Source organism: Streptomyces sp. NPDC048290, assembly GCF_040652095.1.
GTDB lineage: Bacteria > Actinomycetota > Actinomycetes > Streptomycetales > Streptomycetaceae > Streptomyces.
Map to the genome: position 1 here is coordinate 1 of NZ_JBEZLM010000043.1, position 46,707 is coordinate 46,707.

Below are 46,707 nucleotides of genomic sequence, written 5' to 3' on the forward strand. Positions count from 1 at the left end.
TTCAGGCGAAGGCCGCCTCCGTGTACGGCAGTTGCCGAACCGGGTGATCAAGTTCGAGGGACCATTCGACACCGGACGTTAAAGATCAAGCTAAGCTCGCCGCTTCTCGTTACGGAACGGACCGCCAGTACGCCCGTCTCTGAACGGACGACAAGGGCGGCCGTTGCCGTGACGGACGTCCAGAGCGGCCGGTCCGGGACCGACTACAAGGGCGGCCGTTTCCCGGACGGGACGTCCAGGAGGCCGTTCCCGGACGGAGGTCCAAGGGCCGTCGGAATGGACCGTCAGTCCGCCGTCAGGACGAACGACGTCTGGACCTTCGTGAAGCCCGTCGCCCGCGCCTCGACCAGATACGTCCCGGCGCCCGCCCGGCCCGGGTCCGGGGTCGCGCACTCGGGCGCGCTGCGCTGACGGTCCCAGTCGAGGGTGTACGTGATGCTGCTCTCGGCGGGCACCCGGTACAGCAGATTGGCCGCGCCCCGGGGACAGTCCGCGGACGACCAGAACTCCGAGTCCTCACCGGCCTGAGTGATCGTCACGACGGCGCCCTTGGGACCGAGGTCCACCTTGCAGTCGCTCGTCGACGAGTTCCGGGCGATGAGCTGGAACTGCGCCTTCTGGTCCGGCGAGTAGGAGTTGCGGACACTGCGCACGGTCAGGGTCACGGAACCGGGCGCACAGGTGGCCAGCGGCGAACCCGCCGGAAGGGCGTCTCCCGCGCCGACACCCGTACCGCCCGCGGCGGTCCCGCTTCCGCCGGAGCCACCGGAACCGGCGCTTCCGTCGGTTCCGCCCGTCGAGCCCGAGGAGCCCTCCGAACCGTCGCCGCTGCCCGCGCTGTCGCCGCCCCCGGTGCCACCGCTTCCGCCGTCGCCGCCGCCGTCGTCCGACTCGTCGCGCCCGCCCGGGGCTTGGCTGATCGCGGGTCCGGACCTGGACGGTCCCGGGGTGATGGAGGGCGCGGGATTCTTGCTGTTGGACCCCTCGGCGCCGTTGTCGCCGCCTCCGCCGCCCGACAGCACGATCCAGGCGGTCAGCAGCGCCAGCAGGGCGACCACGGACACGAGGACGGCCCTCCGTCGCCAGTAGATGGAGGAGGGAAGCGGCCCGATCGGATTGCGCAGAGATCCCACGGCGCAAACTGTACGAGAGATCCACGCCGCCGCTCGCGCCACCCGCCGCCTGAAGCGCAACTTTTCCGGATCATCATCCCGGAAGCGCCCTTCACCGCACCCCGCTTACTCGCTGGGTCATGTATCGCTCACACCAGGTGATCGCATCGGCTCTTCGTCGTCCGGCGACACGCCGATCGCCGTTCCGGCGACGACAGTTGACGGCACGTCATACCAACCCGGCTTCGTAGGCCACGATCGCGGCCTGGACCCGGTTCCGTACTCCGAGTCGTTCCAGGACCGCGCTCATGTACGCCTTCACCGTGCCCTCCACCAGGTGCAGTCGGGCGGCGATCTCCGGGTTGGAGAGTCCCTGGCCGACGAGTCCGAGGACCTCGCGTTCACGCGGGGAGAGTTCCGCGACGCGGGCCCGCGCGGTGGCCTCCCGGCCCAGCCGTCCGCCTCCGGTGGAGGTGCCGGGCGTGGCGCTGCCGCCGCCCAGGTCGTCGATGATCCCCCGCGCCACCTTCGGCGACAGAAACGCGGCACCGCCCGCGACCGCCCGCACTCCGGCGATCAGTTCATAGGGGTCGCCGGACTTCAGCAGGAACCCGGTCGCGCCACCGCCGAGCGCGCGGGCCACATACGCGCGCTCCGAGAACGTGGTCAGCATCGCCACCGCCGTACCGGGCAGGGTGCGGACGATCTCCTCGGCGGCTGCCAGTCCGTCCAGGCGCGGCATACGGATGTCGAGAAGCGCCACGTCGGGACGGTGGGCCCGCGCGAGGGCGACCGCCTCGCGGCCGTCGCCCGCCTCCGCGACCACCTCGGTCTCGCCGCCGCTGGTGAGGATGGCCCGGACTCCCGCCCGGACCATCGCCTCGTCGTCGGCCAGCAGTACGCGGATCATGGAGCCGTTCCTTCCTCGGGGTGTGCGGTGCCGGGGCGTCCCGCGCCCGGGATCACGTCCTTGCCGATCAGCCGGTCCTCCGCGTCGTAGCAGAGCCGGAAGTGGTCGACGGAGACGAGGAGTTCGCCGCTGGAGCGGTAGTAGTCGCAGTGGGCGCCGGGTGGGGGCGCGGGCGCGCGGTCGGTGGGCGGGTCGGCGACCGCGCGGTCCGGCAGCAGGGGGCCGATCTCGGCGGCGGGCGCGCCGAGCCGCAGTTGGGCGTAGGTGTCGGGGCGCAGCACGGAGTGGGTCTCGGTGTACGCGTACCAGGCGAACGCCACGCCGATGAGGACCAGCCCGGTGCCGCCCGCGCCCCACAGGGCGAGGGCGGCGCGTCTGCGGGCGCGGGTGAAGGGGGCGGCGCCGTGTTCGGGGGGTGTGATCGTGTCGGGTCGGGGGCGGGCGGTCGTGGCCGGCTGCTGGCGAGTGGGGGTGGTCTTGGTCGCGTCCCGTCCAGAGGGCGTGGTCGCCTGTTGTCCAGAGGGCGTGGTCGCGGCTGGCTCCCGTCCGGAGGGCGTCGCCGTGGCCGCCTCCCGTCCAGGGATCATGGTCGCGACCGGCTCCCGTCCGGGCGGCGGCGCCGGGACGGACGGGGTACGGCTCCGCCGCCCCTCCCCCGCTCGTTCCGGCACCCATACCCGCACCCGGAAGCCGCCCGCGTACGGCCCTTCCTGCGGGGGTCCGGCCGCGAAGGTGCCGCCGACCGCGGTCACCGCCGCCCGTAGACCCAGAAGTCCTGAACCTCCTCCCGTCGGGCGGGAACTACTCTGCGTGGCCGGACCGTTGGAGACTGTGACGGCGGTGCCCTGGTCCTCTCCGGTCACGGTCACCACGACCGTCGCGCCGGGCGCGTGCCGGGCCGCGTTGGTGAGCGCCTCCCTCACCACGCGGTGCAGCAGGCGTTCGGTGATCCCACCCGGCTCGGGCATGGGCGCGGGTCGTGTGTCGGCCCGTTCCCAGCGCACGGGCAGGCCGGACTCGGCGGTGCGGGCGACGAGTTGTTCGAGGGTCTCGCCCGCCGGGGCGAGCGGAGCGGGTTCGTCGTCGTCCTCGCGCAGCACGCCGATCACCCCGTGCAGCCGGTCGGTGGCCTCGGCAGCCGCCGCGCGGAGGTCGGCCACGGCGGCGCGATGGTGCGTGGGGAGGTCGGGGGCGACCTGGAGGACGCTCGCGCGCAGGGCGATCAGGCTGAGGTCATGGCCCAGGGAGTCGTGCATGTCCTGAGCGATCCTGGCCCGTTCGCGCAGCCGGGCGCGTTCCTCGGTGTGGCGCTGCTCGTCCTCCAGGCGGGCGGCGCGCAGCCAGCCGGCCTCGGCCAGTTCCCGGCCCTGGCGCCGGTGCCGTCCGGCGAGCCATGGAAAGACACAGCAGAAGAGGAGGGTGCACATGAGGACCAGCCATTCCGGCGCCGGGTCGACCCCCAGGAGCGCGATCCGCGCGGTACCGGCGCAGCCGAGGGCGGTGAAGCAGAGGGCTGCCGGGCGCATACGGCGGGCCCGCAGTCCGAGCAGCAGCGCCAGGGTCGCGAGCGCGGGGGCGTACGCGAGGCTGAACAGGGCGGGGGCGGCGGCCAGGCTCAGCGCCGCGGTCAGCGCGAACGCGGCCAGCGGCGCGCGCCGCGACACGGCGACCGCCACGGCGAGCACGGCGGCACCGGCGAGTCGCTGCCACAGCGGGCGTGGTTCGTTCAGTCCGAGGAGTTCCGTGGTGGCGACGGGGGTGGCCAGGCAGGCCCACAGTGCGGTGTCGCGGGCGCGGTGGGCGCGGGAGGTCTTGTGTCGGGGGGTGTCGTGTCGGGAGGCGGCGGGCTCTGTCCGGGTCGTGTCGGGCTCGGTGTGGCCTGCCGCGCGGGGGCCGCGCCCACGGTGGCCTGCCGCGCGGGGGCCGCTCCTGGTGCCGTTCGCTGTCGTTGCCTGGGGGCCGTTCGCTGTCCCGGCCTCGGCGTCGTGCACCGTCCCAGCCTCGGCGTTGGCCGCGGCCCCGGCCTCGGTGATCGCCGGTACGCCGAAGCCGTTCCCGTCGCTCCCGCCGTCCCTCCGTACGCCCTCCATCCGTAGGACGCTACAAGCCGTCCGGGCGGCGGCGCTCCTGCCGATCGTCAGGTGGGGTCGTCCCCAAGGGTGGCGGTTCGCCCAAGTCAGGGCCTTGGCATGGCAGGATCGGAATCGCCATGACTGCGCCCACGAAGCTCCCCCACAGCCCACTCGCCGACGCGTCCGGCGATTCCTCTTCCTCCCGGCCCGGCGGATCACCCGCACCCCAGGAACGGACCCCTCTCGAAGAACAGGTGCACGGCGAGGGACACGGCCCGTCCCGGGGACGGGATCTGCACTCCCCCGTCATCGACTGGTTCGACGAGCACGCGCGTGACCTGCCCTGGCGGCGGCCCGAAGCCGGGTCGTGGGGCGTGATGGTCAGCGAGTTCATGCTTCAGCAGACACCGGTGAGCCGGGTTCTGCCGGTGTACGAGCAGTGGCTCGCGCGCTGGCCCCGCCCGGCCGATCTGGCCGCGGAGGCGCCCGGCGAGGCGGTGCGCGCCTGGGGGCGGCTCGGGTACCCGCGCCGGGCGCTGCGGCTGCACGGAGCGGCGGTGGCCATAACGGAACGGCACGACGGGGACGTACCGACGGAGCACGGTCAGTTGCTGGCGCTGCCCGGGATCGGGGAGTACACGGCGGCGGCGGTGGCCTCCTTCGCGTACGGGCAGCGGCACGCGGTGCTGGACACCAATGTCCGCCGGGTGTTCGCACGGGCGGTGACGGGTGTGCAGTACCCGCCGAACGCCACGACGGCGGCGGAGCGCAAGCTCGCGCGGGCGCTGCTGCCGGACGACGAGGCGACCGCGGCGCGCTGGGCCGCGGCCTCGATGGAGCTGGGCGCGCTGGTGTGCACGGCCAAGAACGAGGAGTGCCACCGCTGCCCGATCGCCGCGCGGTGCGCCTGGCGGCTGGGCGGGAAGCCGGAGCACAGCGGGCCGCCGCGGCGCGGGCAGACGTACGCGGGGACGGACCGGCAGGTGCGGGGCAAGCTGCTCGCGGTGTTGCGGGAGGCGCACGGGCCGGTGCCGCAGACGGTGCTGGACCGGGTGTGGCACGAGCCGGTGCAGCGGGCGCGGGCGCTGGACGGGCTGGTGGCGGACGGGCTGGTGGAGCCGTTGCAGGGCGGGCTGTACCGGCTGCCGTCGAGCTGAGCCGGGGCTCACTCTTGCGTCGCCGTCGCCCTCACCTTGCCCTTGCCCTTGCCCGTCCCCGCCTCGCCCTTGTCCGTGCGACGGGGGCGGCGCGGCCTGGCCTCACCGAACCCGACCCGGCCCGGCCCAGCCCGGCACGGTCGGCCCAGCCCCGCAGGACAGGGCACGACACGACAGGCATGGCACGGCACAACCCCGTACGACACAACCCGCACAACCCGGCACGACACACCCCACACCACACGGCTCCGCACGGTGAATGTGACGGTTCGCCGCGCGACCCTGGCGCCTCTTCCGTAACAGCCGACCGCTCACCAGTGCGACAAATCCCCCTTTAGCCGCACCATCCGACCTGGCGTTTTATCCGTTTCCTCCCTTCGTTACACAACCGACGGACAGCCGCGCGCTGTCCGCAGGCTGCCTCGCACAGTGCCGTGACAACGCCTCCGTAGCTTTCTTTCCATGCCCGGCAGGACGGGGCGACTACGGATCACAGGCGAAGAAAACACCGGTCTACAGGCGGGCCGGTGACGGGGAGCGGGAGGGGTCGGTCATGGCGCAGGGCGAGGTGCTGGAGTTCGAGGAGTACGTCCGCACACGGCAGGACGCGCTGCTGCGCAGTGCCCGCCGACTGGTGCCGGACCCGGTCGACGCCCAGGACCTGCTCCAGACGGCGCTGGCGCGGACGTACGGGCGCTGGGACGGCATAGCGGACAAGCGGCTCGCGGACGCCTATCTGCGCCGGGTGATGATCAACACCCGGACCGAGTGGTGGCGGGCGCGCAAGCTGGAGGAAGTCCCCACCGAACAGCTCCCGGACGCGTGTGTGGACGACTCGACCGAGCAGCACGCGGACCGCGCCCTGCTGATGGATGTCATGAAGGTGCTCGCCCCGAAGCAGCGCAGCGTGGTCGTGCTGCGACACTGGGAGCAGATGTCCACGGAGGAGACCGCCGCCGCCCTCGGCATGTCGGCCGGTACGGTCAAGAGCACGCTGCACCGGGCGCTGGCCCGGCTCCGCGAGGAGCTGGAGGCGCGTGACCTGGGCGCACGCGCGCTGGAGCGTGAGGAGCGGGAGCGTTGCGCGGCTTGACCGGCGCGGGGTCCACCCGGACCCGTACCCCTTTGTCGGCGGCGATGGCGGCCACGGCCGTGTTCGCCGCCCTCTCTCTGCTGGTCGCGGCCTGCGGCGCCGGTGGCACCGGCGCCCGGGACGAGGGCCCGGCCAACGCCGACGCGCTGACCGGCGGTGCGGCGGCCCCCAGCGCCCCGGCCTCCGCGACGCCGAGCACGGAGGACGCCGTGCGGCTGGTGAAGGAGGACCCCAAGGTCTCCCCCGCGGTCAAGCGGGGGCTACAGCCATGTGTGGCGGATGAGTACCCGGTCGACGTGTCGTACGGGGATCTGACCGGCGGTACCGCCGACGATGTCGTGGTCAACGTGCTGACCTGCGGGGACGCGGTGGGCGTGGGGTCGTATGTGTACCGGGACGAGGGCGGTGATTACGAGAACGTGTTCTTCACCGAGGAGCCGCCCGTCTACGCCGAGATAGACCGGGGCGATCTGGTCGTCACCAAGCAGGTCTACGATCGCGGCGACCCGGTGTCCAATCCGTCCGGTGAGAACGTGATCACCTACCGCTGGACCGCCGGGAAGTTCGCCGAGAAGTACCGCACGCACAACGACTACGGCAACACGACCGGGGAAGAGCCGCTCCCGGCCCCGGAGATCAACTGACCGGCTCCCGTCCCGCGAACGGACAGCCGGACAGACGGACAGGCAGCCGGACCCGAGCACGGCAGCAGCCGCTGTGTACGGGCGCGGGGCGGACGGCAGCGGCGGCGGCGCGGACGGGCGCCAAGAAGCACGATCACCGCAGGACACAGCCGCGGCGGACACAGACACACCAGAACACAGGCACACCAGAACACAGACGCGGCAGACGACAGACGCAGCGGAAGACAGAGAGCACCGGATGGCAGAGCAGACCCACGTCCTGTTCGTGGAGGACGACGACGTCATCCGCGAAGCCACGCAGCTCGCGCTGGAGCGGGACGGCTTCGCGGTCACGGCGATGCCCGACGGTCTGTCGGGCCTGGACGCGTTCCGCGCCGACCGGCCGGACATCGCGCTGCTGGATGTGATGGTGCCTGGCCTGGACGGGGTCAGTCTGTGCCGCCGTATCCGGGACGAGTCGACGGTCCCGGTGATCATGTTGTCGGCGCGGGCCGACTCGATCGACGTGGTGCTCGGGCTTGAGGCCGGGGCGGACGACTATGTGACCAAGCCGTTCGACGGGGCCGTACTGGTGGCCCGTATCCGGGCCGTGCTGCGCCGGTTCGGACATGCCGGTGGGGCGGCCGGGCAGGCGGAGGAGCAGACGGCGGCGGCCACCGGGGGCGTGCTGACCTTCGGGGACCTGGAGATCGACACCGAGGGCATGGAGGTGCGGCGCGCGGGTGAGCCGGTCGCGCTGACCCCGACCGAGATGCGGCTGCTGCTGGAGTTCTCGGCCGCGCCGGGCACGGTGCTCTCGCGCGACAAACTGCTGGAGCGGGTGTGGGACTACGGCTGGGGCGGTGACACCCGGGTGGTCGACGTCCATGTGCAGCGGCTGCGGACGAAGATCGGGCAGGACCGTATCGAGACCGTCCGTGGCTTCGGCTACAAGCTCAGGGCCTAGGCGGGGCGGGGCAGCCGATGTGGGGGACGCTCCGCCGTATGGTGCCGCTGACGGTGGACCGCAGCGGGCTTCGTACGGGGCTCAGATGGAAGCTCAGCGCGGCGATCGCGCTGGTCGGCGCGCTGGTGGCGGTGGCGCTCAGCCTGGTGGTGCACAACGCGGCCCGGGTGTCGATGCTGGACAACGCGCGCGATCTCGCCGATGAACGGGTGCAGATCGCGCAGCGCAACTACGAGCTGTCGGGGCGGGCCAACTTCCCCGGCATCAAGATCGACGATCCGGAGCTGCCGGCCGAGCTGCGCGAGAAGGTGGAGCGGGGGCGGCGGGCCACGTTCGTGGCCGACGAGTCCGGCGGGGTGCCGGACATATGGGCGGCCGTCCCGCTCAAGGACGGTCATGTGCTGTCCCTCCACACCCGCTTCACCGACAGCAGCACGGACATCCTCAACGATCTCGACCAGGCGCTGATCATCGGCTCGATCGCGGTGGTGCTGGGCGGCAGCGCGATCGGGGTGCTGATCGGGGCGCAGTTGTCACGGCGGCTGCGCAAGGCGGCCTACGCGGCGAACCGGGTCGCCAAGGGCGATACGGAGGTGCAGGTCCGGGAGGCCATCGGCGGGGTGGTGCGGGACGAGACCGACGATCTGGCGCGGGCCGTGGACGCGATGGCGGACGCGTTGCGGCAGCGGCTGGAGGCCGAGCGCCGGGTCACCGCGGACATCGCGCACGAGCTGCGCACCCCGGTGACCGGGCTGCTCACCGCGGCGGAGCTGCTGCCGCCGGGCCGTCCCACGGAACTGGTCCTGGACCGGGCCAAGGCGATGCGCACGCTGGTGGAGGACGTGCTGGAGGTGGCGCGGCTCGACGGGGCGTCGGAGCGGGCCGAGTTGCAGGACATCATGCTCGGGGAGTTCGTGTCCCGGCGGGTCGCGGCCAAGGACCCCGAGATCGGGGTGTCCGTGGTGCACGAGTCCGAGGTCACCACCGATCCCCGGCGGCTGGAGCGGGTGCTGTTCAATCTGCTGGCCAACGCCGCGCGGCACGGGCGTCCGCCCATACAGGTCATCGTCGAGGGCCGGGTGATACGAGTCCGCGACCATGGGCCCGGCTTCCCCGAGGAACTGCTCGCCGACGGGCCGAGCCGGTTCCGTACCGGCAGTGAGGACCGCGCGGGGGTCGGTCATGGTCTGGGGCTGACCATCGCGGCCGGTCAGGCGCGGGTGCTGGGCGCCCGGCTCACCTTCCGCAATGTCCGCAGGCCCGGCGCCCCGGAGCACGTCCCGGCGGAGGGGGCGGTCGCTGTGCTGTGGCTGCCGGAGCATGCGCCTACGAACACGGGGAGCCATCCGATGTTGCCGTAGGGGAGGGGTAGGGGTGGGCCTGGAGATACGGGTACGGGTCGGTGGGGCGCGGTCGCGGGGGGCCCTACGGGTCGGTGAGGAGTGGTCGCCGGGGGCTACGGGTCGGTGAGGGGGGCGGGGTGCGGTCGCGGAGTGCGGTCGCGGAGTTGCAGGCGCAGAGCGCGGCCGGCAGCCCCTGAGAGCGCCGTCGACCACACCCCACCTGCTCACACCGACTCGGCCAACGGCGCCTTGGCCGAGCCGCCCTCACCGGTCCCGGCGTCGTCCGCCGCCGGCTCCTTCGCCGGGGAGGAACCCCGCAGCGGGACCTCCTTCACGAAGAACGCCGCGATCACCACCACCACGGCCACGACCGCGCCCAGCAGGAACGCGGAGTGCGTACCCGACGACACCGCGTACTGGTACGCCTCGCGGGCCGCGGCCGGGAGCTTGGCCAGGCTGGCCGCGTCGAGCTGGGCGGACTGCTCCGTGGCCTGGGAGCCGAGGGCACCGGCCCGCGCGCTCATCTCGTCCAGCACCCGGTTGTTGAACAGCGCGCCCATGATCGCGACGCCGAAGGAGGAGCCGAGGGTGCGGAACAGGGTGGTGGAGGAGGACGCCACGCCCATGTCCTTCATCTCCACGCTGTTCTGCGCGACCAGCATGGTGATCTGCATCAGACAGCCCATGCCAAGACCGAGCACGGCCATGTAGATCCCGGACGTCAGCCGCGAGGTGCCGGTGTCCATCTGGGCCAGCAGGAAGAGCCCGGTGGTCATCAGTACGCCACCGACCAGCGGGAACACCTTGTAGCGGCCGGTGTTGGTGGTGACCCGGCCCGCCACCATCGAGGTGACCAGCATCGCGCCCAGCATCGGCAGGAGCAGCAGCCCGGAGTTGGTCGCGGACGCGCCCTGCACGGACTGCTGGTAGAGCGGCAGGAAGAGCGTGGCGCCGAACATCACGAAGCCGGTGACGAAGCCGATGACCGACATCAGGGTGAAGTTGCGGCTGCGGAAGATGTGCAGCGGGAGAATCGGCTCGGGGGCCCTGGTCTGCCAGAACACGAAGCCCACCAGCGCGGCCACGCCGATCCCGGTCAGCTCCATGATCCGCGCGGAGGTCCAGGCGTACTCCGTACCGCCCCAGGTGGTGACCAGCACGATCGCGGTGATGCCGAGGGTGAGCAGCAGCGCCCCCGGGTAGTCGATCCGCGCCTGCTGCCGCTTGCGGGGCAGGTGCAGGACGACGGTGATCAGGGCCAGGGCGAACACGCCGAGCGGCAGATTGATGTAGAAGGCCCAGCGCCAGCCCCAGTTGTCGGTGATGGTGCCGCCGACCAGGGGGCCGCCGATCATCGCGAGCGCCATGACGGCCGCCATCATGCCCTGGTACTTGCCGCGCTCCCGGGGCGGGATCAGATCACCGATGATCGCCATCACACCGACCATCAGACCGCCGGCGCCCAGCCCCTGGACCGCGCGGAACCCGATCAGCTGGCCCATGTCCTGGGCCATACCGCTGAGCGCGGAGCCGATCAGGAAGATCACTATGGAGACGAGGAAGGTGCTCTTGCGGCCGTAGAGATCGCCGAGCTTGCCCCAGATCGGGGTGGCCGCGGCGGTGGCCAGGGTGTACGCCGTGACCACCCAGGACAGATGCTCCAGACCGCCCAGCTCACCGACGATCGTCGGCATCGCCGTGCCCACGATCATGTTGTCCAGCATCGCGAGCGTCATCGCGATCATCAGGGCGAGCAGGACGACCCGGACGCTCCTGGGCTGTTTTCCGTCCTCTGTCGCCGCTTCCCCCGTCGTGGCCGGTCCCCCCGCCACTGCCGTCGTCTTCGCCATCTCTCCGGCGCCCCCATCCACTGCTCGTTCCGCCCTGTTCCGCTTACTTGCCGACCGGCTAGTGCCACTACGCCGTGAAGCTACTGGCGCTACTAGCCGGGCGTCAAGTAAGTTTTATGGAAAGTCGCGAAGGAGGAGGATGGGCGGCATGGCCGGGACCACAGAGCGCACGGAGAGCACCAAGCAGCGGCGGCGCGGGGACACCCGGCAGCGCATCCAGGACGTCGCACTGGAGCTGTTCGCCGAGCAGGGATACGAGAAGACGTCCCTCCGCGAGATCGCCGAACGCCTCGATGTCACGAAGGCGGCGCTCTACTACCACTTCAAGACGAAGGAAGAGATCATCGTCAGCCTCTTCGAGGATCTGACGAAACCGATCGAGGACCTGATCGAATGGGGCGGCAGCCAGCCCCACTCACTGGAGACCAAGCGCGAGATCCTGCGCCGCTACGGCGCCGCCCTGTCGGACGCGGAACCATTGTTCCGCTTCATGCAGGAGAACCAGGCGACCGTACGGGAACTCAGCATCGGCGAGATGTTCAAGAACCGGATGATGGGCATGCGCCAGATCATCATCGATCCGGACGCGGCCCTCGCCGATCAGGTGCGCTGCATCAGCGCCCTGTTCACCTTGCACGCCGGCATGTTCGCCGTACGCGATCTGGACGGGGACCCCGAGGACAAGCGGGCGGCCGTCCTCGATGTCGCCATCGACCTGGTGACCCAGGCTCACGGCGGGGCGTGAGCCGAGCGGGGGTCTGCCAGGGGTCTGCCGAGGCTGGGTGATCCGCCGGGGGCGGCGGCTCTCGGCGCGCCCGCCTGGTCTCAAGGAGGGGCGCCCTTCAGGACCCGGCCTCCGAGGACCGGTGCCCTCAGGAACTCGGCCGGTCATAGGGACCCGGCTCCAAGAACCCGGCCGGTCCTAAGGACCCGGCTTCAAGAAACCGGCCCTATGGACCCGCCCTCAGGAACCCGGCCCCATGGCCCCGGCTCCAGGAATCCGATCCCAAGGACCCGGCCTCAAGAGCCCGGCCCTATGGACCCACCCTCAGAACCCAGCCCCAGGGACCGGCCTCAGAGCCCGGCCCCAGGACCCGTTCTCAGAGGCTCAGGCCCTTGGCCCGCAGGAAGGACACGGGGTCCACGGCGGAGCCGTAGTTCGCGGACTTGCGGATCTCGAAGTGCAGGTGGGGACCGCTGGAGTTGCCGGTGTTCCCGGACAGGGCGATCTTCTGGCCGGTCTTGACTATCTGCCCGATCTTGACGTTGACCTGGGACAGATGGGCGTACTGCGAGTACATGCCGTTGCCGTGCTTGATGACGACGGCGTTGCCGTACGCGGGGCCGTCACCGGCGCCGTTGCCGCCGGCCTTGACGACCGTGCCGCCGTTGACGGCGTAGACCTTGGTGCCGGTCGGCACCGCGAAGTCCTGGCCACTGTGGGTGGCGGCCCAGCGGGCGCCGTTCTGCGCGTAGCTGGCGGTCTTCGTGTACTGCTTGACCGGCTTGACCCAGGAGGGGGTCGCGGCGGCCTGGGGCTTGGTGGCCGGAGCGGCGGCCTGCGCCTGGGCGGCGGCCTTGTCGGGAGCCTTGACCTGAGCCTCGGGCTTCGCGGCGGGCGCGGCGACCGGGGCCTTGGCGGGCGAAGACTGCAGCTCGGCGGCGACCGCGACCCCGGCGCCCAGGACGGCCGTGGTCCCGAGACCCGCGGCCAGGATGGCGGCGCGGGTGCGGAGCAGGGACGTACGGGGGGAACGGGACGTGACGCGCTCAAACATTTCGACCTCATGGGGACGGGGACAGGAAATCCACCCGGCGCACAGGCATCGGCCGGGTGGGCCATCCCTTGGTACCCCCGCCCCCCAGAAGCCCCCAAATGTGTGACCTACGACGGAATCTAGTACGCAAGCGGCAAAACCAACGACTCTTGACAGAGCCCGTATCCCGGGTGAATCCGGGCACCACAGCAGTCGCCCGCATGAGATTCAGAGGCATACGTCCCTTTTGCCCGTTTCATGATCTCCACTATTCCCTCTAGTAAGGGACAAATCGCCTGTGCGCCATGTCACCGCACTGCGGGGTCGGGCGACTCCGTGATGTGACCGGCGCTACTTCGTTACCTACCGCCTAGTAACCCCTCGGCCCCCTGACCGCCATCCTGCTGCCTAAGCATGCACACGACACATCACTGCCTGCGGTTTCGTGCCGTGGGCCCCCAGGCGGAAGGACCCCCATGACCAGCCGACGCTCCTGGACCCGTCGTACGGCCGCCACCGCCGTCGCCGCAGCGGCCCTCGTGGCGCTGGCCGCCCCGGCCGACGCCACGACCCCCACGTCCGGCCTAACGCCGACCCGTGTCACCACCGCCGTCGGCACCGGCGCCGCCGACGTCGACCACGCCACCTGGCAGCGCGACGTCCGGGCCGTGATGGACCGGGCACTGCCCCGGATCAAGCAGCGCATCGCCGGGACCCGGCCCGGCGAGAAGCAGGCGATCGTCCTCGACATCGACAACACCAGCCTGGAGACCGACTTCGGCTTCACCTACCCGCAGCCCGCCAACGAGCCGGTGCTGGAGGTCGCGCGCTACGCCCAGGCGCACGGCGTCGCCCTGTTCTTCGTGACCGCCCGCCCCGGGATCATCTCTCTGCCCACCGAGTACAACCTCGACCACGCGGGCTACGAGGTCTCCGGCCTGTATGTGCGCGGCTTCCTCGACCTCTTCAAGGACGTGGCCGCGTACAAGACCGCCCAGCGCGTCCAGATCGAGTCGAAGGGCTACACGATCATCGCCAACATCGGCAACAGCGCGACCGACCTGTCCGGCGGCCACGCGGAGCAGACGTACAAGCTGCCGGACTACGACGGCCAGCTCTCCTGACCGACCTGTCCCGGCCATCGGCTCCCGGTAGCCTCACCCCCGTTCGCTGGATCACGGGGGTGGGGCCACATGGAACCGGCAGCACTCGGCGCCCGGCTGGCCTCCAGCCTGATCGCGCCGCTCGTCCGCAAGCTGTTCGCGCCGGACGGCCCGGGAGCGGGCCTGGTCAGGGAGCCCGTACGGATCAGGAACCTGGTCGCCTTCCGCGGTGAGCAGCGCACGCTGGGTGAGCGGCACGTCCGGCGGCTGGCCGTACGGCTGGTGGACGGCGCCCTCGACACGCCGGGCGAGCCCCCGTTCCCGCACGATGAGCGACTCGCCGTGACCGACGCCCTCACCGCCCGGCTGCTCGCCCTCGGCACCCTGGAGATGGACGACGTCCAGGCCGTACGCCTGGGCCACATCGAGCTGGCCCGTACGCTGCGCGCACACGCCCGCCCGGCCGACGACACCGCGCTGGCCGGTCTCTCGGCGGACGCGGCGTATTTCCTGGAACGGGTGACCGAATGGGCCAGCCTCCAGATCCTGGAGTACTTCACCCGGCGGTCCACCTTTGTCGCCCGCACCCTGGTCGAACAGACTCGAACACAAGCACTACTCATCGAACAATTCGACGCCCTGCTGACCCGGATGCCCGCGCCCGCCGCCGAGGACGCCGCTTTCGAACGCAATTACCTTTCCTACGTCGGGAAGAAGCACGGCACGCTCACGATCTTCGGTATCGATCTCAGCAATTCACCGGACCGCTGGCCGCTGGATTCGGCGTATCTGAGTCTGGAGGCGACGGAACGGCTCCGTCTGGAGCCGAGCGGACGGTCATGCGCGGAGGCACCCGGCCGCGCGGTCGCCGCCGATCCCCTGCCCGCCGTACCCGTCTCCCCGCCCTCCGTCCCCGCCGATCAGGCGCTCGACGGCCATGACCGGGTGCTGCTGCGTGGGGCCGCCGGGTCGGGCAAGACGACCCTGGTCCAGTGGCTGGCGGTGTCCGCCGCGACCGGCCCCGGCGACCGGATGGCGTACCTCACCGGCCGCGTCCCCTTCGTCCTCCCGCTGCGCACCCTCACCCGCCACGGCGAGCGGCTCCCCGCCCCCGCCGCCTTCCTCACCGCCGTCGGCTGCCCCCTGGCCGGCGCCCAGCCCGACGGCTGGGAGACCCGTGTCCTGACCGGCGGCCGTGGCCTGATCCTGATCGACGGCATCGACGAGGTCCCCGAGGCCGAGCGCGAGCGCGCCCGCGCCTGGCTGCGCGATCTGCTGACCGCCTTCCCCGGCAACCGCTGGCTGGTCACCTCCCGCCCCTCCGCCGTCCGCGAGGACTGGCTGACCGCGGACGGCTTCACCGAGTTCACCCTCGCCGCCATGAACACGACGGACGTGACCTCCTTCGTACGGCGCTGGCACCGCGCGGCGGCCACCGGCGCCCCGGACGAGGACACCGCCCTCGCCACGTACGAGGCCCAGCTCCTCCAGGCCCTGCGCACCAAGCCCGACCTGGGCCGACTGGCCACCAACCCGCTGCTGTGCGGCCTCGTCTGCGCCCTGCACCGGGACCGGCGCGGCTACCTGCCGCACGGCCGCAAGGAGCTGTACGACTCGGCGCTCTCCATGCTGCTGGTCCGCCGCGACCGGGAGCGGGACATGGCCGTCCCCGCGCTGAGCGAGGAGCCCCAGCTCCAGATCCTCCAGCGCCTCGCCTACTGGCTGATCCGCAACGGCCGTACGGAACTGGACCAGGACCGGGCCGAGCGGATCGTCGCGGACGCCCTGCCGTCCGTACCGGCTGTGGCGGCCCTCGGGGACGCGGCGGCCGTCCTCGACCACTTCCTGATCCGGACCGGTCTGCTCCGCTCCCCCGGCCCCGGCACCCTGCATTTCGTGCACCGCACCTTCCAGGACTTCCTGGGCGCGCGGGCGGCGGTGGAGGCGGGCGATCTCGGGCTGCTGGCCGGGCACGCCGGGGACGACCAGTGGTCCGATGTGATCCGGATGGCGGTGGCCCAGGCGCGGCCCCGGGAACGTGCGGAGCTGCTGGACCTGCTGACCGGGCTGCCCGACCGCCGGGCCCATCTGCTGGCGATGGCATGCCTGGAGTACGCGACGGAGCTGGCCCCGGAGGTACGGGCGCGGGTGGAGGAGCGGGCCGCGCGGCTGCTGCCACCGCGTACGGCGGACGAGGCGCGGAATCTGGCCGAGGTGGGGCCGCTGGTGCTGGAGCTGCTGCCGGGGCCCGAGGGGCTGTCGGATGTCGAGGCGGAGATGGTGGTGGCGACGGCGGTGCTGGTGGGGACGGATGCGGCGGTGCCGGTGCTGCGGCGGTTCGTGGAGCATCGGTCATGGCGGGTGCGGATGGTTCTCGCCCGCGCCTGGTCCCGGTTCGACACCCGTCCCTACGCGGAGGAGGTGCTGGGGCGCCTCGGCTCGCGCACCTTCCTCCTCACCGTCACCACCGACGCGCAAGTACGCGCCCTGCCGCTGGTGGGAAACCTCTATTCCGTGCGAGTGGAAGGAGACCACGCACTCTCCGACCTGATCGGTTCGCTGCCCCAGGATGTCGAATACCTCCGGTTGGCGGACAATCCCCGGCTCAGCGATCTCCGGCCGCTCAGGGCGTTGCGCTCGCTGGTCCGCCTTGGTCTGGTGAACTGTCCAGGTGTGAGGGACCTTGCGCCACTGGGCGAGCTGCGGCTGCGGGAGCTGGTGCTGCTTGGCCTGTCGGACACGCGGGGCCTCGAAGTCCTGGACACCCTGACCAGCCTGTTCGCGGACTGCCCTCTCCCCGGGGGCCTGCGTGCCGTGTCCCGCAGCGCTCCGCTGAGCACGCTCGGCGTGAGCGACCTCACCGTCGCGGACGGCGGGTTGCACGGTGTGAGCCAGTGGCCCACTCTCCGACGTCTCGTCCTTCTGGATGCTCGCAGCCTGCCCCAGGGCTGGTCGGAGGTGACGAGCCTCCCGGCGCTTCGCACCCTGGAAGTGCCGTCAGCGATCGCCGCCACGGTGGATTCCGCTCCGGCGCTGCCGGGCGTCACCCGGCTGATCGTGACGTCCCTGGACCCCGCCCACGACCTCGCCCCGCTGGCCAGGCTGTGTCCCCGCACGGAGTACGTGGGCCTGTACGGTCCCCGTCCCGTCTCGGACCCGGATTTCCAGGCATACAGAAGCCTGTTCCCCCATGCGGAGGTCCGCTTCGACGCGACCGAGCACGGGATCTTCTGACCCCCGGAGGGAACCCGGGGAAGAACCGGGAGAACCCGAAGAGAAAGGGCCGGTACCCGAAGGCACCGGCCCTTTGCTCGTCCCTCACGGCGTGATCGTCACGCCTCCTTGCTCAGATTCGGCCCCGCCCCGCCGGCCGCCTGCTCGATCGGCGGTGCGTCGGGCAGCGCGGACTTCTCCTCGCCGCGGAAGGTGAAGGTCTTGCTCTCGCCCTCGCCCTCCGTGTCCACGACCACGATGTGGCCGGGGCGCAGCTCGCCGAAGAGGATCTTCTCCGACAGGGAGTCCTCGATCTCGCGCTGGATGGTCCGGCGCAGCGGCCGGGCGCCCAGCACGGGGTCGTAGCCCTTCTGCGACAGGAGTTCCTTCGCGGACTGGGACAGCTCGATGCCCATGTCCCGGTCCTTGAGCCGCTCGTCGACCTTGCCGATCATCAGGTCGACGATCGCGAGGATGTCGGCCTGGGTGAGCTGCGGGAAGACGACCACGTCGTCGACGCGGTTGAGGAACTCGGGCCGGAAGTGCTGCTTCAGCTCGTCCTGGACCTTGTTCTTCATGCGCTCGTAGTTGGTCTTCGTGTCGCCCTGGGCGGCGAAGCCCAGGTTGAAGCCCTTGGAGATGTCCCGGGTGCCGAGGTTGGTCGTCATGATGATGACCGTGTTCTTGAAGTCCACGACCCGGCCCTGGGAGTCGGTCAGCCGACCGTCCTCCAGGATCTGGAGCAGCGAGTTGAAGATGTCCGGGTGGGCCTTCTCGACCTCGTCGAACAGGACGACGGAGAACGGCTTGCGGCGCACCTTCTCGGTGAGCTGGCCGCCCTCTTCGTAGCCCACGTAGCCGGGGGGCGAACCGAAGAGCCGGGAGACCGTGTGCTTCTCGCTGAACTCCGACATGTCGAGGGAGATCAGCGCGTCCTCGTCGCCGAAGAGGAACTCGGCGAGCGCCTTGGACAGCTCGGTCTTACCGACACCGGACGGACCGGCGAAGATGAACGAGCCACCGGGACGCTTGGGGTCCTTCAGACCGGCGCGCGTACGGCGGATCGCCTTGGACAGCGCCTTGACGGCGTCGATCTGGCCGATGACCCGCTTGTGCAGCTCCTCCTCCATGCGGAGCAGGCGGCTGGACTCCTCCTCGGTCAGCTCGAAGACCGGGATGCCGGTGGCGGTGGAGAGGACCTCGGCGATCAGCTCGCCGTCGACCTCGGCCACGACGTCCATGTCGCCGGCCTTCCACTCCTTCTCCCGCTTGGCCTTCGCGGCGAGGAGCTGCTTCTCCTTGTCGCGCAGGGAGGCGGCCTTCTCGAAGTCCTGCGAGTCGATCGCGGACTCCTTGTCGCGGCGGACACCGGCGATCTTCTCGTCGAACTCGCGCAGGTCCGGCGGCGCGGTCATCCGGCGGATACGCATCCGGGAGCCGGCCTCGTCGATCAGGTCGATCGCCTTGTCCGGCAGGAAGCGGTCCGAGATGTACCGGTCGGCCAGGGTGGCGGCCTGGACCAGCGCCTCGTCGGTGATGGAGACGCGGTGGTGGGCCTCGTAGCGGTCGCGCAGGCCCTTGAGGATCTCGATGGTGTGCGACAGGGACGGCTCGGCGACCTGGATCGGCTGGAAGCGGCGCTCCAGGGCCGCGTCCTTCTCCAGGTGCTTGCGGTACTCGTCCAGCGTCGTGGCACCGATGGTCTGGAGCTCGCCGCGGGCCAGCATCGGCTTGAGGATCGAGGCGGCGTCGATGGCGCCCTCGGCGGCACCCGCACCGACCAGCGTGTGCAGCTCGTCGATGAACAGGATGATGTCGCCGCGGGTGCGGATCTCCTTGAGGACCTTCTTCAGGCGCTCCTCGAAGTCACCGCGGTAGCGGGAGCCGGCGACCAGGGCGCCGAGGTCCAGGGTGTAGAGGTGCTTGTCCTTGAGCGTCTCGGGCACCTCGCCCTTGACGATGGCCTGGGCGAGGCCCTCGACGACGGCGGTCTTGCCGACGCCGGGCTCACCGATCAGGACCGGGTTGTTCTTGGTGCGGCGGGACAGCACCTGCATGACCCGCTCGATCTCCTTCTCGCGCCCGATGACCGGGTCGAGCTTGGACTCACGGGCGGCCTGGGTGAGGTTCCGGCCGAACTGGTCGAGGACCAGGGACGTGGAGGGCGTGCCCTCCGCGGGGCCGCCGGCGGTGGCGGTCTCCTTGCCCTGGTAGCCCGACAGCAGCTGGATGACCTGCTGGCGGACACGGTTGAGATCGGCGCCCAGCTTGACCAGGACCTGGGCGGCGACGCCCTCGCCCTCACGGATCAGGCCGAGCAGGATGTGCTCCGTGCCGATGTAGTTGTGGCCCAGCTGAAGGGCCTCGCGGAGCGACAGCTCCAGGACCTTCTTGGCACGGGGGGTGAAGGGGATGTGCCCGGACGGGGCCTGCTGGCCCTGGCCGATGATCTCCTCGACCTGCTGACGGACCGCCTCAAGCGAAATGCCGAGGCTCTCCAGGGCCTTTGCGGCGACACCCTCACCCTCGTGGATCAGGCCCAGGAGGATGTGCTCGGTGCCGATGTAGTTGTGGTTGAGCATCCGGGCTTCTTCCTGAGCCAGGACGACAACCCGCCGCGCGCGGTCGGTGAACCTCTCGAACATCGTTAATCGCTCCTCAGAGCGGTCAGGCAGTGGGGGGAACTTCCCCTCCCTGTCCTTCCGCAGCTTAGTCCCGCAAGCGGGGACCGCTCATTCCAACTGCCGACACCGGACCGAGAACCACGTCTGCCTCCTGACCCCGAATGACGACAACAGCTCCAACCCGATGGTGCGAGACGATGTTCCCGCAGGCCAGGCAGTTACCCCTGCCATCTGTACGCCGATGGCGAACGCGAGACGGCCTTTCCTGCGTGTCGCCCCCTCCCACTAGGCATGTCTTACCCTCCGCCACTGACAGTCCATGCCGCGCGCCCTGGTTCCCTCCGCTACGGGCGAACAACCTTGCGCTGCCCCGCACCCCCACACGCCCCCATTTTCGCCACTCTCCGCATTCATAAACACACTCAGCGTAACTCCGTGGTCGGGAACCGGTTGCACGAGGCATGGCTGACGCCCTTTTCCCGTACGGCGGAGTCGGCGAGGCCGACAAGGCCGACGGGGTCGGTGTGGTCCCCGGCCCCCGCGGACCGCTGGACCTCGACATGACCTGCGGGGACGTGCGGCGGTGGTACGAGAACGAACTGGGCTGGCCGACAGTGCCCGGATCGCCGCTCCGGCTTCGGGTGGGTGTGCGCTTCGACGTCCTGGACGTACCGGCCGAGGCGGGGCGCGCCGGGCTGCGTCATCTGGCGCCGGGGTCTCCGGTGGCCTTGGTGGACGCGGGGGACGCGGGGGACGCGGGGGACGCGGGGGCGTCGGGGGCTGGGGCGGCTGTGGGCGCGGGTCCGGGGGGTGGGGCGGCGGGCGCCGGGGCGGGCGGGGGCGTCGCACTGAGAGCGGCGGGCCCGGACGCGGGCACAAGGGCGGGCGCGGGCATGAGGGCCGGCGCGGGCGCTGCGGGCGGCGGCCGGGGCGCGCGGAGCGGCGTCCGGATGCGGCTGCTGCTGGCTCCGGGGTCCGCCGAGGAGCTGCCGGGACTGCTGGACTGGCTGGAGTGGGGCGCGCTGGCCGCGGACCTCGATCTGGAGGCGATCGGGGCGGGCGGGGTGATGGCGGCGCCGGTGCCGCCGCGCCGCGCGGGGGCGGTCGCGGGGGTCACGAGGAACGCTGGGGGCGCGGAGAATCCGCTGCCTTCCCTGCGCGATGAGCCCCGTGAGGGTGCCTTGCCGGGGGCCGCCGTGTGGTTGCGGCCCCCCGAGCCGGGGTGCGAGGCGGAATCCTCGCTGCCGAGGCTGCCGACGCTGTCAGCACGGACCACGCGGACCGCGCGGTCGGGCCTGTCGGCCGTGGGGGGCGGTGGGGGCGCCCCCGATCTCGTACGGCTCGTGGACACGGTGGCCACTCACTGCCACCGCATCCGGCTGCGGCGCTCGTGCGCTCAGGCGTTGGCCTTCTCGTAGGCCTCGCGAATGGTCGCGGGAACGCGGCCACGGTCGTTGACCTCGTAACCGTTCTCCTTCGCCCAGGCACGGATCGCCGCGGTGTCCTGGCTGCCACCGGAAGCGGCGCGCGCCTTTCCACGTCCGCCCGAAGCACGGCCACCGGTACGCCGACCGCCCTTCACATACGGATCAAGAAGGCCACGCAGACTGTCCGCATTGGCCGTCGTGAGATCGATCTCGTAGGTCTTGCCGTCCAGCGCGAACGTCACGGTCTCGTCCGCCTCGCCGCCGTCGAGGTCGTCGACAAGAAGGACCTGAACCTTCTGTGCCACCGGATTTCCTTTCATCGATAACGTGAGGGCCAGGGTCTGCGGCGTCCGCCGTTTCGCCGCTCCCCTGTTATATGCAGTACGCAGTACGTCGGAAAGCAAACCGCTTTTGCTGGAAAAACACAAACCCCTGGGAGAGACTCACAGGGCGGCGGCCACCATGAAACATGCGCGTTTCGGACATAGGGAACCTGGGCAAGGGGGTACGGCGGGAAATGCCATGACGATCACAGATGCAGCAGCATCCGACTGTTGCCCAAGGTGTTCGGTTTCACTCGTTCGAGACCGAGGAACTCCGCGACGCCCTCGTCGTAAGAACGCATGAGCTCCGCGTAGACATCGGTGTCGACCGGTGTCTCACCGATCTCCACGAAGCCGTGACCGCTGAAGAAGTCCACTTCGAAGGTGAGACAGAAAACCCGGCGAACGCCCAGCCAGCGCGCGGTCTCCAGCAACTTCTCCAGCAACTGATGGCCCACTCCGGCGCCCTTGAGTCCGGGCTTCACCGCGAGAGTGCGGACTTCCGCCAGGTCTTCCCACATGACGTGCAGCGCGCCGCAGCCGACGACCTCGGCGTTGTCGTCGCGTTCGGCGACCCAGAACTCCTGGATGTCCTCGTAAAGGGTCACCGTCGCTTTGTCGAGCAGGATGCGGTCGCGGGCGTACGCGTCCAGTAGTGCGCGCACCGTGGGCACATCGCTGGTCCGGGCCCGTCGGACGGTGATGGCTTTAGCGGTGACTTCGGGGCTCTCTGCGCTCTGTGCGGACATGAACGGACGCTATCGCCCGCCGCCCTCCGGTGCCGCGCCGGGGTTCTCACCGGGCTTCTCGGCCGGGTTCTCGGCGGTCTTCTCCCCGGTGTTCTGGGGGGCGGCTTGCCCGGGTTCCGGTTCTTGTGGTGATTCCGGTCCCTGGACGATGCGGACGGCGTCGGCGAGGGCATGGCGCTGTTCCTCGCTCATCATGCCGAAGAAGGCGACGAGAGCCGCCGCCGGGTTGTCGCTCTGCGCCCATGCGTCGTTCATCAGGGCGGCGGCGTAGGCGGCCCTGGTGGAGACCGCCTCATATCGATAGGCCCGGCCTTCCGCCTCACGGCGGACCCAGCCCTTCTGATGGAGATTGTCCAAAACGGTCATCACCGTGGTGTACGCGATGGACCGTTCCTGCTGAAGGTCTTCCAGGACTTCTCGAACGGTCACCGGGCGGTTCCACTTCCACACCCGGGTCATGACGGCGTCTTCGAGTTCTCCCAATGGGCGAGGCACAACTCAGCACATTAGCGGGAGATACCGGTGATGACGTGATGGACGTGCGTCTTTACCGAAAAGAGGAACAAAACGGGCGGGTGGGGAGGGTGCGAGTGCCGGGGCGCGGCGCCGGACATGTGCGGCGCGCGTGCGGGAGGGCGAACGGTCAGTCGTCGGCCTTGGCGGTCGCGGAGGACGTCTGCCGGACGCTCTCCGCGCGCGCGAGGGCGGCGTCGACGGCCGCGTCCTCCTTGGTCTTCTGGGTCCCGCCCTGGGTCTTCACGATCACGCGGATCACACCGATGAAGAAGACGGCCATCACGGCGGGGGGCAGCAGCGCGGAGACGTAGTCCATGGGGCAAGGGTAGACGCGGGGTGGGGGGCTTGGGGGTGGGGGGGCTTGGGGCGGGGCGGGTGTGGGGGGTGGGTGCCGGGTGCTCGGTGCCGGGTGAGGGGCCTTGGGCGAGGGGCGCGTGTAGGGGGCGGGTGCCAGGTGCTCGGTGCCGGGTGAGGGGCCTTGGGCGAGGAGCGCGTGTAGGGGGCGGGTGCCAGGTGCTCGGTGCCGGGTGAGGGGCCTTGGGGCGGGGTGCGTGTAGAGGGCGGGCGCCAGGTGCTCGGTGCCGGGTGAGGGGCCTTGGGCGAGGGGCGAGGTCTGTCGTGCGGTGACGCCATCCGGTGGCGTTGATGGCGAGCTCATGTGGCGCCTTCACAGGGGGCGGCTCTGTGGGGGCCTTACGACGACGCCGTCACGATGCTGCCGCTGGGCAGGCACAGCGACGGGTCGTGGGTCCAGCGGATGCCGTCGCTGGTGGATCGCGGCAGTGCCTTCCCCGTGGGGTCGTCCGGGAGGGCTGCGACATGTGTGTGGCCTTCTACTGGGGAGAGGCTGGCCGGCGGTCCCGCCGGGAGGGGTTCTGTGGTGCCCCGCGCGGCGGCTCGTCCCAGGCTCGCCCGGCTGAGTCCCTGCGGCGGCCCCGTCTGACGCGGCAGCAGGGGAGCTGCCTGCAAGGGCTCTGGTGCTGTCGTTCGGCGAGGCCGAGCGAGGGCTTCGCCTGGTGGTGATGGGACGCGCCCTATAGGCGGTGGGGCCACGCTGCGGCTCCGCGCGGTGCCTTCGCCGGTGGCCCCGACCACTGCGGGATCGGCCCCGCCGCCTGGGGTCGCTGCCGCTCCGGCCCAGGGGGCGCGTGACGGGCCGGTATGGCGGCGCTTCGGCCGGAGGGCCCCAGCAGCAACCCCGCGCGATGCCCCGGAGAGGCACACGGTGGGCTCGGTCGCGGAGCCCGTCCGCAGGGGGCGTCCCCAGGGGGCGCCGCAGGGCCCGCCCCGTGGGGGCGCCCGAGGGGCAGCCCTGCGGGGCGGCGCTCAGCCCGCCGCGAGTTGCTGGGGTGGGCCCGCGGGCGGCTGTGGGGGCTTGCGGCGCGGGAAGACCTCGCCCGGGGTGGGGATGGGGCGCCGCGCGGGCTGCGGGGCGGGCTGCTCGGGGCGCTTGCCGGGCTGCCGGGCGGGTTTGTCGGCGGGCTTCTTCTCCGCGGGCTTGCGGCCGGGCTCGGCCAGCTGTCCGCCGTCGGCCGACAGACCGCCGGGAAGGGCCGTCAGACGGGTCCGGGAGACCGGGACGGCCGGGAGGTCCGGGCGGCCGGTGCGCAGCGCCGTACGCCGCGCCAGGCGGGTGCGTACGTCCCGCTCCGCGAGGGTCTGGCAGCGGCCGAGGAGGGCCGCGGCGGCCGGATTGCCGCGCAGGGCGCGCAGGGCGGCGAGGTCGTCGGCGACAGGGCGGTACCCGGCGGCCAGGACCTCCTCCAGGAGCGTCAGATAGCCGCTGGCGGTGCCGGGGAGCGCGGACCGGTAGCGGGCCAGGTCGGCCACGAGGAAGGCCCTCAGCCGCGCGGCCTCGCGCGTCGCCTCGTCGAGCGACTCGGCGAGCCGGAGACAGTCCTGAACGTCCTCGTCCGAGGAGCGGCCGGGTTCCAGGGCGAGGGCGAGAGCGCGCCGGATCACGCGCAGCTCCTCCCCGCCGAACGCCATGCCGCCACGTGATCCGTAAGGCGTGGGCATATCCCAAAGATACGCACTAATCAGACAAACTCGACACAGGGGCGCGGGTGTGGCGTGGCCGAGATACCCGGGTGGCGGGCGGCGGCGGGCCTGTGGCTGTCCCCGGGGGCGCGCAGGAGATCCGTCCAGGCCCGCCCCGCGCGGGACGCCGTACGGCTGCCGCCGGAAACACGTCCGCGCGTGTCCCCGGCGACGCCGGCCGTGCGCTACATGCGGGAGACGTTCCGTTCGTAGACCAGGCGCAGGCCGACCAGGGTCAGCCAGGGCTCGTGCTCGTCGATGACCGAGGACTCGCCGAGGACCATGGGGGCGAGTCCGCCGGTGGCGATGACGGTGACGTCCTCGGGGTCGTCGGCCAGCTCGCGGGCCATGCGGTTGACCACGCCGTCGACCTGCCCGGCGAAGCCGAAGATGATGCCCGCCTGCATGGCCTCGACGGTGTTCTTGCCGATCACGCTGCGCGGCCGGGCCACCTCGATCTTGCGGAGCTGGGCGCCGCGCACGCCGAGCGCCTCGACGGAGATCTCGATGCCGGGCGCGATGACCCCGCCGACGTACTCCCCGCGCGCGCTGACCGCGTCGAACGTCGTCGCCGTGCCGAAGTCCACGACGATCGCGGGACCGCCGTACAGCTCGACCGCGGCGACCGCGTTGATGATGCGGTCCGCGCCGACCTCCTTGGGGTTGTCGGTGAGGATCGGCACGCCGGTCTTGACGCCCGGTTCGACCAGGACGGCCGGGACGTCGCCGTAGTAGCGGCGGGTCACCTCGCGCAGTTCGTGCAGCACGGAGGGGACGGTGGCGCAGATGGCGATGCCGTCGATGCCGTCGCCCAGTTCGTCGCCGAGCAGCGGGTGCATGCCCATGAGGCCCTGGAGGAGCACCGCCAGCTCGTCCGCGGTGCGGCGGGCGTCCGTGGAGATGCGCCAGTGTTCGACGATGTCCTCGCCGTCGAACAGGCCGAGCACCGTGTGCGTGTTGCCTACGTCGATCGTCAGCAGCATGGCCGTCCCGCTCCCTACTCCGCCGCGCGCAGGTCGAGGCCGATGTCGAGGATGGGCGCGGAGTGCGTGAGCGCCCCCACGGCCAGGTAGTCGACACCGGTGTCCGCGTACGCCCTGGCGTTGTCCAGGGTGAGCCTGCCGGACGCCTCCAGGGTGGCGCGGCCGTCCACGAGGGCCACGGCCTCCTCGCACTCGCCGGGGGTGAAGTTGTCGAGCAGGATCAGGTCGGCGCCCGCGTCCACGACCTCGCGGAGCTGGTGCAGGGTGTCGACCTCGACCTCGATCGGCACGTCCGGGAACGCCTCCCGCACGGCCTTGAACGCCTGCGACACGCCGCCGGCGGCCACTACATGATTGTCCTTGACCAGGGCCGCGTCGGAGAGCGACATACGGTGGTTGACGCCGCCGCCGCAGCGCACCGCGAACTTCTCCAGGGCGCGCAGCCCGGGGGTCGTCTTGCGCGTGTCGCGGACCTTGGCGCGCGTTCCGTCCAGGACGTCCGCCCACGCGCGCGTGGCGGTGGCGATGCCGGACAGCCGGCACAGCAGGTTGAGCGCGCTGCGCTCCGCGGTCAGCAGGTCGCGGGTGCGGGTGGTCACCGACAGCAGCGGCTGCCCGGCCGCCACGCGGTCGCCGTCCTCGACATGCCGCTCGACCTCGAACTCGTCCGTGCAGACCACCGAGATCACCGCCTCGGCGACCCGGAGCCCCGCGACGACACCCGCCTCGCGCGCGACGAAGTCGGCGGTCGCGACGGCCTCCTCGGGGATGGTCGCGACCGTGGTGACGTCCACGCCGCCCGCCAGGTCCTCCTGGACGGCCACATTGGCGACGTCCTCGACCTCCAGCGGATCGAGTCCGGCGTCGGCCAGCAGTGCGGCGAGCGCGGGGTCCAGACCGCACTCGGGGTACTCCTCGTCGGCGCCGCATGCGCAGCCGTCGCCGCAGCCGCCTTCTTGGGCGAGGGGAAGGTCGGGGGTGCTCACTGGGCTCACTGCTCCTGGGAAGGCCGTTGCTGGCGGGTCGGGGGGAAGTCTGCGGTATCGGTGGTACGCACCGCGAGCGTGCGGTCAGGATTCAGCCGTACGACGATGTGGCGGCGCCACGCCGGGTCGTCGCGCTCGGCGTGGTCCTCGCGCCAGTGGCAGCCGCGGGTCTCCTCGCGCCGCCTCGCGGCGGCGACCAGGACCCGGGCCACGCACAGCAGGTTGGTCGCCTCCCAGGTGTCGACGCCGGGCTCCGCTGTCTTGCCGTTCTCGTCCAGGGCGTCCCGCGCGTCCCGGTGCAGCCGGTGGAGCGCCCCCGAGGCCCGCTCCAGGGAGGCGGCGGAGCGCAGTACGCCCGCTCCGTCGGTCATGATCCGCTGGATGGCGAACCGGTCCTCGGGGGCCAGCAGCGGGTGCTCGGGGACCTCGGGGTGCGGCACGGGAAGCGGCACCCGCGCGTGGAGCCGGTCCCGGGCGCGGCACGCGGCGATGTCAGCGGCGATGCGCTCGGCGTAGACCAGGCCCTCGAGGAGGGAGTTGGAGGCGAGCCGGTTCGCGCCGTGCACGCCCGTGCAGGCGACCTCGCCGCACGCGTAGAGCCCGCGTACGGTCGTCCGGCCGCGGGCGTCGGTGCGGACGCCCCCGGAGGCGTAGTGGGCCGCGGGGGCGATCGGGATGGGCTGGTGGACGGGGTCGATGCCGTGCGCGCGGCAGGCGGCCAGGATGGTCGGGAAGCGGTGCTCCCACATGGCGGCGCCGAAGTGCCGGGCGTCGAGGAACATGTGCTCGGCGTCCTGCTCCTGCATCCGCCGCATGATGCCCTTGGCGACGATGTCCCGGGGCGCCAGCTCGGCCAGCTCGTGCTGGCCCACCATGAAGCGCACCCCGTCGCCGTCCACCAGGTGGGCGCCCTCACCCCGGACGGCCTCCGAGACCAGCGGCTGCTGGCCCTCCGCGTCGGCGCCGAGGAACAGCACGGTCGGGTGGAACTGGACGAATTCGAGATCGCTGACCTCGGCGCCCGCGCGCAGGGCGAGGGCCACGCCGTCGCCGGTGGACACAGACGGGTTGGTGGTGGCCGAGAAGACCTGCCCCATGCCGCCGGTCGCGAGGACCACGGCGGGCGCGTGGACGGCCCCCACGCCGTCGTGCTGGCCCTCTCCCATGACGTGCAGGGTGACACCCGCGGTACGGCCCTCCGCGTCCGTCAGCAGGTCCAGGACGAGCGCGTTCTCGATGGTGCGCACGCCCCGCGCGCGGGCCGCCTCGACCAGGGCGCGGGAGATCTCCGCGCCGGTGGCGTCACCGCCCGCGTGCGCAATCCGGCGGCGGTGGTGGCCGCCCTCGCGGGTGAGTTCCAGGCCGCCCTCGGCGGACTCGTCGAAGTGGGCGCCGGTCGCGATGAGCCGCCGTACGGCGTCCGGGCCCTCGGTGACCAGGATGCGGACGGCGTCCTCGTCGCACAGGCCCGCGCCCGCGACCAGGGTGTCGGCGAGATGCTGCTCGGGCGTGTCGCCGTCGCCCAGGGCCGCGGCGATGCCGCCCTGCGCCCAGCGCGTGGAGCCGTCGTCGAGCCGTGCCTTGGTGACGACCACGGTGGTGAGGCCCTCGGCCTCGCAGCGCAGGGCTGCGGTGAGCCCGGCCACGCCGGAACCGACGACCACGACGTCCGCGGTGATGGACCAGCCGGGGGCGGGGGCGTGCAGGCGTATGCCGGTGACGGGGGCCTGGTCGGGGGACGGGGGGTGTGGGGGGGTGGTCGGGGCGGGCGGGCGTGTTGCCGGGTTTGCGGTGGGGGGGCGTGTGTGCGGGGTCTGGGCGGGCGGGTGTGTGCCCGGGTTCTGGGCGGGCGGCCGTATGCCGGTGCCCGCGTCGGGGCCGGGGGTCGCGTCGGGGCCGGGGGTCGCGTCGGGGCCGGGGTTCGTGCTGGGGCCGGGGTTCGTGCTGGGGCTGGTCACGAGGCGGCTCCGAAGGTCAGGGGCAGGTTGTCGATCAGCCGGGTCGCGCCCACCCGCGCGGCGACGGCGAGCACGGCCTCGCCGGTGAAGCCGTCCGCGATCTCGGTGAAGTCCGCCGGGTCGACCAGCGCCAGATAGTCCAGCTCCAGGGGCGGGGTCAGCCGGGCGGCCTCGTCCAGCACCAGCCGGGCCGCCGCGCGGACCGCCGCGGGCGAACCGGGGGCCGCCTTGGCGACGGCGTGCGCGTCGGCCGCCGCACGGGACTCGCCGAGCGCGCTGAGCGCCTCCGCGCGGGCCCGGGTGGCGGGCACCTCGCGGGCCCGCGCGCGCAGCGCCTCCTGCGCCGCGTGCCGGTCGGCCCCGGCGAACAGGGCGCCGGACAGCGCCAGCGCCGTACGGCGCTCCTTCGGGGACAGGAAGCGGTTGCGGGAGGACAGGGCGAGTCCGTCGTCCTCGCGGACGGTCGGCACCGCGCGGACGTCCACGCCGAAGTTCAGATCCCGCACCATGCGGCGGATCAGGGCGAGCTGCTGGGCGTCCTTCTGCCCGAACAGCGCCACGTCCGGGCGGGTGAGGTGGAGGAGCTTGGCGACGACGGTGAGCATCCCGTCGAAGTGCCCGGGGCGCGCGGCTCCCTCCAGTCGCTCGCCCATGGGGCCCGCGGTGATGCGCACCTGCGGCGCGCCGCCCGGGTAGACCTCGTCCACGGAGGGCGCGAGGACCACGTCGGCGCCCGCCTGTCCGGCGACCTTGAGGTCGGCCTCCAGGGTGCGGGGATAGCGGTCCAGGTCCTCGCTCTCACCGAACTGGAGCGGGTTGACGAAGACCGTCACCACGACCTCGCCGTCCGGACCGGCGGCCTCCCGCGCGGAGCGGATCAGCGTGGCGTGGCCCTCATGGAGGGCGCCCATGGTCATCACGACGGCGCGGCGCCCGGCACGGGGGCGGGCGTGCAGTTCGGCTGCGGTCCGCAGCAGCGGGGCGGTCATCGGGGGTCTCCTTCGGCGCCGGGGTCTTCGGGGCCGGGGTGGTCTTTGGGACCGGGGTCTTCGGGGTCGAGGCCTTCAGGGTCGCGGTCTCTCGGGCCGGGGTCTTTCGGACCGGGGCCCGCGCCGCCGGGGCCCGCGACACCAGGGGTCCCCTCCGCGAGCACGCCGAGCAGGTCCTCGGCGAGTTCCGGCTTCAGCAGCCCCTGCGCCAGCGCCCGGTCCGCGGTGGCCCGCGCCATCGCCAGGTACCCGGCGACCATCGCCGGGGAGTGCCGGCGCAACTCACCGATGTGCGCGGCGACCGTCCCCGCGTCCCCGCGCGCGACCGGGCCGGTCAGCGCCGCGTCACCGGAGCGCAGGGCGTTGTCCAGGGCGGCGCCCAGCAGCGGGCCGAGCATCCGGTCGGGCGCGCCGACCCCGGCCTCGCGCAGCAGCTCCATGGACTGCGCGACCAGCGTGACGAGGTGATTGGCGCCGAGGGCCAGCGCCGCGTGGTAAAGCGGGCGGTTGCCCTCGGTGATCCACTCCGGTTCGCCGCCCATCTCGATCACCAGGGCCTCGGCGGCCATCCGCAGCTCCTCGGGCGCGGTGACACCGAACGAGCAGCCCGCGAGGCGCTGGACGTCCACACGGGTGCCGGTGAACGTCATCGCCGGGTGCAGGGCGATCGGCAGCGCTCCGGCGCGCAGGGCGGGGTCCAGGACCCGCGCCCCGTAGCGGCCGGAGGTGTGCACGAGCAGCTGCCCGGGGCGTACGGCGCCGGTCTCGGCGAGGCCGGACACCAGGGCGGGCAGGGCGTCGTCGGGCACCGTGAGCAGCACCAGGTCGGCGCGTCGCAGCACTTCGGCGGGCGGCACGAGCGGCACGTCCGGAAGCAGTTCGGCGGCCCGTCGCCGGGAGGCGTCGGAGACTCCGGAGACGGCGACCGGGCGGTGTCCGGCGAGTTGCAGGGACACGGCGAGCGCGGGACCCACCCGCCCGGCGCCGACCACGCCGACGGTGAGCCGCGCGGGGCGGTCCCTGGGGTCTGGCTGGTGAACTGTACTCACGCGAATGCGGCCTTCCCGTTCCAGTCCGCTCCGGGTACCGGACGATTTCTCGTCATGTTAACGCGATCGGTTCCGGAGGCGTCCGGTTGTCCACAGGCTGTGGGTACCCGGCCCCAGGAGCGGCCCAAAACCGGGTGCCCCCGCGCGGGGCGCGGGAGATGATCCCGGGCATGAGCGATGGGGCAGAGACCGCGAGGGGACACCGGGACGGGGCCGAGCGGGGCCACGGGGGCGGTGACGGGGATCGCCGGAACGCGGCGGACAGTCAGGGCGCGCGGGAGTCGGCCGCGTCCATGGCCGCGGCCCCCGACCCGGAACCGGAGGCCGCGCCGGAGTCACCGGAGGAGCAGCGCGTACGCCGCTACGAACGGCGCCGACACGCCCACCGTGCCGCCCGGCGCGCACTCGGGCGCTCCACCGCGCTCAGCTCGCTGCGCGACCGGCTCGCGGTCCTGCACGGTGCCGACGACCTCTACGACCTCGACGAGCCCGTCGACATGTACGGCAACGGCGTCGTGGCCGCCCTGGAGGAGAAGGTCGCCGAGCTGCTCGGCACGGAGGCCGCCGTGTTCTTCCCGACCGGCACCATGGCCCAGCAGATCGCCCTGCGCTGCTGGGCCGCCCGCACCGGCGACCGGACGGTCGCCCTGCACGCCCTGGCCCATCCCGAGGTGCATGAGCGCAACGCCTTCAGCGAGGTCAGCGGACTGCGCCCGGTACGGCTGACCCGCGAGCCCCGGCTGCCGACCGCCGCCGAGGTGCGGGACTTCGAGGAGCCCTTCGGGGCGCTGATGCTGGAGCTGCCGCTGCGGGACGCCGGTTTCGTGCTGCCCTCGTTCGAGGAGCTGACGGAGGTCGTCGCGGCGGCGCGGGAGCGCGAGGCGGTGGTGCACTTCGACGGCGCCCGCCTGTGGGAGACGACCGAGCACTTCGGCCGCCCCCTCCCGGAGATCGCGGGCCTCGCCGACAGCGTGTACGTGTCGTTCTACAAGTCCCTCAACGGCCTCGGCGGCGCCGCGCTCGCCGGTCCCGCCCCGTTCGTGGACCAGGCCAGGAGCTGGCGGCACCGGTACGGCGGTCTGGTCTTCCAGCAGTTCCCGACCGTGCTGGCGGCACTGGCCGGGCTGGAGCGCGAGCTGCCCCGGCTGCCGGAGTACGTCCGGCACGCGCGTGTGGTCGCCGCCGCGCTGCGCGAGGGCCTCGCCTCGGCCGGGCTCCCCTGGTTCCGGGTCCACCCCGAGGTGCCGCACACCCACGAGTTCCAGCTCTGGCTGCCGTATGAGGCGGACATCGTCGCCGAGGCAGCCGTCCGCCATGCCGAGGAGACCCGGACCCTGCTGTTCTCCCGGTCCTGGGACACGCCCGGACCCGGCCTGGCGTACACCGAGATCGAGGTCCGCGCGGAGGGGCTGGAGTGGACACCGGCGGATGTGCGTACGGCGGTGGCCGGGTTCGTGGCGGTCCTCCGGGAGGAGGCCGAGCGCGCCGGGGCCGGCGACGGCCGGTGAGTACGGGCACCGGGGATGGCCATGCCTAGGACAGCGCCCTGCCCCGAACGGCTGCCCTATGTGTCGGGTCCGGGCCCTCTCACGGGCCCCGCTGTCAGCAGGTGGAGCGGGCGTGGCCGTGGCGGCGCGTGGCCGTCATGACGGCGGCCAGGGCCCGGCGCACCCGGGCGGGCGCCGGACGCCCGGCGAGGACCGCGCGGAACCGCCGGTACGTGCGGATCTCGCGGACCACGCGCACGTCGTGCGTGCCGGGCGCGGGAGGCATCGGCTCGCCCTGCCGGGCGGCGCGGTAGGTGTCGATCAGGTACTGCTGGGTGGTGCTCATGAGGGTTCGTTCGCCTTTCCAGGAGTAGCCGGTCCACGAGTAGCCGGGGTCCAAGGGCTCGTCCGCGAGGGCCGTGGCGCCGGGGGCTCGCGCACGAGTACCCGGGTCCAAGGGCCCGCCCACGAGTGCCGAGGGCTGGCCGCTCTGTGGCGCCCGATGACCTGACCGTGAGCGCCGTCCTGCCAGCCACGGTGCGGGCCGCCGAGGGCTTGTCCGCGAGTGCCGCGACGTCTTCCAGGCTGCGGGCGCCGACGCCGTACGTCGCTTCGATTGACGAGCGTCGTCAATCGGGTGACGCAGCTCATTCCTCGGGAAAGCCGCTGGTCGGCGGCATTGTCAGTGGTCGGGTGCACCATGGGGGAATGAGTGTGCGCATCGACATGGCAGGGCTGCGGCCGGAGGGGGTCGCCGTCGTGCCCTCCCCCTTGGCCGAGCTGTGCATGGCGCTGCATGTGCTGGCGGAGCCGGGCCACCACCCGGGCCTGCGCGGCTGGGCCACGGGGGTCACGGCGGGGCTGGACCCGCATGTGGCCGACCGCATGTGCGAGGCGGACTTCCTGTGGCGGTCGACGTACTCGGACGTGTTCACCCCGTTCGCCGGGCTCCCGGGCGATGTGCTGCCGGGCGGGACGCTCGCCGAGGACCTCGACCTCCTGGACAAGCTGACGGACGAACAGTTCGTGGACGCGGCCCTGGAGTTCACCTGCACGCTCCGGTACGACTTCCAGGCGCCGAACTTCCTGGCAAGCCGCGAGGGACATGCGCGCGCCCTCGGGGTGGCCGCCTCGCGCGGGCAGCGCCAGCTGCGCTTCACCCAGCGGCTGCTGGACGACCCGCCCAGCGTCCGGGGCTGGCTGCGGCGCTTCCTGGAGGACTGCGAGGAGGCGTTCTTCGCCGGGATCTGGGACAAGCTGCGCCCGCAGCTCACGGCCGACGCCCGGCACAAGACGGAGCTGCTGCGCCGCAAGGGCCTCGCCGAGGCACTGGCGGCGGTGTCCCCGGCGGTGCGGTTCGACGAGCCGACCGGGCAGGTCGTCGTGGACAAGCTGATCGAGGGCCGGATCGCCTCCAGCGGCCGGCTGCTGCTCGTCCCGACGAGCCTGGGCCGCCCGCATCTGAATGTGCTGCACCGCCATGGCTGGCAGCCCCTGCTGCACTACCCGGTCAGCGTCCCGGAGCCGGTCCGCCCCGCCTCGGTGGAGGAGCTGGCCCTGCGGATGACGGCCCTGTCCCACCCCGTGCGGATGCGCATCTGCCGCCATCTGGCCCGCAGCGCGTACACGACGACGGAGCTGGCCCAGGCGCATGGCATGACCGCGCCGGAGATATCCCGGCATCTGAGTGTGCTGAAGAAGGCCGGGCTGGTCACGACCCGCCGCCGCGGCCGGTATGTCCAGCACCAGCTGGATGTGGCGGTGGTGGCCCGACTGGGGAGCGATTTCCTGGAGGGGGTGCTCAGATAGCTCGGACTAGGTGGAACTAGCTTGGGACTAGCTCCGACAGCTCGGATGGTCCGGTAGGTCCGGTTGTTCGGACAGCTGGCTCAGCCGGGACAGCTCGGACGAGACAGCTCAAACGGCCCAGGTCCCGCCCACCGGCTCTGGAACGCCCCCGCAGCCCCACAGCCGCACCACTGCCCCCCCCCAAAAAAAACCCACCCTCAATCCAGCCGAATATGCCGCACCCCCACCCCCACCTGCCGCATCCTCGTCCGCAGAGCCCCCTCCGTGTTGGGCCGCAGCTTCAGCCCCGCCAGGACGGCGATACGGTCCGCGGTCTTGGGGACCGTCGAGTCGTCCGTCCACAGGTGCTCGGCGAACTCGGGCTCCCGCAGCCGTTCCAGACAGTGGTCGACCTGCCGTAGGGCCCAGCTCTCCTGACCCGGTACGGACTTCCGGCCCGTGACGAACCGGACCGCACGCCCGAGCCCCCGCTCCCGCAGCCGTTTCACCACGGTCTCGCGCCGGGCGAGCAGGGTGAAGTGCCGGACGTCATGGCCGAGGTCGCGCAGCCGTCCCACCGTCTCGGCGAAGTAGCCGGAGTCGGTGACCGTCATGGGCGCGATCACCACACCCTCGTGCTTGGCGAGGGTGAGATCCAGGACCTCGACCACACCCTGACGCCAGGCGGCGAGGTCCTGGAAGTCGCCGCGCAGCCCGGTCGGGAGCATCCGGTTCAGGCCGAAGCCGGGGAGTTCGGGGTCGCAGATCACACTGCCGGGCAGGCGGCGCGCGATCTCGTGTGCGGTCTGTGTCTTGCCGCCCCCGAAGGGGCCGTTGATCCACAGGAGCATGCGCAGACCCTACCGGCGCCCCGGGCGGAGGTCAGCCCTGTCCGCCCGCCCGCACGAGCCCCGTCTCGTACGCCAGCACCACCACCTGCACCCGGTCGCGCAGCCCCAGCTTGGTGAGGATGCGGCCGACGTGCGTCTTCACGGTCGCCTCGGACAGCACCAGCCGCGCGGCGATCTCCCCGTTGGACAGCCCCTGCGCGACCAGCACCATCACCTCGCGCTCGCGGTCGGTGAGCCGCCCCAGCTCCTTGTGCTCGGGCTGCTTGCCGGTGCTGGGCAGCATCGGCGCGAACCGGTCCAGCAGGCGCCGGGTGGTCGACGGGGCCACCACGGCGTCCCCGCTGTGCACGGAGCGGATCGCGGTCAGCAGCTCGCCCGGCGGCACGTCCTTGAGCATGAAACCGGAGGCGCCCGCCTTGAGGCCGGAGAAGGCGTACTCGTCGAGGTCGAAGGTGGTCAGGATGAGCACCTTGGGGGGATCGGGCTCCAGGCAGATCCGGCGGGTCGTCTCCACGCCGTCCAGCTTCGGCATCCGGACATCCATCAGGACGACGTCCACAGCGGTCGCGCCGAGCACCTGGAGCGCCTCCACGCCGTCGCCCGCCTCCGCGACGACCTCCATGTCCGGCTGCGCGGCGAGCACCATCCGGAATCCGGTGCGCAGCAGCACCTGGTCGTCGACGAGCATCACACGGATCGTCATCGGGCTCTTCCGTTTCCTTCGGCCGGGTGGGGCGGCACTGGTGTGGGTGGGCGGGCGTTCTTACCGGTGTCAGGCGTTCTTACAGGTGTCAGCGGACGACGTACGGCGGCTCAATGTGCCGCTTTCAGCGGGAGCAGGGCGCTGATGCGGAATCCTCCGCCGGGACGGGGACCGGCGTCCAGGGTGCCGCCGACCATGCCGATGCGCTCGCGCATACCGATCAGGCCGTGTCCCTGTCCGTCGAGGCCGCCCTCCTCGTACAGCTCGTGCGGGGCGCCCTGTCCGTCGTCCTCGACGAGCAGACCGAGCCCGTCGTCGAAGTAGACCAGCCGGACGCTCGCGCCCGCGTTGGGCCCGCCGTGCTTGCGCGTGTTGGTGAGCGCCTCCTGGACGATCCGGTAGGCGGTGAGCTCGACGCCGCTGGGCAGCGGGCGGGGCGTCCCCTCGATCTTGAAGTCCACGGGGAGGCCCGCCGTACGGCACTGCTCCACCAGGTCCTCGATCTGCTGGACGTCCGGCTGGGGCACGTACTCGCCGCTCTCCTGGTGCTCCCCGGTGCGCAGCACACCGAGCAGGCGGCGCATCTCGGCGAGTGCCTGGCGGCCGGTCGAGGAGATGGTCTCCAGCGCCTTGCGGGCCTGGTCGGGCGCGGCGTCCAGGACATACGCGGCGCCGTCGGCCTGGACCACCATGACGGACACGTTGTGCGCCACCACGTCGTGCAGCTCACGCGCGATGCGGGCACGCTCGGCGGCGACGGCGACCTTGGCCTGCGCCTCGCGCTCCTTCTCCAGCCGCGCGGCACGCTCCTCCAGCTGGGCGAAGTAGGCGCGGCGCGTACGCACCGAGTCGCCGAGCACCCAGGCCAGCGCGAACGGCACCGTCACCAGCACGGCCACCGCCACGTTGCCGACCGGGCTGATGTCCGACGTCGGCCAGCGGATCTGCGCGAGCGGCGCCGCGATCAGACCGCCGACCAGGGCGAACCGGGACGCCCAGCGGGCGCCGCTGGTCGCGACCGTGTAGACGATCACCAGCAGGGCGAAGTCGGCGAAGAACGTGGCCACGTCCAGCACGAGCTGGGCCACACCGATGACCGCGCCCAGGACCAGCATCTGCTCCGGCAGGCGGCGGCGCAGCAGGACCACGACGCCGAGGAGCAGGGCGACGGGAATGATCAGCCAGGGGGCGTCCGTCCCTTCGGTGGCCTGTCCGGACACCGCGCCCACCACGCTCATCCCGATCAGGACGAAGGCCCAGAAGCCGTCGACCCATGTCGGGTGTCTGCGGATGAAGTCGTAGAGACGCTGCACGTAACCCAGCGTAGGGAAGCGTGATGTGTGCCTGGGTCAACCGGAGGGTCGATCCGCACCGCCTCCGCATACTCCCCAAGGTGGAGGCCACACTGTTCGGTGCGCTTAGCCTGGCGACGTGATGGACGACACGACGGATCGGGACGCGGCGGCTTCCGTTTCCCCCGCGCCTGCCTCCGCGGCTCCCGCCGCGGCTCCCCCTGTGCCTTCCTCCGCGGCTTCCCCGATGGCTCCCCCTGTGCCTCCCTCCGCACCTCCTGCCGGGCCGCCCGCCCGGCCCAAAGATCCCGATCCTGATCCCGATCCGCATCCCGATCCGCATCCCGATCCCGATCCGCGCGGCTGGCGGGAAGCCACCCAGGAGGCGCTGTACGGCCCGCACGGCTTCTACCGCCGCCCAGAGGGCCCCGCCGGACACTTCCGTACGTCCGTGCACGCCTCGGCGCTGTTCGCGGGCGCGGTGGCCCGGCTGCTGTGCCGCCTGGACACGGCACTGGACCGTCCCCGGGTGCTGGACTTCGTCGACATGGGCGCGGGCCGGGGCGAACTGGTCACCGGAGTGCTGGCCGCGCTGCCCCCCGACGTGGCCGCCCGCACGCGCGCGTACGGCGTCGATCTCGCCGCCCGCCCCGAGGGGCTCGACCCCCGGATCGAGTGGGCCGCCGAGCCGCCGCGCGGGGTGACGGGGCTGCTGTTCGCCAACGAGTGGCTGGACAACGTGCCGGTGGACGTCGCCGAGGTCGACGGAGCGGGCGTGGCCCGGCTGGTCCTCGTGGCACGGGACGGGACCGAGCGGCTCGGGGAGCCCGTGGGCGGGGCGGACGCGCGGTGGCTGGCGCGGTGGTGGCCGCTGACGGCCGACGAGGGGCTGCGCGCCGAGATCGGGCTGCCCCGGGACACGGCCTGGGCGGACGCCGTGGCGAGCGTCACGCGCGGGGCGGCCGTGGCCGTGGACTACGCACATGTGGCGGCGAGCCGCCCGCCCTACGGCACGCTCACCGGCTTTCGCGCGGGTCGCGGGACGGCGCCCGTACCGGACGGGTCGTGCGATGTGACGGCACATGTGGCGCTGGACGCGTGCGCGGAACACGCGCGGGCCGTCACCGGGCACCAGGGGAGGGTCCTGCGCCAGCGCGACGCCCTGCGGGCGCTCGGCGTCACGGGCGCGCGTCCCCCGCTCGCCCTCGCGGCCACCGAACCGGGCGCGTATGTCCGGGCTCTCGCGGGCGCCACTCAGGCCGCCGAGCTGACCGCGGAGGACGGGCTCGGGGACTTCGGCTGGCTGGTGACCATGGCGGGCGGCATCGCGGACCCACTGGCGGACGCGGGGTGACGCCGCCGGTCCTGCCGGTCGCCGCCGGCGCCGCTCGGCGCCGTCCGCGCTCCTTGTCGATGTCCGCGCTACTTGTCGATGTCCCCGACCACGAAGAACATCGACCCCAGGATGGCCACCATGTCCGCCACCAGCGTGCCCGGCAGCAGTTCGGTGAGGGCCTGGATGTTGTTGTACGAGGCGGAGCGCAGCTTGAGCCGGTACGGGGTCTTCTCGCCCTTGCTGACGAGGTAGTAGCCGTTGATGCCGAGCGGGTTCTCGGTCCAGGCGTAGGTGTGCCCCTCGGGCGCCTTGAGGACCTTCGGCAGCCGCTGGTTGACCGGGCCGGGCGGAAGGTCCGCGAGCCGGTCCAGACAGGCGTCGGCGAGGTCGAGCGCGTTGTGCGTCTGGTCGAGCAGACACTCGAAGCGGGCCAGGCAGTCGCCCTCCGCGCGGGTCACGACCTTCAGCACGTCCTGGAGGTCTCCGTACGCGAGGTACGGCTCGTCGCGGCGCAGGTCGAAGTCGACGCCCGAGGCGCGCGCGATGGGCCCGCTCACGCCGTAGGACTGCGCGGTCTGTGGGGCGAGCGTGCCGACCGCGCGGGTGCGGCCCCGGAAGATCTCGTTGCCGAGGACCAGGTCGTCGAAGCGGTCCATGCGGGAGCGCACCCCGGTGACGGCGGCCCGCGCGCGGGCGGTCCATCCGGCGGGCAGATCCTCCTTGAGCCCGCCCACGCGGTTGAACATGTAGTGCATACGGCCCCCGGAGACCTCCTCCATGACGTTCTGGAGGACCTCGCGCTCACGGAAGGCGTAGAAGACCGGTGTGATGCCGCCCAGCTCCAGCGGATAGGAGCCGAGGAACATCAGATGGTTGAGGACCCGGTTCAGCTCGGCGAGCAGGGTGCGGGTCCACACCGCGCGGACGGGCACCTCCATGCCGAGCATGCGCTCGACGGCGAGGACCACACCGAGTTCGTTGGAGAACGCCGACAGCCAGTCGTGGCGGTTGGCCAGCATGATGATCTGGCGGTAGTCGCGCGCCTCGAAGAGCTTCTCGGCGCCGCGGTGCATGTAGCCGATCACCGGCTCGGCGCGCTGGATGCGCTCGCCGTCCAGGACCAGCTTCAGCCGCAGCACACCGTGGGTGGAGGGGTGCTGGGGTCCGATGTTGAGCACCATGTCGGTGCTCTCCGCGGCGCCGCCGACCCCGACCATGGTCTCCGTCGTGGGAGTCATGGCCCCAGTCTGGCCTACGTAGGCTGGCGGCATGGACATGGGGAGCCCGCCGAGCGCGGGAACGGCGCAGGCGGAGCCTGTGTGGACGGGGCTGCCGCCCGGCCTGCTGCGGATGCGGCGGCTGCTGCTGGCGGTCTGGATGATCCTGCTCGCGCTGGCCGCCGGGCTGCTGCCGGGGCTGCTGGCGGGCCCCGCGTGGGCGGCCTTCGCGCTGCTGCCGCTGGCGCTGCTGGTGTGGGGCTGGGTGATGCTGGAGCGCAACTGGCGCTCCTGGCGGTACGCGGAGCGGGCGGACGACCTGCTGATCAGCCGGGGCGTGCTGTGGCGGGAGACCACGGTGGTGCCCTACGGGCGGATGCAGCTCGTGGAGGTCACCTCCGGACCCGTGGAGCGGCATTTCGGGCTCGCGAGCGTCCAGCTGCACACGGCCGCCGCCGCGTCCGACGCGCGGATCCCCGGCCTGGACCCGGCCGAGGCGGAGCGGTTGCGTGACCGGCTCACCGAGCTGGGCGAGGCCCGATCGGCGGGGCTGTGACGACGCCGGGCACCGCCGGAGACGCCGCGGGACCCACGACGCACGACGCGAAAGCCCCCACGGCGGAAGACGTGACAGCTCCCATGGCAGGAGACGCGGCAGCTCCCACGGCAGGAGACGCGGCAAGACCCGCGCATGAGGACCCGGCAGCAGCCGCGCACGACGACCCGACAGGACGCACGCACGAAGACCCCGCAGCACGCCCGCACGAAGACCCGGCAGGACGCCCGCACGACGACCCGACACTCCCCGCGCGAGAAGACCGAGAAGACACGGCAGCCGCCACGACGAGGGCCGCCCAGGCCGCTGCGGGGGCCGTGGAGGCGCCGGACGCGCTCGGGGCCGCCGGGCGGACCGGGAGCCCCGCGGAGCGCCGCCTGCACCCCGTCACGCCCTTCCGGCGCGCGTGGGCGCCGATCGCCGTCATCATCGGCTGGGCGCTGCACGACCCGGACCAGGCGCAGCGCCATCTGACCCGGCTGACGACGACCACCCTGGTGATCGCGTTGGCGGTGGTGATCCCCGCCGCCGCCCTGTACGGCTTTCTCACCTGGTGGTTCACCCACTTCGCGGTGACGGACACCGAACTGCGCATCCGTACCGGCCTGTTGTTCCGGCGCACCGCGCACATCAGGCTGGAGCGCATCCAGGCGATCGACCTCACACAGCCGCTCCTCGCGCGCGTGGCGGGCGTCTCCAAACTGCGGCTCGATGTCATAGGCACCGACAAGAAGGACGAACTCGCCTTCCTGGGCGAGGGCGAGGCCCGCGCGCTGCGCGCCGAACTCCTGGCCCGCGCGGCGGGCTTCGCGCCGGAGACCGCGCACGAGGTGGGCGAGGCACCGGCGCGCGAACTGCTGCGCGTGCCCGCGCGGGACCTGGCGATCGCGCTGGCGCTGACCGGCGCGACCTGGGGCACGCTGGTCGCCGCGGCCGTCGTCCCGCCCGTGCTGTGGTTCTTCACCCACAGCCTGTGGACAGTGATCGCGACCGGCCTGCCGCTGATCGGCGCGGCGGGCGCGAGCGGCGTGGGCCGCTTCGTGAGCGAGTACGACTGGACGCTCGCCGAGTCCCCGGACGGGCTGCGCATCGACCACGGCCTTCTGGACCGGGCCCATGAGACGGTCCCGCCGGGACGGGTGCAGACGGTCCGGATCGTCGAGCCGTGGCTGTGGCGGCGCCGCGGCTGGGTCAGGGTGGAGCTGGCGGTCGCCGGCTCGGACAACTCGCTGCTGCTGCCGGTCGCCCCGCGCGAGATCGCCGAGTCCGTCGTCGCGCGGGTGCTGCCCGGTGTGACGGTGCCGCCGTACTCCGCGCTCAGCAGGCCGCCGCGCCGGGCCCGCTGGTGCATGCCGGTGTGGTGGCGCGGCCACGGTCTGGCGATCACCGACTCGGTGTTCGCCACCCGTCAGGGTCTGGTGAGCCGCCGCCTCGCCCTCGTCCCGCACGCGAAGGTGCAGAGCGTACGGCTCACCCAAGGGCCCTGGAAGCGCGTGTGGGGCGTGGCGGACGTCCATGTGGACACGGGCGCCAACCAGGTCGAGACGACCCGCCTGAGAGACGCCGGGGAAGCCGCACAACTGCTGCGGGCCCAGGCGGAACGCTCCCGCACCGGCCGCCGCGACGCACGCCCCGACCGCTGGATGGCCTGAGCCCACCAGGACGGGGTGGTGGGCACGCCCCATACGCCCCGCGCAGACCGAGAGCCCGGCGTGTCGGCACGCCGGGCTCCCTGGGGCGGGGTTCGCGGGTCAGGACACCGCGCTGCGCAGCCCCTGTACGTCGATCTGCTCGGTCTCGTCATGGGCCGTCAGGTCGATGACCGGGCCGTCGTCGCCACCGTCCACCCGCTCACGGGGCCGCTCGACATCGCCCTCGGCCGCGCCCTCGGACCGCGCCTTCTGCGCGTCCAGCGCCTCCTGCCCGACGACATCGGCCAGATCCTCGTCCTGTACGGCGCTCTCCAGCCCGTCCGGCTGCTGGGTGCCGAAGAAGTCGAAGCCGCCCTCCACGGCCGGACGCCGCGCGGGCGTCGGCGGTACGACGGCCACGGCGGTCGGGACGGTGAAGTGCCCGGTCGGCCGGTGCTTCGGCGCGGGCGCCACAGGCCGGGTCTCCGCCACGGCGGGGCCGCTCTGTGCGTGGGTCGTGGGCGCGGCGACCGCGTGCTCGCGCGCGTCGGCCGCCCCGGGCTTCCCCTGCGCCTCGTCCTCCCGCGCCGCACCGGCGTCCGCGTCGGCGGCCACGGCGGGCGACGGCCGCCCGGCCCGTACCGGCTTCGGACGCCCGCCCTGCGGCGGTACGGCGGCCCGCGCGGGCTCCGGGGTGCCTACGGCGGGCGGTTCCGCGTCGGCGGGGGCCGTCACCGCGCTCTCCGTACCGCCCTGGTCCGCCGCGCCGGACTGCGGAACCTCGTCGGCCGCGTCCTGGGGCTCGCCGGGGCCCTTGCCGTTCGGGTCCGGGTCGGGGTCGGTCGAGTCGGGATCGATCGAGTCAGGGCTGGTCGAGTCGGGGTCAGTCGAGTCGAGGTCGGACCCCGCGTCGCGGCCCGAGGCTTCGGCGGGCTCCACGGTGCCGGTCGCCTCCGGGGCGACGGACCGCGCGGGCGCCTCGCCCGCGTCAGACACCTCGCCCGTGTCCGACGGCTCGCCCATGTCAGACGCCTCCCCCGTGACGGACGCCTGCGCCTCGGGCGCGTCCTGACCCGGAGCATCCGCACCCGGCCCGCTCACCTCCGACGCGCCCCGCACGGCGCCCACGGCCCCGCCCTCGTCCACCGCGACCGCGTCCGGCGCGATCTCGCCGCCTCCCGCGCCCTCGCCGCTCTCCACGTCCCGCGCGCCCCGCGCGTCCCAGTCCTTCGCCGACGCGTCCGCCGCCTCCTCCAGGGCGTCCCCGCCCAGTTCCCGGCCCAGTTCCCGGCCCTGTTCCCCGCCCAGTTCCCGCCCCTGCTCGCGCTCCTGCTCACGCCGCCCCAGCCGCACCAGTGCGGCACGCGCACGAAGGAACAGCCGCGAGCCCTCGGGCGAGAAGAGCGTCGGCGTGTCGGACACCGCGGCCGTGGACTCGCCGTCGCCAGCCGCGCCCTCGGCGCCGGACACCGCGCCCTCGCCGCCACTCACCACGCCCTCGGCGCCGGACACCGCCTCCATGTCCGCGTCCATGTCCGCATCCGCGTCCATGTCCGCCGGAACCGAATCCCCCGCGGGCAGGGCGTTCGCCGGTTCCCCGGCCTCTATCTCCAGCAGGCGGCGGCCCTCCAGGGCGGTCGCCCGCTCGGTCTCCGCCGTCGCGTACCGCCGCAACAGCGCCGCGTGTTCATTGCGCAGACCCGCGAGTTCGGCGCGCTTGGCACGCAGCCGCTGCTCCAGCTTGCCGCGCAGTTCGCGCGATTCGTCGAGGTCGGCCTCCAGTTCGGCGACGCGCTCCTCATGACGCCATTCCTCGCTCACGCGCACCCGCGCGAGGTCGGCCACCTGCTTGCCCGCCTGGGTGTCCCAGCGGCGCATCACGATCGCGCCGACGACCGCGGTCAGCGCGGCGGCTCCGGCCAGCGCGCGCAACACCGCGGTCTCGGAGAACACCCAGGGGCCGATCGCGCAGACCACGGCGACGCCGGCGATCGCGGACGGAGGCAGCAGCCGGTGCAGGGGCGGTGAATGGCGGTGACGTCCACGTGGCATGGCCAGAAACTTACCGCGCGTAGGGGAATCATGCTGCGCCGGGCCGTAAAAAGACGGCCACCCCGAAGCGTTCACCGGGTTTCGATTCGGTATCGGTCTGCGGAACGGTCCCGGAGTTCCACATGATCAACTTCCAGGGGTCCCGAAATTGCCGTCCGGGGGAATACGAATCCCCTTGATCCGACCGCCATTTGGTCGCCTCCGCGGCTCCCGACAACTCCCGCCGAAGACCCTGGGGACACCCCGAAGAGCGCCCTCCAGGACGACTCCCCGAGGTGACTCGAAGACCGCTCGGGAGACCGCTCGGCGGGCCGGTCCGAGGGCCCGTCCAGGGCGAGTCCAGGGGCGGGACCGGAGCGCCCCCAAGGGCGGAAGGGCCGATCACCCCCTCATCACGACACGCCGTGCACGCACAGCGGACGCGCCCCCGTGCGTGGCCCGGCGCACGGCCCGCACATGTCCCGGACCCAGGCTCCTCGCTCCCCGCCAATTGGCCCTCCCGATGCCCCGGTTTCCCGCATCATGAAGCCCGTCCAGGGCCGCCCGGTAGCGAAGGCGACGGCGAACTGCGCGCGAAGTCCGGGCGACACAGCGCGAAGTCGGCGGGAAGTCGGCGCGAAGTCGCCGTCAAGGCGTCCCGGGGCTTCTCCGCATTCCCCATTCCCGCGCCCGAGCCGATCCCCCCGAGCGGATCATCCCGAGCCGCCCGGCGGATGGATCACCTCTCCCCTCAGGGCTTGCCCGGACTTTCCCCTGCCTTTGAAGCACCTTTGGACGGCGGAGTGAACCTCCCTCCCCGAGTCACCGTCCTAGAGGGCGCAATGTGGCCGGATGCCCGAATCGGAGCCGGTCACGGGATCTCTCTCGGAACTGCGGGATGCGATGGCGGACACGGAAGGTGGGGACATGTCGGGCAGGGTTCCGACGCGCGCGGGAAGGGTGTGGCGTGGGCTGCGCGGTCCGCGCCCCGAGTCGGTTCCCGTCCTCGTCGCCAGGGCCTGCGCGCTGGTGGGGCTGCTGGACATCGCCGCGGGCGTCTTCCCGCGCTTCCGGCACAGCCGTATGCACGCCCTCGCCGAGGTGCTGCCCGGCGCGCTGGGCCCGTTCGCGGCGGCGCTCTCGCTCAGCGCTGGCGTCCTGCTGCTGCTCCTGGCACACGGTCTGCGGCGGCGCAAACGGCGGGCCTGGCGGGCGGCGGTGGTGCTGCTCCCGGCGGGCGCCCTGGCCCAGTTCGCCTACCACCACTCCCTCATCGGCGTCCTCATCTCGCTGGGCCTGCTCTGGGCCCTGCTGCGTCACCGGGGGCAGTTCGCCGCCCTGCCCGACCCGCGCAGCCGCTGGCGCGCGCTGGCCAACTTCGTACTCATGGGGGCCGGTTCACTCGCCCTCGGCCTGGTGATCGTCAGCGTCCACCACGGACGCATGGTGGGCGACCCCAGCTGGGCCACCCGGCTGACCCATGTGCTGTACGGGCTGTTCGGCGTCGACGGCCCCGTCGACTACAAGGGCAGTACGTCGTGGACGGTGGCCGCCTCCCTGGGCGCCCTGGGCCTGCTCACCGCCGTCACCACCATCTACCTCGCCTTCCGCCCCGAGCACCCGGCCGCCCGGCTCACCAAGGACGACGAGCGACGGCTGCGGGCCCTCCTGGAGCGGCACGGCGGCCGGGACTCGCTCGGCCACTTCGCGCTCCGCCGCGACAAGGCGGTGGTGTTCTCGCCCAGCGGCAAGGCGGCCGTCACCTACCGCGTGGTCTCCGGCGTGATGCTCGCCAGCGGCGATCCGATCGGGGACGTCGAGGCGTGGCCCGGTGCCATAGAGCGCTTCATGGACGTGGCCCGTGCCCACTCCTGGACCCCGGCCGTCATGGGCTGCTCCGAGACCGGCGGCGAGGTGTGGACCCGCGAGACCGGGCTTGACGCCCTCGAACTGGGCGACGAGGCGGTGGTGGACGTCCCGGATTTCTCGCTCGCCGGCCGCGCGATGCGCAACGTGCGCCAGATGGTCACCCGCGTCGAGCGCGCCGGTTACGAGACCCGGGTACGACGCGTGCGTGACCTCGGCGAGGCCGAGCTGGAGCGGGTCCGCCGCGCGGCGGACGACTGGCGGGGCACCGCCACCGAGCGCGGCTTCTCCATGGCTCTGGGCCGCGTCGGCGACCCCGCCGACGGGGACTGCCTGATCGCCACCGCCCACAAGGCCGAGGCCGAACTGGGCCCCTATGGGGACCTCAAAGCCGTACTGCACTTCGTCCCCTGGGGCACCGACGGCGTGTCGCTGGATCTGATGCGCCGCGACCGCACGGCCGACCCGGGCATGAACGAGCTGCTGATCGTGGCGGCGCTGCGCGCCGCGCCGAGGTTCGGCATCACGCGCGTGTCGCTGAACTTCGCCATGTTCCGCTCGGCCCTGGCCCGCGGCGAGAAGATCGGCGCCGGTCCGGTGCTGCGGGTCTGGCGCGGGCTGCTGGTGTTCCTGTCCCGCTGGTTCCAGATCGAGTCGCTGTACCGGTTCAACGCCAAGTTCCGGCCCCGCTGGGAGCCCCGTTTCGTGGTCTACCGCGCCTCCGCCGACCTGCCCCGCATCGGCGTCGCCGCGATGCGGGCGGAAGGCTTCCCGGACCTCGCCCCGCCCCGCGTCCTGCGCCACCGCGCGGCACCGTCCCGCCCCTGCGCCCACGGCGGGTCGGAACGGGACATACGGGCGGCGTAGCGCACCGCGACCACCCGATCACCAGTCGGGCACATATGGCACCCACGACACCGAACAGCACCCATAGGCAGCCCATCCCACCGACCCCGTCCCCCAACCGGTCCGGGCGCGACCCCACCCCTCCGCTCCGGGGCTCGCGCCCGGACCCGGGTCCTGGCGGCGATGTCCTCGGTGGACTCACGCTGGCCGGGGATGGGTGTGGGCTGCGCTGCGGGCATGGGCGCGATCACCGGCATGC

General features: G+C 72.4%; 37 protein-coding genes and 1 pseudogene. 15 read left to right on the top strand and 23 right to left on the bottom strand.

Features of this window, described 5'->3' with window-relative positions; genetic code table 11:
• Positions 1 to 284 precede the first annotated feature (284 nt).
• The 3 genes from AB0D49_RS40115 to AB0D49_RS40125 all read right to left on the bottom strand — a co-directional run bounded on the left by AB0D49_RS40115 (position 285) and on the right by AB0D49_RS40125 (position 4,112).
• Positions 285 to 1,133 carry a hypothetical protein gene (locus AB0D49_RS40115; protein WP_362768656.1) on the bottom strand — a complete coding sequence of 283 codons (849 nt, stop codon included), beginning with the start codon at positions 1,131 to 1,133 and terminating at the stop codon, positions 285 to 287.
• A 208-nt stretch (positions 1,134 to 1,341) separates the two neighbouring features.
• On the bottom strand, positions 1,342 to 2,022 hold the full coding sequence (locus tag AB0D49_RS40120; RefSeq protein WP_362768658.1) for a response regulator transcription factor: 681 nt from the start codon (positions 2,020 to 2,022) through the stop codon (positions 1,342 to 1,344).
• Positions 2,019 to 4,112: a histidine kinase gene (locus AB0D49_RS40125; RefSeq protein ID WP_362768661.1), complete on the bottom strand. Its 2,094-nt coding sequence runs from the start codon at positions 4,110 to 4,112 to the stop codon at positions 2,019 to 2,021. Before AB0D49_RS40125 ends, AB0D49_RS40120 begins: the two co-directional genes overlap by 4 nt.
• Before the next feature lie 119 nt (positions 4,113 to 4,231).
• Here AB0D49_RS40125 and AB0D49_RS40130 point away from each other — a divergent pair, with 119 nt between their 5' ends.
• The 5 genes from AB0D49_RS40130 to cseC all read left to right on the top strand — a co-directional run bounded on the left by AB0D49_RS40130 (position 4,232) and on the right by cseC (position 9,295).
• Positions 4,232 to 5,251 (top strand): A/G-specific adenine glycosylase, encoded by a 1,020-nt coding sequence (locus AB0D49_RS40130; RefSeq protein ID WP_362768664.1) that lies wholly within the window; start codon positions 4,232 to 4,234, stop codon positions 5,249 to 5,251.
• A 553-nt stretch (positions 5,252 to 5,804) separates the two neighbouring features.
• A complete protein-coding gene (locus tag AB0D49_RS40135; RefSeq protein WP_362768667.1) occupies positions 5,805 to 6,344 on the top strand; it encodes a SigE family RNA polymerase sigma factor in 540 nt (179 codons plus the stop codon).
• Positions 6,332 to 6,988: a hypothetical protein gene (locus tag AB0D49_RS40140; protein WP_362768670.1), complete on the top strand. Its 657-nt coding sequence runs from the start codon at positions 6,332 to 6,334 to the stop codon at positions 6,986 to 6,988. The genes AB0D49_RS40135 and AB0D49_RS40140 overlap by 13 nt, the downstream gene beginning before the upstream one ends.
• A gap of 238 nt (positions 6,989 to 7,226) precedes the next feature.
• A complete protein-coding gene (gene cseB / locus AB0D49_RS40145) occupies positions 7,227 to 7,934 on the top strand; it encodes a two-component system response regulator CseB (protein WP_362768673.1) in 708 nt (235 codons plus the stop codon).
• A 17-nt stretch (positions 7,935 to 7,951) separates the two neighbouring features.
• Entirely contained in the window at positions 7,952 to 9,295 is a 1,344-nt protein-coding gene (gene cseC, locus AB0D49_RS40150) for a two-component system sensor histidine kinase CseC (RefSeq protein WP_362768676.1), read from the top strand.
• A 206-nt stretch (positions 9,296 to 9,501) separates the two neighbouring features.
• Here cseC and AB0D49_RS40155 read toward each other — a convergent pair whose 3' ends face one another.
• Positions 9,502 to 11,127 (bottom strand): MDR family MFS transporter, encoded by a 1,626-nt coding sequence (locus AB0D49_RS40155; protein WP_362768679.1) that lies wholly within the window; start codon positions 11,125 to 11,127, stop codon positions 9,502 to 9,504.
• Between the two features lie 148 nt (positions 11,128 to 11,275).
• Here AB0D49_RS40155 and AB0D49_RS40160 point away from each other — a divergent pair, with 148 nt between their 5' ends.
• On the top strand, positions 11,276 to 11,872 hold the full coding sequence (locus tag AB0D49_RS40160) for a TetR/AcrR family transcriptional regulator (RefSeq protein ID WP_362768682.1): 597 nt from the start codon (positions 11,276 to 11,278) through the stop codon (positions 11,870 to 11,872).
• Between the two features lie 355 nt (positions 11,873 to 12,227).
• On the opposite strand, the gene AB0D49_RS40165 is transcribed toward AB0D49_RS40160, so the two are convergent.
• The gene (locus tag AB0D49_RS40165; protein WP_362768684.1) at positions 12,228 to 12,905 is read right to left on the bottom strand and encodes a M23 family metallopeptidase; all 678 of its coding nucleotides are present in this window, start codon (positions 12,903 to 12,905) and stop codon (positions 12,228 to 12,230) included.
• A gap of 455 nt (positions 12,906 to 13,360) precedes the next feature.
• Between AB0D49_RS40165 and AB0D49_RS40170 the strand changes: the two genes are divergently transcribed.
• Complete coding sequence (locus AB0D49_RS40170; RefSeq protein ID WP_362768687.1) at positions 13,361 to 14,008, top strand: HAD family acid phosphatase; 648 nt, start codon at positions 13,361 to 13,363, stop codon at positions 14,006 to 14,008.
• 69 nt (positions 14,009 to 14,077) lie between these two features.
• Positions 14,078 to 17,221, top strand: a complete 3,144-nt coding sequence (locus AB0D49_RS40175) for an NACHT domain-containing protein (RefSeq protein WP_362768690.1) — start codon at positions 14,078 to 14,080, stop codon at positions 17,219 to 17,221.
• Positions 17,222 to 17,319: 98 nt separating this feature from the next.
• Here AB0D49_RS40175 and AB0D49_RS40180 read toward each other — a convergent pair whose 3' ends face one another.
• On the bottom strand, positions 17,320 to 19,845 hold the full coding sequence (locus AB0D49_RS40180) for an ATP-dependent Clp protease ATP-binding subunit (protein WP_362768693.1): 2,526 nt from the start codon (positions 19,843 to 19,845) through the stop codon (positions 17,320 to 17,322).
• A gap of 539 nt (positions 19,846 to 20,384) precedes the next feature.
• Between AB0D49_RS40180 and AB0D49_RS40185 the strand changes: the two genes are divergently transcribed.
• Entirely contained in the window at positions 20,385 to 21,242 is an 858-nt protein-coding gene (locus tag AB0D49_RS40185; protein WP_362768751.1) for an SCO3374 family protein, read from the top strand.
• Here AB0D49_RS40185 and AB0D49_RS40190 read toward each other — a convergent pair.
• The 10 genes from AB0D49_RS40190 to AB0D49_RS40235 all read right to left on the bottom strand — a co-directional run bounded on the left by AB0D49_RS40190 (position 21,221) and on the right by AB0D49_RS40235 (position 30,844).
• Positions 21,221 to 21,556, bottom strand: coding sequence for an Lsr2 family protein (locus AB0D49_RS40190; protein ID WP_362768696.1), 336 nt, complete (start codon positions 21,554 to 21,556; stop codon positions 21,221 to 21,223). The genes AB0D49_RS40185 and AB0D49_RS40190 overlap by 22 nt on opposite strands.
• A gap of 224 nt (positions 21,557 to 21,780) precedes the next feature.
• A complete protein-coding gene (locus AB0D49_RS40195) occupies positions 21,781 to 22,323 on the bottom strand; it encodes an amino-acid N-acetyltransferase (protein ID WP_362768699.1) in 543 nt (180 codons plus the stop codon).
• Positions 22,324 to 22,332: 9 nt separating this feature from the next.
• A complete protein-coding gene (locus tag AB0D49_RS40200; RefSeq protein ID WP_362768702.1) occupies positions 22,333 to 22,818 on the bottom strand; it encodes a BlaI/MecI/CopY family transcriptional regulator in 486 nt (161 codons plus the stop codon).
• A gap of 148 nt (positions 22,819 to 22,966) precedes the next feature.
• Positions 22,967 to 23,155, bottom strand: a complete 189-nt coding sequence (locus tag AB0D49_RS40205; RefSeq protein WP_362768704.1) for a hypothetical protein — start codon at positions 23,153 to 23,155, stop codon at positions 22,967 to 22,969.
• A 1,010-nt stretch (positions 23,156 to 24,165) separates the two neighbouring features.
• Positions 24,166 to 24,828, bottom strand: coding sequence for a hypothetical protein (locus AB0D49_RS40210; RefSeq protein WP_362768754.1), 663 nt, complete (start codon positions 24,826 to 24,828; stop codon positions 24,166 to 24,168).
• Between the two features lie 236 nt (positions 24,829 to 25,064).
• Positions 25,065 to 25,862 carry a type III pantothenate kinase gene (locus AB0D49_RS40215; RefSeq protein ID WP_362768707.1) on the bottom strand — a complete coding sequence of 266 codons (798 nt, stop codon included), beginning with the start codon at positions 25,860 to 25,862 and terminating at the stop codon, positions 25,065 to 25,067.
• A gap of 14 nt (positions 25,863 to 25,876) precedes the next feature.
• A complete protein-coding gene (nadC, locus tag AB0D49_RS40220) occupies positions 25,877 to 26,848 on the bottom strand; it encodes a carboxylating nicotinate-nucleotide diphosphorylase (RefSeq protein WP_362768710.1) in 972 nt (323 codons plus the stop codon).
• Positions 26,849 to 26,853: 5 nt separating this feature from the next.
• Positions 26,854 to 28,560, bottom strand: a complete 1,707-nt coding sequence (locus AB0D49_RS40225; protein WP_362768757.1) for an L-aspartate oxidase — start codon at positions 28,558 to 28,560, stop codon at positions 26,854 to 26,856.
• Between the two features lie 242 nt (positions 28,561 to 28,802).
• Positions 28,803 to 29,795 carry a pantoate--beta-alanine ligase gene (gene panC / locus AB0D49_RS40230; protein WP_362768713.1) on the bottom strand — a complete coding sequence of 331 codons (993 nt, stop codon included), beginning with the start codon at positions 29,793 to 29,795 and terminating at the stop codon, positions 28,803 to 28,805.
• A complete protein-coding gene (locus AB0D49_RS40235; protein ID WP_362768716.1) occupies positions 29,792 to 30,844 on the bottom strand; it encodes a DUF2520 domain-containing protein in 1,053 nt (350 codons plus the stop codon). The genes panC and AB0D49_RS40235 overlap by 4 nt, the downstream gene beginning before the upstream one ends.
• Positions 30,845 to 31,137: 293 nt before the next feature.
• On the opposite strand from AB0D49_RS40235, the gene AB0D49_RS40240 reads away from it, so the two are divergent.
• The gene (locus tag AB0D49_RS40240) at positions 31,138 to 32,352 is read left to right on the top strand and encodes an aminotransferase class I/II-fold pyridoxal phosphate-dependent enzyme (protein ID WP_362768760.1); all 1,215 of its coding nucleotides are present in this window, start codon (positions 31,138 to 31,140) and stop codon (positions 32,350 to 32,352) included.
• Between the two features lie 94 nt (positions 32,353 to 32,446).
• On the opposite strand, the gene AB0D49_RS40245 is transcribed toward AB0D49_RS40240, so the two are convergent.
• The gene (locus AB0D49_RS40245) at positions 32,447 to 32,677 is read right to left on the bottom strand and encodes a hypothetical protein (RefSeq protein WP_362768719.1); all 231 of its coding nucleotides are present in this window, start codon (positions 32,675 to 32,677) and stop codon (positions 32,447 to 32,449) included.
• 362 nt (positions 32,678 to 33,039) lie between these two features.
• On the opposite strand from AB0D49_RS40245, the gene AB0D49_RS40250 reads away from it, so the two are divergent.
• Positions 33,040 to 34,140, top strand: a complete 1,101-nt coding sequence (locus AB0D49_RS40250) for a DUF5937 family protein (RefSeq protein ID WP_362768722.1) — start codon at positions 33,040 to 33,042, stop codon at positions 34,138 to 34,140.
• Between the two features lie 197 nt (positions 34,141 to 34,337).
• Here AB0D49_RS40250 and AB0D49_RS40255 read toward each other — a convergent pair whose 3' ends face one another.
• The 3 genes from AB0D49_RS40255 to AB0D49_RS40265 form a co-directional block, all read right to left on the bottom strand.
• Entirely contained in the window at positions 34,338 to 34,970 is a 633-nt protein-coding gene (locus AB0D49_RS40255; RefSeq protein WP_362768725.1) for an AAA family ATPase, read from the bottom strand.
• A 31-nt stretch (positions 34,971 to 35,001) separates the two neighbouring features.
• The gene (locus tag AB0D49_RS40260; RefSeq protein WP_362768728.1) at positions 35,002 to 35,673 is read right to left on the bottom strand and encodes a response regulator transcription factor; all 672 of its coding nucleotides are present in this window, start codon (positions 35,671 to 35,673) and stop codon (positions 35,002 to 35,004) included.
• 110 nt (positions 35,674 to 35,783) lie between these two features.
• Positions 35,784 to 36,986, bottom strand: a complete 1,203-nt coding sequence (locus AB0D49_RS40265; RefSeq protein WP_362768731.1) for a sensor histidine kinase — start codon at positions 36,984 to 36,986, stop codon at positions 35,784 to 35,786.
• A gap of 226 nt (positions 36,987 to 37,212) precedes the next feature.
• On the opposite strand from AB0D49_RS40265, the gene AB0D49_RS40270 reads away from it, so the two are divergent.
• A complete protein-coding gene (locus AB0D49_RS40270) occupies positions 37,213 to 38,319 on the top strand; it encodes an SAM-dependent methyltransferase (RefSeq protein ID WP_362768734.1) in 1,107 nt (368 codons plus the stop codon).
• A gap of 68 nt (positions 38,320 to 38,387) precedes the next feature.
• Here AB0D49_RS40270 and AB0D49_RS40275 read toward each other — a convergent pair whose 3' ends face one another.
• Positions 38,388 to 39,539 (bottom strand): NADH-quinone oxidoreductase subunit D, encoded by a 1,152-nt coding sequence (locus tag AB0D49_RS40275; RefSeq protein ID WP_362768736.1) that lies wholly within the window; start codon positions 39,537 to 39,539, stop codon positions 38,388 to 38,390.
• Between the two features lie 31 nt (positions 39,540 to 39,570).
• Between AB0D49_RS40275 and AB0D49_RS40280 the strand changes: the two genes are divergently transcribed.
• Positions 39,571 to 40,074: a PH domain-containing protein gene (locus AB0D49_RS40280; protein ID WP_362768739.1), complete on the top strand. Its 504-nt coding sequence runs from the start codon at positions 39,571 to 39,573 to the stop codon at positions 40,072 to 40,074.
• A 317-nt stretch (positions 40,075 to 40,391) separates the two neighbouring features.
• On the top strand, positions 40,392 to 41,726 hold the full coding sequence (locus AB0D49_RS40285) for a PH domain-containing protein (RefSeq protein ID WP_362768742.1): 1,335 nt from the start codon (positions 40,392 to 40,394) through the stop codon (positions 41,724 to 41,726).
• Positions 41,727 to 41,825: 99 nt separating this feature from the next.
• Here the strand turns inward: AB0D49_RS40285 and AB0D49_RS40290 are convergent, their stop codons facing one another.
• A complete protein-coding gene (locus tag AB0D49_RS40290) occupies positions 41,826 to 43,757 on the bottom strand; it encodes a hypothetical protein (protein WP_362768745.1) in 1,932 nt (643 codons plus the stop codon).
• Positions 43,758 to 44,663: 906 nt separating this feature from the next.
• On the opposite strand from AB0D49_RS40290, the gene AB0D49_RS40295 reads away from it, so the two are divergent.
• Entirely contained in the window at positions 44,664 to 46,469 is a 1,806-nt protein-coding gene (locus tag AB0D49_RS40295) for a phosphatidylglycerol lysyltransferase domain-containing protein (protein WP_362768748.1), read from the top strand.
• A gap of 143 nt (positions 46,470 to 46,612) precedes the next feature.
• Here AB0D49_RS40295 and AB0D49_RS40300 read toward each other — a convergent pair.
• Positions 46,613 to 46,705 (bottom strand): annotated as a pseudogene (locus AB0D49_RS40300) (SigE family RNA polymerase sigma factor); the annotation flags it as partial.
• Positions 46,706 to 46,707: the final 2 nt, after the last annotated feature.

Bases quoted from the DNA above. Each gene is read 5' to 3' on its own strand.
- AB0D49_RS40120 (WP_362768658.1), bottom strand. From the start codon at position 2,022: ATGATCCGCGTACTGCTGGCCGACGACGAGGCGATGGTCCGGGCGGGA.
- AB0D49_RS40125 (WP_362768661.1), bottom strand. From the start codon at position 4,112: ATGGAGGGCGTACGGAGGGACGGCGGGAGCGACGGGAACGGCTTCGGC.
- AB0D49_RS40130 (WP_362768664.1), top strand. From the start codon at position 4,232: ATGACTGCGCCCACGAAGCTCCCCCACAGCCCACTCGCCGACGCGTCC.
- AB0D49_RS40135 (WP_362768667.1), top strand. From the start codon at position 5,805: ATGGCGCAGGGCGAGGTGCTGGAGTTCGAGGAGTACGTCCGCACACGG.
- cseB (WP_362768673.1), top strand. From the start codon at position 7,227: ATGGCAGAGCAGACCCACGTCCTGTTCGTGGAGGACGACGACGTCATC.
- cseC (WP_362768676.1), top strand. From the start codon at position 7,952: ATGTGGGGGACGCTCCGCCGTATGGTGCCGCTGACGGTGGACCGCAGC.
- AB0D49_RS40155 (WP_362768679.1), bottom strand. From the start codon at position 11,127: ATGGCGAAGACGACGGCAGTGGCGGGGGGACCGGCCACGACGGGGGAA.
- AB0D49_RS40160 (WP_362768682.1), top strand. From the start codon at position 11,276: ATGGCCGGGACCACAGAGCGCACGGAGAGCACCAAGCAGCGGCGGCGC.
- AB0D49_RS40165 (WP_362768684.1), bottom strand. From the start codon at position 12,905: ATGTTTGAGCGCGTCACGTCCCGTTCCCCCCGTACGTCCCTGCTCCGC.
- AB0D49_RS40170 (WP_362768687.1), top strand. From the start codon at position 13,361: ATGACCAGCCGACGCTCCTGGACCCGTCGTACGGCCGCCACCGCCGTC.
- AB0D49_RS40175 (WP_362768690.1), top strand. From the start codon at position 14,078: ATGGAACCGGCAGCACTCGGCGCCCGGCTGGCCTCCAGCCTGATCGCG.
- AB0D49_RS40180 (WP_362768693.1), bottom strand. From the start codon at position 19,845: ATGTTCGAGAGGTTCACCGACCGCGCGCGGCGGGTTGTCGTCCTGGCT.
- AB0D49_RS40185 (WP_362768751.1), top strand. From the start codon at position 20,385: ATGACCTGCGGGGACGTGCGGCGGTGGTACGAGAACGAACTGGGCTGG.
- AB0D49_RS40195 (WP_362768699.1), bottom strand. From the start codon at position 22,323: ATGTCCGCACAGAGCGCAGAGAGCCCCGAAGTCACCGCTAAAGCCATC.
- AB0D49_RS40205 (WP_362768704.1), bottom strand. From the start codon at position 23,155: ATGGACTACGTCTCCGCGCTGCTGCCCCCCGCCGTGATGGCCGTCTTC.
- AB0D49_RS40210 (WP_362768754.1), bottom strand. From the start codon at position 24,828: ATGGCGTTCGGCGGGGAGGAGCTGCGCGTGATCCGGCGCGCTCTCGCC.
- AB0D49_RS40215 (WP_362768707.1), bottom strand. From the start codon at position 25,862: ATGCTGCTGACGATCGACGTAGGCAACACGCACACGGTGCTCGGCCTG.
- panC (WP_362768713.1), bottom strand. From the start codon at position 29,795: ATGACCGCCCCGCTGCTGCGGACCGCAGCCGAACTGCACGCCCGCCCC.
- AB0D49_RS40240 (WP_362768760.1), top strand. From the start codon at position 31,138: ATGGCCGCGGCCCCCGACCCGGAACCGGAGGCCGCGCCGGAGTCACCG.
- AB0D49_RS40245 (WP_362768719.1), bottom strand. From the start codon at position 32,677: ATGAGCACCACCCAGCAGTACCTGATCGACACCTACCGCGCCGCCCGG.
- AB0D49_RS40250 (WP_362768722.1), top strand. From the start codon at position 33,040: ATGAGTGTGCGCATCGACATGGCAGGGCTGCGGCCGGAGGGGGTCGCC.
- AB0D49_RS40255 (WP_362768725.1), bottom strand. From the start codon at position 34,970: ATGCTCCTGTGGATCAACGGCCCCTTCGGGGGCGGCAAGACACAGACC.
- AB0D49_RS40260 (WP_362768728.1), bottom strand. From the start codon at position 35,673: ATGACGATCCGTGTGATGCTCGTCGACGACCAGGTGCTGCTGCGCACC.
- AB0D49_RS40270 (WP_362768734.1), top strand. From the start codon at position 37,213: ATGGCTCCCCCTGTGCCTCCCTCCGCACCTCCTGCCGGGCCGCCCGCC.
- AB0D49_RS40275 (WP_362768736.1), bottom strand. From the start codon at position 39,539: ATGACTCCCACGACGGAGACCATGGTCGGGGTCGGCGGCGCCGCGGAG.
- AB0D49_RS40280 (WP_362768739.1), top strand. From the start codon at position 39,571: ATGGACATGGGGAGCCCGCCGAGCGCGGGAACGGCGCAGGCGGAGCCT.
- AB0D49_RS40290 (WP_362768745.1), bottom strand. From the start codon at position 43,757: ATGCCACGTGGACGTCACCGCCATTCACCGCCCCTGCACCGGCTGCTG.
- AB0D49_RS40295 (WP_362768748.1), top strand. From the start codon at position 44,664: ATGTCGGGCAGGGTTCCGACGCGCGCGGGAAGGGTGTGGCGTGGGCTG.